The organism is Actimicrobium sp. CCC2.4, from assembly GCF_034347385.1.
Taxonomy (GTDB): Bacteria; Pseudomonadota; Gammaproteobacteria; order Burkholderiales; family Burkholderiaceae_D; genus Actimicrobium.
In genome coordinates, this window is record NZ_CP133777.1 from 858067 (window position 1) to 915432 (window position 57366).

Annotated in this window: 55 protein-coding genes and 1 other RNA gene (2 of these 56 cut by a window edge); 39 read left to right on the forward strand and 17 right to left on the reverse strand. The window is 60.2% G+C overall.

Translation table 11 applies throughout. The features are described from left to right. From RHM62_RS04075 to RHM62_RS04145, 15 genes are all read left to right on the forward strand, one after another. On the forward strand, positions 1-3639 hold the 3' portion of the coding sequence (locus tag RHM62_RS04075; RefSeq protein ID WP_322124290.1) for a DUF3683 domain-containing protein. 357 nt of this gene lie to the left of the window's left edge; the window shows 3639 of its 3996 coding nt (coding positions 358-3996); its start codon lies beyond the left edge, outside the window; the stop codon is at positions 3637-3639. Positions 3640-3641: 2 nt separating this feature from the next. Continuing rightward, positions 3642-4076, forward strand: coding sequence for an HIT family protein (locus RHM62_RS04080; RefSeq protein WP_322124291.1), 435 nt, complete (start codon positions 3642-3644; stop codon positions 4074-4076). Between the two features lie 28 nt (positions 4077-4104). Then, positions 4105-4536, forward strand: coding sequence for a DUF971 domain-containing protein (locus RHM62_RS04085; RefSeq protein ID WP_322124292.1), 432 nt, complete (start codon positions 4105-4107; stop codon positions 4534-4536). An 87-nt stretch (positions 4537-4623) separates the two neighbouring features. Further along, positions 4624-5358, forward strand: coding sequence for a bifunctional demethylmenaquinone methyltransferase/2-methoxy-6-polyprenyl-1,4-benzoquinol methylase UbiE (gene ubiE / locus RHM62_RS04090; protein WP_009666795.1), 735 nt, complete (start codon positions 4624-4626; stop codon positions 5356-5358). A 9-nt stretch (positions 5359-5367) separates the two neighbouring features. After that, positions 5368-6306 (forward strand): Tim44-like domain-containing protein, encoded by a 939-nt coding sequence (locus RHM62_RS04095; protein ID WP_322124293.1) that lies wholly within the window; start codon positions 5368-5370, stop codon positions 6304-6306. A gap of 109 nt (positions 6307-6415) precedes the next feature. After that, entirely contained in the window at positions 6416-7006 is a 591-nt protein-coding gene (locus RHM62_RS04100; protein WP_322124294.1) for a ubiquinone biosynthesis accessory factor UbiJ, read from the forward strand. After that, a complete protein-coding gene (gene ubiB / locus RHM62_RS04105) occupies positions 7003-8574 on the forward strand; it encodes a ubiquinone biosynthesis regulatory protein kinase UbiB (protein ID WP_322124295.1) in 1572 nt (523 codons plus the stop codon). Before RHM62_RS04100 ends, ubiB begins: the two co-directional genes overlap by 4 nt. Continuing rightward, positions 8574-9176 carry a methyltransferase domain-containing protein gene (locus tag RHM62_RS04110; RefSeq protein ID WP_322124296.1) on the forward strand — a complete coding sequence of 201 codons (603 nt, stop codon included), beginning with the start codon at positions 8574-8576 and terminating at the stop codon, positions 9174-9176. Before ubiB ends, RHM62_RS04110 begins: the two co-directional genes overlap by 1 nt. Before the next feature lie 93 nt (positions 9177-9269). Continuing rightward, positions 9270-10703: a sodium:solute symporter family protein gene (locus RHM62_RS04115; RefSeq protein WP_322124297.1), complete on the forward strand. Its 1434-nt coding sequence runs from the start codon at positions 9270-9272 to the stop codon at positions 10701-10703. 96 nt (positions 10704-10799) lie between these two features. Then, complete coding sequence (locus tag RHM62_RS04120) at positions 10800-11147, forward strand: zinc ribbon domain-containing protein (protein ID WP_322124298.1); 348 nt, start codon at positions 10800-10802, stop codon at positions 11145-11147. A gap of 42 nt (positions 11148-11189) precedes the next feature. Next, positions 11190-11825 (forward strand): DUF502 domain-containing protein, encoded by a 636-nt coding sequence (locus tag RHM62_RS04125; protein WP_322124299.1) that lies wholly within the window; start codon positions 11190-11192, stop codon positions 11823-11825. 77 nt (positions 11826-11902) lie between these two features. Further along, complete coding sequence (gene aspS, locus RHM62_RS04130; RefSeq protein ID WP_322124300.1) at positions 11903-13708, forward strand: aspartate--tRNA ligase; 1806 nt, start codon at positions 11903-11905, stop codon at positions 13706-13708. 70 nt (positions 13709-13778) lie between these two features. Further along, on the forward strand, positions 13779-14273 hold the full coding sequence (nudB, locus tag RHM62_RS04135; RefSeq protein WP_322124301.1) for a dihydroneopterin triphosphate diphosphatase: 495 nt from the start codon (positions 13779-13781) through the stop codon (positions 14271-14273). Then, positions 14270-15064 (forward strand): endonuclease/exonuclease/phosphatase family protein, encoded by a 795-nt coding sequence (locus tag RHM62_RS04140; protein WP_322124302.1) that lies wholly within the window; start codon positions 14270-14272, stop codon positions 15062-15064. Before nudB ends, RHM62_RS04140 begins: the two co-directional genes overlap by 4 nt. Before the next feature lie 16 nt (positions 15065-15080). Then, positions 15081-16244: a phospholipase D-like domain-containing protein gene (locus RHM62_RS04145; RefSeq protein ID WP_322124303.1), complete on the forward strand. Its 1164-nt coding sequence runs from the start codon at positions 15081-15083 to the stop codon at positions 16242-16244. Between the two features lie 15 nt (positions 16245-16259). On the opposite strand, the gene RHM62_RS04150 is transcribed toward RHM62_RS04145, so the two are convergent. Both RHM62_RS04150 and RHM62_RS04155 read right to left on the reverse strand, forming a co-directional pair. Then, positions 16260-16988, reverse strand: coding sequence for an anti-sigma factor domain-containing protein (locus RHM62_RS04150; protein WP_322124304.1), 729 nt, complete (start codon positions 16986-16988; stop codon positions 16260-16262). Continuing rightward, positions 16985-17563, reverse strand: coding sequence for a sigma-70 family RNA polymerase sigma factor (locus RHM62_RS04155; protein WP_322124305.1), 579 nt, complete (start codon positions 17561-17563; stop codon positions 16985-16987). Before RHM62_RS04155 ends, RHM62_RS04150 begins: the two co-directional genes overlap by 4 nt. Before the next feature lie 179 nt (positions 17564-17742). On the opposite strand from RHM62_RS04155, the gene RHM62_RS04160 reads away from it, so the two are divergent. The 6 genes from RHM62_RS04160 (at position 17743) to RHM62_RS04185 (ending at position 25370) form a co-directional block, all read left to right on the forward strand. Beyond that, on the forward strand, positions 17743-18123 hold the full coding sequence (locus RHM62_RS04160) for an RNA-binding S4 domain-containing protein (protein ID WP_322124306.1): 381 nt from the start codon (positions 17743-17745) through the stop codon (positions 18121-18123). 210 nt (positions 18124-18333) lie between these two features. After that, positions 18334-18972, forward strand: coding sequence for a TetR/AcrR family transcriptional regulator (locus tag RHM62_RS04165; protein WP_322125315.1), 639 nt, complete (start codon positions 18334-18336; stop codon positions 18970-18972). 42 nt (positions 18973-19014) lie between these two features. After that, on the forward strand, positions 19015-20805 hold the full coding sequence (locus tag RHM62_RS04170) for an acyl-CoA dehydrogenase C-terminal domain-containing protein (RefSeq protein WP_322124307.1): 1791 nt from the start codon (positions 19015-19017) through the stop codon (positions 20803-20805). Between the two features lie 75 nt (positions 20806-20880). After that, positions 20881-23268 (forward strand): 3-hydroxyacyl-CoA dehydrogenase/enoyl-CoA hydratase family protein, encoded by a 2388-nt coding sequence (locus tag RHM62_RS04175; RefSeq protein ID WP_322124308.1) that lies wholly within the window; start codon positions 20881-20883, stop codon positions 23266-23268. Between the two features lie 70 nt (positions 23269-23338). Continuing rightward, a complete protein-coding gene (locus RHM62_RS04180) occupies positions 23339-24535 on the forward strand; it encodes an acetyl-CoA C-acyltransferase (protein ID WP_322124309.1) in 1197 nt (398 codons plus the stop codon). 70 nt (positions 24536-24605) lie between these two features. Continuing rightward, the gene (locus RHM62_RS04185; RefSeq protein ID WP_322124310.1) at positions 24606-25370 is read left to right on the forward strand and encodes an enoyl-CoA hydratase; all 765 of its coding nucleotides are present in this window, start codon (positions 24606-24608) and stop codon (positions 25368-25370) included. Between the two features lie 42 nt (positions 25371-25412). Here the strand turns inward: RHM62_RS04185 and RHM62_RS04190 are convergent, their stop codons facing one another. Continuing rightward, complete coding sequence (locus RHM62_RS04190; protein WP_322124311.1) at positions 25413-25772, reverse strand: hypothetical protein; 360 nt, start codon at positions 25770-25772, stop codon at positions 25413-25415. A 156-nt stretch (positions 25773-25928) separates the two neighbouring features. On the opposite strand from RHM62_RS04190, the gene RHM62_RS04195 reads away from it, so the two are divergent. After that, entirely contained in the window at positions 25929-26783 is an 855-nt protein-coding gene (locus tag RHM62_RS04195; protein ID WP_322124312.1) for an NYN domain-containing protein, read from the forward strand. A gap of 36 nt (positions 26784-26819) precedes the next feature. Here RHM62_RS04195 and RHM62_RS04200 read toward each other — a convergent pair whose 3' ends face one another. From RHM62_RS04200 to RHM62_RS04250, 11 genes are all read right to left on the reverse strand, one after another. After that, a complete protein-coding gene (locus tag RHM62_RS04200; RefSeq protein WP_322124313.1) occupies positions 26820-27944 on the reverse strand; it encodes a type IV pilus twitching motility protein PilT in 1125 nt (374 codons plus the stop codon). Between the two features lie 21 nt (positions 27945-27965). After that, positions 27966-28334 (reverse strand): lytic transglycosylase domain-containing protein, encoded by a 369-nt coding sequence (locus RHM62_RS04205; RefSeq protein ID WP_322124314.1) that lies wholly within the window; start codon positions 28332-28334, stop codon positions 27966-27968. A 73-nt stretch (positions 28335-28407) separates the two neighbouring features. Continuing rightward, a complete protein-coding gene (gene pilV / locus RHM62_RS04210) occupies positions 28408-29853 on the reverse strand; it encodes a shufflon system plasmid conjugative transfer pilus tip adhesin PilV (RefSeq protein WP_322124315.1) in 1446 nt (481 codons plus the stop codon). Positions 29854-29859: 6 nt separating this feature from the next. Then, complete coding sequence (pilM, locus tag RHM62_RS04215) at positions 29860-30333, reverse strand: type IV pilus biogenesis protein PilM (protein ID WP_322124316.1); 474 nt, start codon at positions 30331-30333, stop codon at positions 29860-29862. Positions 30334-30357: 24 nt separating this feature from the next. Next, positions 30358-30909 carry a type 4 pilus major pilin gene (locus tag RHM62_RS04220; protein ID WP_322124317.1) on the reverse strand — a complete coding sequence of 184 codons (552 nt, stop codon included), beginning with the start codon at positions 30907-30909 and terminating at the stop codon, positions 30358-30360. A gap of 44 nt (positions 30910-30953) precedes the next feature. Further along, positions 30954-32030 (reverse strand): type II secretion system F family protein, encoded by a 1077-nt coding sequence (locus tag RHM62_RS04225; protein ID WP_322124318.1) that lies wholly within the window; start codon positions 32028-32030, stop codon positions 30954-30956. A gap of 1 nt (position 32031) precedes the next feature. Continuing rightward, positions 32032-33642, reverse strand: coding sequence for a GspE/PulE family protein (locus RHM62_RS04230; RefSeq protein ID WP_322124319.1), 1611 nt, complete (start codon positions 33640-33642; stop codon positions 32032-32034). After that, positions 33639-34181 (reverse strand): type IV pilus biogenesis protein PilP, encoded by a 543-nt coding sequence (gene pilP / locus RHM62_RS04235; protein ID WP_322124320.1) that lies wholly within the window; start codon positions 34179-34181, stop codon positions 33639-33641. The genes RHM62_RS04230 and pilP overlap by 4 nt, the downstream gene beginning before the upstream one ends. Continuing rightward, positions 34171-35466, reverse strand: coding sequence for a type 4b pilus protein PilO2 (gene pilO2, locus RHM62_RS04240; RefSeq protein WP_322124321.1), 1296 nt, complete (start codon positions 35464-35466; stop codon positions 34171-34173). The genes pilP and pilO2 overlap by 11 nt, the downstream gene beginning before the upstream one ends. A gap of 2 nt (positions 35467-35468) precedes the next feature. Then, positions 35469-37076 carry a PilN family type IVB pilus formation outer membrane protein gene (locus tag RHM62_RS04245; RefSeq protein WP_322124322.1) on the reverse strand — a complete coding sequence of 536 codons (1608 nt, stop codon included), beginning with the start codon at positions 37074-37076 and terminating at the stop codon, positions 35469-35471. Beyond that, positions 37073-37759, reverse strand: coding sequence for a toxin co-regulated pilus biosynthesis Q family protein (locus RHM62_RS04250; protein WP_322124323.1), 687 nt, complete (start codon positions 37757-37759; stop codon positions 37073-37075). Before RHM62_RS04250 ends, RHM62_RS04245 begins: the two co-directional genes overlap by 4 nt. Positions 37760-38069: 310 nt before the next feature. Here RHM62_RS04250 and RHM62_RS04255 point away from each other — a divergent pair, with 310 nt between their 5' ends. Together RHM62_RS04255 and RHM62_RS04260 are read left to right on the forward strand one after the other, a co-directional pair. Then, a complete protein-coding gene (locus RHM62_RS04255) occupies positions 38070-39329 on the forward strand; it encodes a diguanylate cyclase (RefSeq protein ID WP_322124324.1) in 1260 nt (419 codons plus the stop codon). 75 nt (positions 39330-39404) lie between these two features. Continuing rightward, positions 39405-40133, forward strand: a complete 729-nt coding sequence (locus RHM62_RS04260; protein ID WP_322124325.1) for a pyridoxine 5'-phosphate synthase — start codon at positions 39405-39407, stop codon at positions 40131-40133. Positions 40134-40147: 14 nt separating this feature from the next. On the opposite strand, the gene RHM62_RS04265 is transcribed toward RHM62_RS04260, so the two are convergent. Both RHM62_RS04265 and RHM62_RS04270 read right to left on the reverse strand, forming a co-directional pair. Beyond that, positions 40148-40657, reverse strand: coding sequence for a hypothetical protein (locus RHM62_RS04265; protein WP_322124326.1), 510 nt, complete (start codon positions 40655-40657; stop codon positions 40148-40150). A gap of 362 nt (positions 40658-41019) precedes the next feature. After that, the gene (locus tag RHM62_RS04270; protein WP_322124327.1) at positions 41020-41526 is read right to left on the reverse strand and encodes a DUF4148 domain-containing protein; all 507 of its coding nucleotides are present in this window, start codon (positions 41524-41526) and stop codon (positions 41020-41022) included. A 255-nt stretch (positions 41527-41781) separates the two neighbouring features. Here RHM62_RS04270 and rnpB point away from each other — a divergent pair. Then, an RNA gene (gene rnpB, locus RHM62_RS04275) (RNase P RNA component class A) lies at positions 41782-42115 on the forward strand. 163 nt (positions 42116-42278) lie between these two features. Then, complete coding sequence (locus tag RHM62_RS04280; protein WP_009666333.1) at positions 42279-42431, forward strand: DUF3096 domain-containing protein; 153 nt, start codon at positions 42279-42281, stop codon at positions 42429-42431. Between the two features lie 66 nt (positions 42432-42497). Here RHM62_RS04280 and RHM62_RS04285 read toward each other — a convergent pair whose 3' ends face one another. Continuing rightward, entirely contained in the window at positions 42498-42794 is a 297-nt protein-coding gene (locus RHM62_RS04285; protein ID WP_009666332.1) for a DUF4148 domain-containing protein, read from the reverse strand. Positions 42795-43450: 656 nt separating this feature from the next. On the opposite strand from RHM62_RS04285, the gene mraZ reads away from it, so the two are divergent. The 13 genes in view from mraZ to RHM62_RS04350 are tightly spaced (at most 23 nt apart) and all read left to right on the forward strand, a layout consistent with a single transcriptional unit that may run on beyond the window. After that, a complete protein-coding gene (gene mraZ / locus RHM62_RS04290) occupies positions 43451-43879 on the forward strand; it encodes a division/cell wall cluster transcriptional repressor MraZ (RefSeq protein WP_322124328.1) in 429 nt (142 codons plus the stop codon). A gap of 5 nt (positions 43880-43884) precedes the next feature. Then, on the forward strand, positions 43885-44850 hold the full coding sequence (gene rsmH, locus RHM62_RS04295; RefSeq protein WP_322124329.1) for a 16S rRNA (cytosine(1402)-N(4))-methyltransferase RsmH: 966 nt from the start codon (positions 43885-43887) through the stop codon (positions 44848-44850). Further along, positions 44847-45119, forward strand: a complete 273-nt coding sequence (gene ftsL, locus RHM62_RS04300) for a cell division protein FtsL (RefSeq protein ID WP_322124330.1) — start codon at positions 44847-44849, stop codon at positions 45117-45119. Before rsmH ends, ftsL begins: the two co-directional genes overlap by 4 nt. Beyond that, positions 45116-46897, forward strand: a complete 1782-nt coding sequence (locus RHM62_RS04305; RefSeq protein ID WP_322124331.1) for a penicillin-binding protein 2 — start codon at positions 45116-45118, stop codon at positions 46895-46897. The genes ftsL and RHM62_RS04305 overlap by 4 nt, the downstream gene beginning before the upstream one ends. 2 nt (positions 46898-46899) lie before the next feature. After that, positions 46900-48423 (forward strand): UDP-N-acetylmuramoyl-L-alanyl-D-glutamate--2,6-diaminopimelate ligase, encoded by a 1524-nt coding sequence (locus tag RHM62_RS04310; protein ID WP_322125316.1) that lies wholly within the window; start codon positions 46900-46902, stop codon positions 48421-48423. Further along, positions 48420-49796, forward strand: coding sequence for a UDP-N-acetylmuramoyl-tripeptide--D-alanyl-D-alanine ligase (locus RHM62_RS04315; protein WP_322124332.1), 1377 nt, complete (start codon positions 48420-48422; stop codon positions 49794-49796). Before RHM62_RS04310 ends, RHM62_RS04315 begins: the two co-directional genes overlap by 4 nt. 1 nt (position 49797) lies before the next feature. After that, positions 49798-50967: a phospho-N-acetylmuramoyl-pentapeptide-transferase gene (gene mraY, locus RHM62_RS04320; protein WP_322124333.1), complete on the forward strand. Its 1170-nt coding sequence runs from the start codon at positions 49798-49800 to the stop codon at positions 50965-50967. Between the two features lie 23 nt (positions 50968-50990). Beyond that, positions 50991-52484, forward strand: coding sequence for a UDP-N-acetylmuramoyl-L-alanine--D-glutamate ligase (gene murD / locus RHM62_RS04325; RefSeq protein WP_322124334.1), 1494 nt, complete (start codon positions 50991-50993; stop codon positions 52482-52484). Further along, positions 52481-53680: a putative lipid II flippase FtsW gene (gene ftsW / locus RHM62_RS04330; RefSeq protein WP_322124335.1), complete on the forward strand. Its 1200-nt coding sequence runs from the start codon at positions 52481-52483 to the stop codon at positions 53678-53680. The genes murD and ftsW overlap by 4 nt, the downstream gene beginning before the upstream one ends. Then, a complete protein-coding gene (gene murG / locus RHM62_RS04335; RefSeq protein ID WP_322124336.1) occupies positions 53677-54750 on the forward strand; it encodes an undecaprenyldiphospho-muramoylpentapeptide beta-N-acetylglucosaminyltransferase in 1074 nt (357 codons plus the stop codon). Before ftsW ends, murG begins: the two co-directional genes overlap by 4 nt. After that, complete coding sequence (murC, locus tag RHM62_RS04340) at positions 54747-56162, forward strand: UDP-N-acetylmuramate--L-alanine ligase (RefSeq protein WP_322124337.1); 1416 nt, start codon at positions 54747-54749, stop codon at positions 56160-56162. The genes murG and murC overlap by 4 nt, the downstream gene beginning before the upstream one ends. Continuing rightward, a complete protein-coding gene (locus RHM62_RS04345) occupies positions 56159-57127 on the forward strand; it encodes a D-alanine--D-alanine ligase (RefSeq protein WP_322124338.1) in 969 nt (322 codons plus the stop codon). Before murC ends, RHM62_RS04345 begins: the two co-directional genes overlap by 4 nt. A 22-nt stretch (positions 57128-57149) precedes the next feature. Next, positions 57150-57366, forward strand: partial view of a cell division protein FtsQ/DivIB gene (locus RHM62_RS04350; protein ID WP_322124339.1) — the 5' portion only. It continues 563 nt past the right edge of the window; 217 of the gene's 780 nt are visible here — the first part of the coding sequence; it begins with the start codon at positions 57150-57152; its stop codon lies beyond the right edge, outside the window.

A 57366-nucleotide genomic window follows, 5' to 3' on the forward strand; every position in this document is an offset into this window, starting at 1 on the left:
GCCGGCGACGCCGTCGCGCTGCGCCGCAGTGCCAATGTCGAAGCGCTGCTGCGCGCGGCGCGCAAGGCGGTCGCTGATTTCGGCGATGAATTCAAGCACACCTTCGACCTGCGCAAGCGCACCAACAAAGTCCTGTCACGCTACACCCAGAAAGACAACATCAAGTTCGACGGCCTCTCGCGCGTCTCGCATGTCACCGATGCGACCGACTGGCGCGTCGAATATCCGTTCGTGGTCCTCACGCCGGACTCCGAAAACGAAATGGCCGGCCTCGTCAAAGGCTGCATCGAGCTCGGTCTGACCATCATCCCGCGCGGCGGCGGCACCGGCTACACCGGCGGCGCGATTCCGCTAACGCCATTGTCGGCGGTCATCAACACTGAAAAACTCGAGCAGCTGGGCGCCGTCGAAATGACGCGCCTGCCCGGCGTCGACCGCGATTACGCGACGATTTATTCCGGCGCCGGCGTGGTCACCAAGCGCGTTGCCGATGCCGCCGAAAAAGCCGGCTTCGTCTTCGCGGTCGACCCGACCTCGGCCGAAGCCTCGTGCATCGGTGGCAATGTCGCGATGAACGCCGGCGGCAAGAAAGCCGTCCTGTGGGGCACCGCGCTCGACAATCTCGCCAGCTGGAAAATGGTCGATCCGAATGGCGACTGGCTCGAAGTCACCCGCATCGGCCACAACCTGAGCAAGATCCACGATGCGCCGATGGCGACCTTCGAACTGGTCTGGACCCATCCGGCCGAACATGGCGTGGTCACTGCGCCATTCAAGACCGAGACGCTGAACATCCCCGGCCGCTCATTCCGCAAGGAAGGTCTCGGCAAGGACGTCACCGACAAGTTCCTGTCCGGCCTGCCGGGCATCCAGAAAGAAGGTTGCGATGGCCTGATCACGTCGGCGCGCTGGATCCTGCACAAGATGCCCAAGCACACGCGCACCATCTGCCTTGAATTTTTCGGCCAGGCGCGCGAAGCGATTCCATCGATCGTCGAGATCAAGGATTACCTCGATGGCGAGACCCGCAAAGGCGGCGCCATCCTGGCCGGTCTCGAACATCTGGATGAGCGCTATTTGCGCGCGGTCGGTTACACCACCAAATCCAAGCGCGGCGTGCTGCCGAAAATGGTGCTGTTCGGCGATATCGTCGGTGATGACGATGTGGCTGTCGCGCAAGCGGCGTCCGAAGTCGTGCGCATGGCCAACAAGCATGTCGGTGAAGGCTTCGTTGCCGTCAGTCCGGAAGCGCGCAAGAAATTCTGGCTCGACCGCGCCCGCACGGCCGCCATTGCCCGCCACACCAACGCGTTCAAGATCAACGAAGACGTCGTCATTCCATTGAACCGGATGGGCGAATACACCGACGGCATCGAGCGCATCAACATCGAGCTGTCGATCAAGAACAAGCTGCAGCTGGTCGAAGCGCTCGGCGAGTTTTTCGAGAAAGGCAATCTGCCACTCGGCAAGAGCGATGACGGCGATGCGATTCCGCCGACCGAAATGCTGGAAGACCGCGTCACCGAAGCGCAAGCCTTGCTCGACGCGACCCATGCGCGCTGGACTTATGTGCTGGCCAACCTCGACCGTCCGCTGGTCGAGGCCAAGGCCGAACTGGTCGCGCTGGGCTTGCAGAAACTGTCGGCGGCCTTCGATGAACGCCTGCTGCAGCAACCTGCCGCCACCGTCTTCGACCTGGCGCAGGACCGCACCATCCGCATCTCGTGGAAGGCCGAAGTGCGCGCGCCATTGCGCCTGTCGTTCAGCGGTGCGGCCTTCAAGCCCATCCTCGACGAGTGCGCCGCAGTCCACAAACGCATCCTGCGTGGCCGCGTCTTCGTGGCGCTGCACATGCATGCGGGCGACGGCAACGTGCACACCAACTTACCGGTCAATTCCGACCACTATGAAATGCTGCAGGATGCCCACGCTGCGGTTGCTCGGATCATGATCCTGGCGCGTTCGCTCGATGGCGTGATCTCGGGCGAGCATGGCATCGGCATCACCAAGCTGGAGTTTCTGACCCACGACGAGATCAAGGATTTCCGCGCCTACAAGATGCGCGTCGATCCGGAAGGGCGCTTCAACAAGGGCAAGATGATGGACCTGCCCGGCATCGACGCCGACTTGCGCAATGCCTACACGCCGTCGTTCGGGCTGATGGGTCACGAGTCGCTGATCATGCAGCAAAGCGATATCGGCGCGATCTCGACCAGCATCAAGGATTGCCTGCGTTGCGGCAAATGCAAACCGGTCTGCGCCACGCATGTGCCGCGCGCCAACCTGCTGTACTCGCCACGCAATAAAATCCTCGCCACCTCGCTGCTGGTCGAAGCCTTCCTGTACGAAGAACAGACCCGGCGCGGCATCTCGATCAAGCACTGGGAAGAGTTCGAAGACGTCGCCGACCATTGCACGGTCTGCCATAAATGCCTGACGCCGTGCCCGGTCGACATCGACTTCGGCGAAGTGTCGATGAACATGCGCAACCTGCTGCGCAAGATGAACAAGAAGTCCTTCAACGCGGGTACGACCGCATCGATGTTCTTCCTCAACGCGACCGATCCGGCGACCATCAACGCGACCCGCCAGGTCATGATCGGCTGGGGTTATAAGGCCCAGCGGCTCGGTAACAACATCCTGCAAAAGTTCGCGAAAAAGCAGACCAAGGCACCGCCATCGACGCACGGCAAGGCGCCGATCCGCGAGCAGGTGATCCACTTCATCAACAAGAAGATGCCGGGCAATCTGCCGAAAAAAACCGCGCGCGCCTTGCTCGATATCGAAGACGACAAGATCGTCCCGGTGATCCGCGATCCGAAGAACACGACCGCCGATACTGAAGCGGTGTTCTACTTCCCGGGTTGCGGTTCGGAGCGGCTGTTCTCGCAAGTCGGGCTGGCCACGCAAGCCATGCTGTGGCACGCTGGCGTGCAAACCGTGCTGCCGCCGGGTTATTTGTGCTGCGGCTATCCGCAACGCGGTTCGGGTGATTTTGATAAGGCCGAAAAAATCATCACTGATAACCGGGTGCTGTTCCACCGGATGGCTAACACGCTCAATTACCTCGACATCAAGACCGTCGTGGTGTCGTGCGGCACTTGCTACGACCAGCTGCAGGGTTACGAATTCGAGAAGATTTTCCCTGGCTGCCGCATCATCGACATCCATGAATTCCTGCTCGAAAAGAACGTCAAGCTCGAAGGCGTCACCGGTACGCGCTACATGTATCACGACCCGTGCCATAGCCCGATGAAGTTGCAGGACCCGCTGAAAACCGTCAACAGCCTGATCACGACGATTGACGACCAGAAGATCGAAAAGAATGATCGCTGCTGCGGCGAGTCCGGTACGCTTGCCGTGGCGCGGCCGGACATCTCGACCCAGATCCGCTTCCGCAAGGAAGAAGAAATGGTCAAGGGCGTCGACAAGGTCCGCGCCGATGGCTTCACCGGCGAGGTCAAGATACTGACCAGTTGCCCGTCCTGCCTGCAAGGTCTGTCGCGCTACGATGAAGACTCGGGCACTGATGCCGATTACATCGTGGTCGAAATGGCGCGCCACATCCTCGGCCCGAACTGGATGCCCGAATACGTCGCGCGTGCCAATGCCGGCGGCATCGAGCGGATTCTGGTGTAGCCATGACGATGCCGGTGTCAGGCTGCGAATTGTGCGACGCCGATGGCGGCGAGGTCATCGTGCGCACCGGACAGTGCCGCATCGTGCTGGTCGACGATGCGCGCTATCCGGGTTTCTGCCGCGTGATCTGGACCGCGCATGCAGCCGAGCTGACCGACCTGAGTCCGGTTGATCGCAGTGGGCTGATGATGACCGTCTGCAAGGTCGAAACGGTGCTGCGTGAAGTCATGACGCCGCACAAGATCAACCTTGCTGCGCTCGGCAACATGGTGCCGCACTTGCACTGGCACGTGATACCGCGCTACCGCGATGATGCGCATTTCCCGGCGCCGGTCTGGGCCGAAGCAGCACGGGTGCCGGCACCGACCTCGCTAGCCGCACGGTTGGCCTTGTTGCCAGCCTTGCGACTGGCATTGCAGCGCGCCTTCAGCGCGTGATCATTCACTTTTACCGGATAACTTATTCATGACAGGCTCCAAACAATCCGCACCGAAAGCCAGTCCGACCGGACTGACCGTGCACCGCAAGTCCCGCTTGCTGGAAATCGGCTTTGACGATGGCCAGAATTTTTCATTGCCGTTCGAACTGCTGCGCGTGTATTCGCCGTCGGCCGAAGTGCGTGGACACGGTCCCGGCCAGGAAACTTTGCAGACCGGCAAACGCGACATCGATATCACCGGACTCGAGCCGATCGGCAATTACGCGGTGCAAGCGCAGTTTTCGGATTCGCATGACACCGGGATTTATTCCTGGGAGTACCTGCACTGGCTGGGCGAGAATCAGCCCGCCCTATGGGACGATTACCTGGCGCGTCTGCAGGCCGCCGGTCATGAAGGCGAGAGCGGCCGCGATGTGATCGCTGCGCCCAAAAAAGCCTCCGGCAAAAGCTGCGGGTAACATAGGGTTGGTTTTATCCAGCTTGTGCGGCGCACGGCGAGACCCGCATCGAACCCGCTCCACAATATTTTTTATTCGGATCAGTCCATGACCAACACCACGCACTTCGGTTATCAAACCGTCGACGAACAAGACAAGGTCCACAAGGTGGCCGAAGTATTTCATTCGGTCGCCGCTAAGTACGATGTCATGAATGACTTGATGTCGGTCGGGCTGCATCGACTCTGGAAGACGTTCACGATTGCCCAGGCAGGCATCCGTCCCGGTTTTAAGGTGCTCGATATCGCGGGTGGTACCGGCGACCTGGCCAAGGCATTCGCCGCCAAGGCCGGCTCGACCGGTGAAGTCTGGTTGACCGATATCAATGAATCGATGCTGCGGGTCGGGCGTGACCGGCTCTTGAACAATGGCTTGTCGACCCCAACCTTGCTGTGTGACGCCGAGAAGTTACCGTTTCCTGACAATTACTTCGACCGGGTCAGCGTCGCATTTGGCTTGCGCAACATGACCCACAAGGATGTCGCGCTGACCGAGATGCGGCGGGTACTCAAGCCTGGCGGAAAGCTGCTGGTGCTGGAGTTCTCTAAGGTCGCGACCGCGTTGCAGAAACCTTATGATGTCTACTCGTTTTCCGTGTTGCCCTGGCTGGGTCAACGCATTGCCGGCGATGCCGACAGTTACCGCTATCTGGCCGAATCGATCCGCATGCACCCGGATCAGGAAACCCTGAAGACGATGATGCAGGAGGCCGGTTTCGGTCGGGTCGATTACTTCAATCTCACAGCAGGTGTGGCTGCACTTCACACCGGTATCAAATTCTAGGAGCATTGCATGAAAAAATATTTGCTGATAATGATGCTGGCCTTCGGCGCGCTGTCGATGGTGGCCACTGAAGTCGCCGCCAAACGCATGGGTGGTGGTGGTTCGTTTGGTCGTCAATCGCAGGGCGTTAGCCGGCAAGCGCCTAGCCAGTCTTCGCAAGCGGCCAGCCAGGCACGGCCGGCCACACCGGCTGCGGCTCCTGGCGTGACACCGCCGAAGCCGGCCAGTCCATGGCGCGGCATGCTCGGTGGCGCACTGCTCGGCCTGGGTCTGGGCGCGATGCTGTCGCACTTCGGTCTGGGTGGCGCGATGGCCAGCATGATCAGCACGCTGTTGATGGTGGGCTTGCTGGCAGCAGCGGCATTCTTCATCTACCGCATGTTCAAGCGCAAGACCGATGACGGCAGCAAGCCCGGTTATGCCGGTGGTTACGATGCCGGCAGCACGGACAACAGCAGCCGCAATTACACGCCGGAAATCGGTTCGCGCATCGAGCCTGTCGCCCAACCGGCCGCGCTGCAATCGGTGCCGCTGGCCAGTGGTGCGGCTGCGGCTGTCGCCGAACCGTTCGGCGTACCGGCGGATTTCGATGTGCCAGGTTTCCTGCGTAATTCGAAGACCTACTTCATCCGTCTGCAAGCGGCCTGGGACAAGGCCGATATCAACGACATCCGCGAATTCACTTCGTCGGAAATGTTCGCTGAACTGCGTCTGCAAATCCAGGAACGCGGCGCGTCGGCCAACGTCACTGACGTCGTCAAGCTCGACGCCGAATTGATGGGTGTCGAAACCGTCGGTGGTGATTACCTGGCTAGCGTGAAGTTCTCCGGCATGATCAAGGAGTCCGAAAACGCACCGGCCGAGCCATTCGCCGAAGCCTGGAATCTGTCGAAGCCGACTTCCGGTCAGGGTGGCTGGATACTGGCGGGTATCCAGCAACTGTCTTAATGCAATTGGTTTAATTCGGTAGCGCCCGGACGGCAACATAAGAATCCGTTCGCAAACTGCTAAACTCAAACCGCCCGTGTATGGTCACGGGCGGTTTTTTTTATTGACGATGACACTCTCTCCTCTCCCCCTAGTTGCACCCGCCGCCATCAATCACTTGCTCGCGCCCGAGCAGTGGGCGCGTACCCGTCTGATGGCGCATGCCGGCAAGACCGCCTGCTTTGACCTCGGCCTGTTCGCGCTGGCCTTGCAGATCGAACCGGATGGCTATGTCAGCGCCGCTGCCGACGGAGTCACTGCCAGCGTGACGATCCGTATCAAGCCGGCCGACCTGCCGTTGATCCTGGCCAACCGCAGTCGCGCTTTTTCGTATGTGGTCATCGATGGCGATGCCGATCTGGCTAACACGATTTCACAACTGAGCCAGTCGCTGCATTGGGAGGCGGAAGCCGATCTGAGCCGCGTAGTCGGCGATCTCGCTGCGGTACGGCTGGTGGCCGGGGCGAAGTCGCTGATGCAAACCGTCAGCAGCACCCATCAAAAACTGGCCGAAACCACCGCCGAATATTTTCTGGAAGAGAACCCGATGTTGAAGCGCCCGCAAGCCGTCCGTGAATTTGCCACCGATGTCGCACGCCTGCGCGACGATGTCGAACGCATGGCCAAGCGCATCGCGCGCCTGAAAGGTCGCACGCAATGAGTTTCAAGTTCCTGCGTGTCCTCAAGATTGCCCGCGTCGCGATCAAGTACGGGCTCGACGACATTGCGATGTCCGGCCTGAAAATTCCACGTACTGCGAAGCTGATCGACACACTGATTTTCTGGCGTGATATTTCGGCGCCGCGCGGCGAACGGCTGCGCCGTGCACTCGAAGAACTCGGTCCGATCTTCGTCAAATTTGGCCAGGTACTGTCGACCCGGCGCGACCTGATGCCGCCCGATATCGCCGAGGAACTGACCAGCCTGCAAGACCGCGTGCCGCCGTTCGATTCCGAACTGGCGATCGCGCAAATTACCAAGTCGCTCGGTGCCCATCCGTCGGAACTGTTCGCCAGTTTTGAGCGCGTGCCGGTGGCTTCGGCCTCGATCGCGCAAGTCCATTTTGCGGTGCTCAAGGATGGTCGCGAAGTGGCCGTCAAGGTGCTGCGGCCGGGCATGAAAAAGTCGATCGACGAAGACGTCGCACTGATGCATGTCGCGGCCGGTCTGGTCGAACGCCTTTGGGCTGACGCCAAGCGGCTCAAGCCGCGCGAAGTCGTCGGCGAGTTCGACAAGTACCTGCACGACGAACTCGACCTGATGCGCGAAGCGGCTAACGGCAGCCAGCTGCGGCGCAATTTTGCCGACTCGACGCTGCTGATGGTGCCCGAGATGATGTGGGACTACTGCTCGTCGTCGGTGATCGTGATGGAGCGCATGAAAGGCATTCCGATTTCGCAGATCGACAAGCTGGTCGCGGCCGGCGTTGACATGAAAAAGCTCTCCAGCGATGGTGTCGAAATCTTTTTTACGCAGGTATTTCGCGATGGCTTCTTTCATGCAGATATGCATCCGGGGAACATCCTGGTGTCGATCGAGCCGGCCACGCTGGGTCGCTACATCGCGCTTGATTTCGGTATCGTCGGCACGCTCAATGACTTCGACAAGGACTACTTGTCGCAGAATTTCCTGGCGTTTTTCCGGCGTGATTACAAGCGGGTCGCCGAGGCGCATATCGAGTCCGGCTGGGCACCGCGAGAGACCCGTGTCGATGAGCTCGAAGCGGCCGTGCGCGCCTGTTGCGAACCGATCTTCGACCGGCCGCTGAAAGATATTTCGTTCGGACAGATTCTGCTGCGGCTGTTTCAGACCTCGCGGCGCTTCAATGTCGAAGTGCAGCCGCAACTGGTGCTGCTGCAAAAGACCTTGCTCAATATCGAAGGGCTGGGTCGCCAACTCGATCCCGATCTCGACTTATGGAAAACCGCCAAGCCCTACCTGGAGCGCTGGATGGCCGAGCAGATCGGCTGGCGCGGACTGGTCGATCGCCTGAAAACCGAAGCGCCGCACTACAACAAATTGTTGCCGCAATTGCCGCGCATGATGCATCACGCGCTGGCCAGAATCGCCCAGCCCAATGACGACAACAAGACCTTGCTGGTGGCCTTGTTGGCCGAGCAGCGCCGCACCAACCGGCTGATCGGCACCGTGGTGTATTTCGCCGCCGGGCTGCTGGGCGGCTTGCTGCTGGTGCGCTTTGTCGGCCGTTGGCTGGCCTGGTCGTTTTGATGACTTCGCCGCGCTTCACGGAACGGGATCCGTTGGCACCGGGCTTTTGGGACGAGCGTTTTGTGCAGCAATTCATGCCGTGGGATCAGGGCGGCGTGCCGCCGGAACTGGCGCGCTTCATCGCGCAGGCAGTAACGCCGATGAACACGCTCATTCCCGGTTGCGGCATGGGCCACGAAGTGCGGCATCTGGCGCGAGCGGGCTGGCCGGTGACGGCGATCGATTTTTCGCCGGCGGCGGTGGACGCCGCCACGCAGTTGCTGGGTGAGTTTGCCAGCCACGTGCGGCAAGCTGATTTTTTCAGCTTTGCGCCAGCGCAAGCCGTGGCGTTTATTTACGAGCGAGCATTCCTGTGTGCGATGCCGCGCGCGCGTTGGGCGGATGTGATCGCGCAATGGGCTGCGCTACTGGCACCGGGAGCCTTGCTCGGGGGATTTTTCTTTTATGACGACGCGCCAAAAGGTCCGCCGTTCGGGGCCGACCGGGCAACGCTCGACGCGCTGATGCAGCCGCATTTTGTGTTGATCGAAGAGGCACCGGCCGAACAGTCCATCGCCGTCTTTGCCGGCAAGGAAGTCTGGCAGTTGTGGCAGCGGCGTTAGGCTATTGATGGATTGTTGCTCGAATCTTTCGAGCAACTTTCGTTATAATCGGCGGCTTATTTTTCGTCTCCACTTTGCGCCCAAGGATCCGCCATGCACGCCCTCATCTGGTTTGTCATTCTCTACTGGGTGATCTCGGTTGGCATCGGTTTGTACGCGGCGCGCTTCGTCAAGAACTCGAAGGATTACGCGCTGGCCGGCCGCTCGCTGCCGATGTCGGTGGTCACGGCCACCGTGTTTGCCACGTGGTTTGGCTCGGAGGCGGTACTCGGGATTTCATCGACCTTCGTCAAGGAGGGTTTGCGTGGCGTGATTGCCGATCCGTTCGGTTCGTCGATGTGCCTGATCCTGGTCGGGCTGTTCTTTGCGCGTCCGCTGTACCGGATGAACCTGCTGACCATCGGCGACTTCTATCGCAACAAGTTCGGCCGCGCGGTCGAAGTCATGGTGACGATCTGCATCGTGGTGTCGTATCTCGGCTGGGTGGCCGCGCAGATCAAGGCGCTCGGGCTGGTCTTTAACGTCGTCTCGGGCGGTGCAATTTCGATGGATGCCGGCATGATGATCGGTGCGGCCAGCGTGCTGGTCTACACGCTGATGGGCGGCATGTGGGCGGTGGCGGTGACGGACTTCTTGCAGATGATCATCATCGTGCTCGGCATGCTCTACATCGGCTGGGAAGTCTCGGCAATGGCCGGTGGCGCGTCGGTGGTGGTGGCGCATGCAGCCAATGCCGGCAAGTTCGATTTCTGGCCGGCACCGAGCTCGCGCGAGGTGCTGTGGTTCGGCGCAGCGTGGATCACGATGATGCTCGGCTCGATCCCGCAACAGGACGTGTTCCAGCGCGTCGGCGCGTCGAAGAATGAAAAGATCGCCGGCCGTGCTTCTATCCTCGGCGGCGTCATGTACTTCTGCTTCGCCTTCATCCCGATGTTCCTGGCGTATTCGGCGACGCTGATCGACCCGCAGATGGTGGCCGGCCTCATCGACACTGATCCGCAACTGATCCTGCCGACGCTGATCATGACCAAGGTGCCGCTGATTGCGCAGGTGATGTTTTTCGGCGCGCTGCTCTCCGCCATCAAGAGCTGCGCCAGCGCGACTCTGCTGGCACCCTCGATCACCTTCACCGAAAACATCCTGAAGGGCTTGCTGCCGGTGCAGACCGACCGGCAATTTTTGCTCGGCATGCGCTGCGTGCTGGTGGTCTTCACGGTGATCGTCACGGCCTTTGCGTTGCACAGCCAGTCAAGTATCTACAAGATGGTCGAGAACGCCTACAAGATCACGCTGGTGGCCGCCTTCGTGCCGCTGGCGCTGGGTTTGTACTGGAAGCGCGCCACGCGGCAGGGCGCGCTGGCGTCCATCATCCTCGGCTTGTCGTCGTGGATTCTGTTCGAACTGTTCGCACCGGAAGGCTACTGGCCACCGCAGCTGGTCGGCATCGTGCTGAGCCTGGCCGGAATGCTGCTGGGGTCGCTGGTACCGCAGGTGGTGCGCGGGCATGTGGCGATTCAACGGGGTTGATGCTGGAATGCCCTGTGCTGGCCGCAATCCCCTCCGGTTCCCCCCCGAAACCCTCTATAATCCCAGCCTTTGATCGCCTTGTGCGGGGACTTTTTCATGCCGATTTACGCGTACCGCTGCGAAGCGTGTGGTTTTGCCAAGGATGTACTGCAAAAGATGTCCGATCCCAAGTTGACCGATTGTCCGGAATGCGGCAAGGATACGTTCAGGAAGCAGTTGACGGCAGCCGGGTTCCAGCTCAAGGGAACAGGCTGGTATGCCACCGATTTCCGTGGCGGGGCCGGCACCACCGCAGCACCGGTCAGTCAGGCCGAGCCGGCCAAGAGCAGCGAGCCGGGGATGTCAACGTCAACGTCAACATCAACGCCGGCACCGGCAGCACCGGCTGCTGCTGCGGCACCGGCCAAATCCGATACAGGCGGTAGTACGCCGTCATCAACCTGATTGTTTGCTTCGCCACCGACGTGGCAACAAGGGCTGCTCATCATGCTTCGTAAATATTTTGTCACCGGATTACTGATACTGGTCCCGCTGGCGATCACGTTATGGGTCGTCAATCTGATCATCGGCACGATGGACCAGTCGCTGTTGCTACTGCCGGCGCGCTGGCGTCCGGAAGTGCTGTTCGGTTTTGCGATTCCGGGCCTGGGCACCATCCTGACCTTGCTGATCATTTTTGTCACGGGTCTGGCCACGCGCAACTTCGTTGGCAACCACGTCGTGATCTGGTGGGAACGCCTGCTGACCCGCATCCCGGTGGTCAACTCGATCTACTCCAGCGTCAAGCAGGTGTCGGATACCTTGCTGTCGTCGTCGGGCAATGCCTTTCGCAAAGCCGTGCTGGTCGAGTACCCGCGCCGCGGCAGCTGGACCATCGCTTTCCTTACCGGCGTGCCGGGCGGCGATGTGCGCAATCATCTGGTGGGCGACTTCATCAGCATTTACGTGCCAACGACGCCGAATCCGACCTCGGGATTTTTCCTGATGGTGCCACGTGACGAGACCATCGAACTCGACATGACGGTCGACGCAGCACTCAAGTACATTGTCTCGATGGGCGTCGTCGCCCCCGAACATTTCGATAAAAAAATCATCATTGATCCTGCCAAGATCACCAGCTGACGCCTGCGGACGCCGGCCGGTCACGGCAGCTCATCTGAACCACTGAACCACTGAAACACTGAATACGGAAACCGAACATGTCCATGCGAACCCACTACTGCGGCCTCACCACTGAGGCGCTCCTCGGCCAAACTGTCAGCCTGTGCGGCTGGGTGCATCGCCGGCGCGACCACGGCGGCGTCATCTTTATCGACCTGCGTGACCGCGAAGGTCTGGTGCAAGTTGTCTGCAATCCCGAGCAAGCCGAAGTCTTCAGCACCGCCGAAATCGTGCGCAACGAATTCTGCATGCGCGTCACCGGCGTAGTCAGGCTGCGTCCTGACGGCACCGCCAACAGCAACCTGCCATCGGGCAAGATCGAAGTGCTGTGCGAGCAGCTTGAAGTCCTCAATCCATCGGTGACGCCGCCGTTCCAGCTCGACGACGACAACCTCTCCGAGACCACCCGCCTGACCCATCGCGTGCTGGATCTGCGTCGTCCGCAGATGCAAAACAACCTGCGCCTGCGCTACAAGGTGACGATGGAAGTGCGCAAGTTCCTCGACGCGCACGGCTTCATCGACATTGAAACGCCGATGCTGACCAAGTCGACCCCGGAAGGTGCGCGCGACTATCTGGTGCCGTCGCGCGTCAATGCCGGCCAGTTCTTTGCGCTGCCGCAGTCGCCGCAACTGTTCAAGCAATTGCTGATGGTGGCCAACTTCGACCGCTACTACCAGATCGTCAAATGCTTCCGCGATGAAGATTTGCGCGCTGATCGCCAGCCCGAATTTACCCAGATCGATTGCGAAACCTCGTTCATGAACGAGCAGGAAATCCGCGACCTGTTCGAAGGCATGATCCGCCTGGTGTTTAAAAATGCACTCGACATCGACTTGCCGAACCCGTTCCCTGTGATGCCGTATTCGGAGTCGATGGGTCTGTACGGATCCGATAAGCCCGACATGCGCGTCAAGCTGGCCTTCACTGACCTCACCGAGGTGATGAAGGATGTCGACTTCAAGGTCTTCTCGGGCGCAGCCAACATGCTGGGCGGACGCGTGGTTGGCATGCGTGTGCCGGGCGGCAGCGCGATGCCGCGTTCGGAAATTGATGCCTACACCCAGTTCGTCGGCATTTACGGTGCCAAGGGCCTGGCCTACATCAAGGTCAATGACATCGCCAAGGGCCGCGACGGCTTGCAATCACCCATCGTCAAGAACCTGCACGACGCCGCATTGACCCGCATCCTCGAACTGACCGGTGCACAGGACGGCGATCTGATTTTCTTCGGTGCCGATAAGGCCAAGATCGTCAACGATGCCATCGGCGCATTGCGCGTGAAGGTCGGTCATTCCGACTTCGGCAAAAAGCACGACTTGTTCGACGATGTCTGGAAACCATTGTGGGTGGTCGATTTCCCGATGTTCGAATACGACGAGGAAGGCGATCGCTGGCATGCCGCGCACCATCCGTTCACAGCGCCAAAAGACGGTCACGAAGACTTCCTCGAGACCGATCCGGGCAAGTGCATTGCCAAGGCCTACGACATGGTTCTGAACGGCTGGGAGCTCGGTGGCGGGTCGGTCCGTATCCATCGTGCCGAAGTCCAGAGCAAGGTATTTCGCGCGATGAAAATCGATGATGACGAAGCGCAACTCAAGTTCGGCTTCCTGCTCGACGCCTTGCAATACGGCGCGCCACCGCACGGCGGCCTGGCCTTCGGTCTGGATCGCATCGTCACGATGATGACCGGTGCCGATTCGATCCGCGACGTGATCGCCTTCCCGAAAACCCAGCGGGCACAATGTTTGCTGACACAGGCGCCATCGCCGGTCGATGAAAAGCAATTGCGCGAACTGCACATCCGTTTGCGCGCCGTTGAACCTGTCATCAAGGGGTAACCAGAGAAAGCGCTGTTTCAGGGCATAATCGAAAGGCGCGTATTTTCGCGCCTTTTTTTTGAGCCTTTCGATGACCACACCCCAATTCAAGATCCCGCAATCCGTCCTTGTCGTGATCCATACCGCTGCCCTCGAAGTCCTGCTGATCCAGCGCACCGACAAGGCCGGTTTCTGGCAATCCGTGACCGGTTCCAAGGATGCTCCCGACGAAGCGCTGGCCTTCACTGCCGAGCGCGAAGTGGCCGAGGAAACCGGCATCCTCATCAGCGCAACCGGCGCACCATCGCCGGCCGACCTGCGCGACTGGCAGCTCGAAAACGTCTACGACATCTACCCGGTCTGGCGGCACCGCTATGCGCCCGGCATCACGCGCAATACCGAACATGTGTTCAGCCTGCAGGTGCCACGCGATATCGTCGTCACTTTGTCCGCTCGCGAACATACAAGCTATCAGTGGCTGCCGTATCATCAGGCCGCTGATTTATGCTTCTCACCGTCGAATGCCGAGGCCATCCTGCAATTGCCTGCACGGCTGCGTTTGCCGGAGTCTCCAGGACCCACATGAAAATCCGTATTGCCACTTACAACATCCACAAGGGTGTGTCGTCGTTTGGCAGCAAGCCGCGCATCGTCGCACTCAAGCAGGCACTGGCGACGATGCAAGCCAATGTCTATTTTTTGCAGGAAGTACAGGGTCGCCATGATGTGATGGCAGCGCGCCACGCGTCATCCTGGCCGGGGCAGGCCCAGCATGATTTCCTTGCCGGTGACTCGCATCAGGCGGTCTACGGGATGAACGCCGTCTACGATCATGGCCACCATGGCAATGCTCTGCTGAGCAACCTGCCGATCGCGTCATCGCGCAATCAGGATGTCTCGGACCACAAGTACGAATCGCGCGGCATCCTGCATTGCGTGATCCATCTCGACGACCTGCCGGTACACTGCTACGTGGTCCATCTCGGCCTGTTCGCCGGTGGCCGCCGTCGCCAGGCCGAAGCACTGATCGAAGCGGTACTGGACTCGGCACCACCTGGGGCACCGGTGATTATTGCCGGTGATTTCAATGACTGGGGTAACCATCTCAGCGAAGCGCTGCGTAGCCGTCTTGGCGTTACCGAGGTATTCGACGAGCGCGTGCCCAGCGTCGGTATGGGCAGTTTCCTGCGTCGCCTGCGCGGCCCCGGTGCGAAGATTCAGCATGCCCGGACTTTTCCGGCGATGCTGCCATTCCTGCAACTGGACCGGATCTACGTGCGCGGTTTTGCGATCGATTCGGCCGAAGTACTGCATGGTGCCTTGTGGGCGCGCTTGTCCGATCACGCGCCCATCGTCGCGACGTTGCAGCTGAAATGATGGCGGCGGACTGCGCATGCGCCCGGTAAATCTGGTGGCTGGTAATGCGCTGCGGCTGCTGGAATGCGGCGCAGAATTCTTTCCGGCGCTGATTGCCGCCTTCGATAGCGCCACCGTTGAAATCCACCTCGAAACCTACATTTTTGCCGATGACCAAACCGGACTGAAGGTCAAGGCGGCGCTGATACGCGCTGCGCAGCGCGGTGTCGTGGTCTACGTGATTACCGACTGGATCGGTACGGGCCGGCTGCAGTCGATCCAGCTTGACCGTGAATTGCAGGCCGGTGGCGTGCACCACCGCAGCTTCAATCCGTGGTTCCGTCGCGGCCTGGCGCGCACGCACCGCAAGTTGTGTGTGGTCGATCGTGATCTGGCATTCATCGGTGGTCTCAACATCAACGACGACATGATCTCGGACGACGATGCACACACCGCGCTGCCCGAGCCGCGCTGGGATTTCGCCGTCGAAATTCACGGGCCGCTGGTCCGGCTGATTCATCTGGAGGCGGAAGCGCAATGGCTGCGGCTGGGCAGCCTGAAGCTGCGCGCGCGCTGGGAACTGTTCCGCGAGACCCGCGCCGCGCGGGCTTCGGGCACTGGCAACGGCGCGCTGGCCGGACTGGTGATCCGCGACAATTTGCGCAACCGGCGCACCATCCAGCGTGTCACGGTGCAGGCGCTACGCAGCGCGCGCCGCAGTGCAATCCTGGCGACACCGTACTTTGCACCCGGTCGCAAATTGCGCGAAGCGCTGGCACAAGCGGCGGCGCGCGGCATCGACGTGACCTTGCTGATCGGGGTGGGCCAGTTCCGCATGCAGGATGCGGTAGCCCATTCGTTCTATCCGAAGCTCTTGCAATGCGGTGTCAAGGTGGTGGAGTTCCGGCGCACGCAATTGCATGCCAAGGTGGCGGTCGTCGATGACGACTGGGCTACCGTCGGCTCCAGCAACTATGACGGCTTGAGCCTGTTCCTGAACCAGGAAGCCAACATCGTGATCCGCGATGTTCCGTTCACGCAGCGCCTGCGCGGCCACATCGAGCATGCGGTCAGCGATGGCACCACCATCGCCGCGGAGGATTTTGCCCACATCGGCCGGCTCGAACGGGCCTGGTACGGCGCGGCGTATTTCTGCTACCGCGGCCTGCTGCGCATTGCTACGCTCGGGCGCTATTCCTGAAGCCGATCCTGATCGTCAGATCTTTACCCACGCGCCTTTGTAAATGATTGGTCCGGTGGGGCCGTTCGGGTCCGGCGAGCCGCCCTTGGGTTCCAGCGACACGGCCAGAAGCGGGATAGCCTCCGGTGTCAGGCCGGCAGCCAGTGGCAGCGTGATCGTGCCATCGGCAGCGAGCAGGCCGAGCGAACGCGGCGCGCCACTTTTCGGTACCGCCCACAACTGCAGGCTCTTGTCGGTCGCTACGTCCTGGCGATTGACCAGCTTGATGGTGACCTGGCGGCGCAGCGGATCGCCTGTAGCCAGGGCGACCGGCATGGACTTGTCATCGGTCAACATTGCGACATAGGTAGTGACCGGCGTGGCCTGGTCGAGCTGTTTGGTCAGCAACATGCCAACCAGGACCGTCGCCAGCGTGGTCGACACCAAGCCGAGCCCGCGCCAGAACGCCAGATCATTGCGCAGGCCGCGCCAGAAGGCCATCCGGTCGGTGCTCGCGCTTGCGCTGGTCGCGGCGAGTTTGAGCTCGCCGGCCAATCGGGTCCAGACCTGCGGCGACGGTTGCGCCGCCGGTGCGAGTTCGGCCATCGGATGCAGCCGGTCCTGCCATTCGGCGACCGCGCGACGCAGCACCAGGCTATCGGCCAGCAGCGTCTCGAAGCGGCGACGGGCACCACCTTTGAGCGTACCGAGTACATATTCGGCGCTCAGGCGCTCTATCAGTTTTTCGTTATCAAGAATGTTCATGCGCCTTCCAGCTTGTTCAGGCAAACGCGCAAGCGTTCCAGGCCGCGGCGTATCCAGGTCTTGACCGTACCAATCGGTAATTTCATGTGTTCGGCTACTTCGCTATGCGACATGTCGTGATAAAAAGCCATGGCCACGGCTTGCCGGTGCAGTCCCTCCAGACGTGACAGACAGCTTGCGAGGGCGGTCGATTCCTGCGACAACTGCAATGCTGCCAGCGGTGTCAGGTCACTGCTTTCCATCGCATCCATGACGTCCTTGTCAAAGGTATCTGCATCGAGTTCGACCGTGTGGTCGACCCGGCGCAGCATATCGAATGCCTTGTTACGGACGATAGTCGTCATCCATGTCATTGGCGCGGCCAGGCTTGCCTGGTAACTCGCGGCATTGTTCCAGACACTGACAAACGCCTCTTGCAGCGCCTCTTCGGCAGCCTCCCGCTTGATTAATATACGCAGCGCAAAGCCAAACAGTTTCGAAGAAGTAGCGTCATATAGCGAACGAAAGGCATCCGCGTCCTTGCGCGCCACGGCGGCCAGCCAGATTTTCAGTTGTTGGGGGTCGGGAGGTGACAATTTGAAGTCCATGTAAAAAGTGGGCGCTTGAATTGGTCGATGCATGTCGGGTGAAGCTGGTAGTGGCACCGTCATGTTCCCTGCCATTTTTGCAGTGAGTGTATCCCATCATTTGCCGGGCGCCCGGCTTGTCGGCACTGGCCGTACAATCAGCGTTGTTTCCACCTACCGTTTAACTCATGCATAGCGCTACCGTCCGCATCGACAAATGGCTCTGGGCTGCCCGATTTTTCAAAACCCGTTCGCTGGCCACCGACGCCGTCGACAACGGCAAGGTGCGGCTCAATGGCGCGCGCACCAAGCCTGCACACAGCGTCAAACCGGGCGACTTGCTGGTCATCAGCAACGGCGCGGCTGACTGGGAAGTCGGGGTGCTGGCACTCGCCGACGTACGCGGTTCAGCCGACATGGCGCGCACCCTGTATGCCGAAACCGAAGCCAGCAGCGCACGTCGCGCCAACGATACCGAACAGCGCAAGTTGTATCGCGAGCCAGGCACTACCATCAAGGGACGGCCGACCAAGCGTGACCGGCGCGCGCTCGAACGCAGCAGTTCCTAGCAAACCCTGACCGGCACCGCGCAGACACTGTCGTTCGTATAGAACAGCAGCTCTAAGTTCTCTCTTTACTTTCATTGCGCCGTGCATAATAGTACGAACGTACGATTTTTGACGACGGTCGAATTCGCGACATGGCAGCAGCAACTCAGCAGTAACTCAGTGACAGGCATATCCGTGGCAACCAATAGCACCGAACCATCTCCCCGATTCATGCGCAAAGGCGAACTGACCCGCGCGGCAATCCTTGATGTCGCCCTCGACTTGTCCAGTCGTGACGGCCTCGAAGGACTGACCATCGGCCTGCTGGCCGATAAGATGAATATGAGCAAATCAGGTGTCTTTGCTCACTTCGGTTCGCGCGAGGATTTGCAGATCGAAGTACTGAAGCTGTATCACCACCATTTTGAGCAGGAAGTGTTTTATCCCAGCGTGAAAGAAGCCCGCGGACTGTCCCGCCTCAAGGGCATGTTCGCGCGCTGGGTCAAGCGGGTTACCGTAGAGATCGCCTCAGGCTGCATCTACATCAGCGGGGCGGTCGAATACGATGATCGTCCGGGTGCTATCCGCGAAGAGCTTGAAGCGATGGTGCTGGCGTGGCAAACGGCGCTGTTTCGTTGCGTCGAGCAAGCCACCGCCATGGGGCACCTGCGTGCCGATACCGACCCGCAGCAAATGGTCTTTGAAATGTATGGCCTGATCCTGGCGTTGCATCACGACGCCCGGTTCATCAAGCGTCCCGGCAGTGTCGAACGGGCCCAGTTGGGTTTCGAACGGTTGCTGCAGAGTTACCAGAATGTCGCGCCGCCAGTACCGGGCGCAAACGAAAAACCAAATCCCGCTGTCAATTAAAATTCGACAGCCTGAATAGCATCCCCCATCCAGGAGAACACCATGGGCCAGTACATCGCACCGTTACGTGACATGCAATTCGTTTTACATGAACTGCTGCAAGTGGAAGACGAACTCAAAGCCATGCCCAAGCATGCCGAGACCAACCGCGAACTGATCGATCAGGTGCTGGAAGAGGGCGGCAAGTTCACTTCGCAAATCCTGTTTCCGCTGAACCATAGCGGCGACCGCGAAGGCTGCCATCTCGACAAGGTCACGCATGAAGTGACGCCGCCAAAAGGCTTCAAGGCCGCCTACAAGCAATACGTCGAAGCCGGTTGGCCGTCGGTCTCGTGCGACCCCGAATACGGCGGCCAGGGCTTGCCGCTGGTGGTCAACAACTCGTTCTACGAAATGCTGAATTCAGCCAACCAGGCCTGGACCATGTATCCGGGCCTGTCGCACGGCGCTTACGAATGCCTGCACGAACATGGGACGCCGGAACAAAAAGCGTTGTACCTGCCGAAGCTGGTCTCGGGCGAATGGACCGGTACCATGTGCCTGACCGAATCGCATTGCGGTACCGACCTCGGCATGCTGCGCTCGAAGGCCGAGCCGCAAGCCGATGGTTCGTTCAAGATCAGCGGCGGCAAGATTTTCATCTCGGCCGGCGAACACGACATGTCGGAAAACATCGTCCATCTGGTGCTGGCGCGCTTGCCGGATGCACCGGCCGGCACCAAAGGCATCTCGCTGTTCATCGTGCCGAAATTTTTGCCGAATGCCGATGGCTCGGTCGGCGCGCGCAATCCGATTTTTTGCGGCGCGATCGAAGAGAAAATGGGCATCCACGGTAACTCGACCTGCCAGATGAATATGGACGAGGCCACCGGCTGGCTGATCGGCCAGCCGAACAAAGGCTTGAACGCGATGTTCGTGATGATGAATGCAGCCCGCCTGGGCGTGGGCATGCAATCGCTCGGTCTGACCGAAGTGGCATTCCAGAACGCGCTGGTGTACGCCAAGGACCGCCTGCAAATGCGCAGCCTGACCGGCGTCAAGGCCCCTGAAAAAGCCGCCGATCCGATCATCGTCCATCCCGATGTACGGCGCATGCTACTGACCGCCAAGGCCTATGCCGAAGGTGGCCGCGCATTCAGTTCGTACGTCGCACTGCAGATCGACAAGGAACTCAACCATCCCGACGAAGAAGTCCGCAAGGATGCCGCCGACGAAGTCGCGCTGCTGACACCGATCATCAAATCCTTCCTGACCGACAACGGCTGGATCGCTACCTCGGAAGCGATGCAGGTCTACGGCGGCCACGGCTTCATTGCCGAATGGGGCATGGAACAGTACGTGCGCGATTCGCGCATCAACATGATTTACGAAGGCACCAATACGATCCAGTCGCTCGATTTGCTGGGTCGCAAAGTGTTGATGGATAACGGCGCCAAGCTGCGTAAATTCGGCGCAAAAGTGCAAGCCTTCGTCGAAGAAAACGGCACCAATGAAGCGATGTCGGAATTCATTACGCCACTGGCCGATCTGGGAGACAAGGTCACCAAGCTGACGATGGAAATCGGCATGAAGGCGTTCCAGAATCCCGACGAAGTCGGTGCCGCCGCGGTGCCGTACCTGCGCGTGGTCGGGCATATGGTGTATGCGTATTTCTTTGCTCGGATGGCCAAGATCGCGCTCGAAAAACAGGATGGCGGCGACAAGTTCTATCAATCGAAACTGGGTACGGCGCGCTTTTATTTTGCCCGTCTGCTGCCCGAGACCGCGATGCTGATCCGCCAGGCGCGCTCAGGCAGCGCCAACCTGATGGCGCTCGACGCCGACCTGTTCTAAACAGGCTTTTCGCTACTCCCTAGCCGCGCCCGATTTTCCGTAGTCGGGCGCGGCGGCCAATTCCAGGAATTCCACATGTCCAATTTCATTGTCAAAAAAGTCGCCGTCCTCGGCGCCGGCGTCATGGGTGCGCAGATCGCTGCGCATTGCATCAACGCACGTGTCCCGGTCGTCCTGTTCGACCTGCCCGCCAAAGAAGGTGCCAAGAACGGCATCGTCCTGCGCGCCATCGAGAACCTGAAAAAACTCAGCCCTGCACCCTTCGGCAACAAGGATGATGCAGCGCTGATCCAGGTCGCCAACTACGAAGACAACCTCGACCTGCTGGCCGGTTGCGACCTGATCATCGAAGCCATTGCCGAGCGCATGGACTGGAAGCACGACCTCTACAAGAAGGTCGCACCGCACATCGCACCGAATGCGATCTTTGCGTCGAACACGTCGGGCCTGTCGATCACGGCGCTGTCCGAAGGCTTCGATGCCGAACTCAAGGCGCGCTTTTGCGGCGTGCATTTTTTCAATCCGCCGCGCTACATGCATCTGGTCGAACTGATCCCGACCGTGGCGACCAATCCCCTCATTATTGACCAGCTCGAAGGCTTCCTCGCCTCGACACTGGGCAAGGGCGTCGTACGCGCCATCGACACGCCGAACTTTATCGCCAACCGCGTCGGCATCTTCGGCATGCTGGCGACGATCCACGAAGCCGATAAATTTGGCCTCTCGGTCGATGTCGTCGATGACCTGACCGGTGCCAAGCTCGGTCGTGCCAAGTCGGGCACCTTCCGCACCGCCGACGTGGTCGGGCTGGACACGATGGGCCATGTGATCAAAACCATGCAGGATCACCTGAAAGACGACCCGTTCTACAGTACCTACGCGACACCGCCGCTGCTGGCGAAGCTGATTGAGCAGGGCGCGTTGGGCCAGAAAGCCGGTGCCGGTTTCTATAAAAAAGTGGGCAAGGACATCTTGCGCATCGATGCGGCCAGCGCGAGCTATGTCGCCGGTGGCGGCAAGGTCGACGACATCGTCGCGCGCATCCTGAAAGAGAAAGATGCGGCCAAGCGGATGAAGGCGCTGCATGACTCGACCAACCCGCAGGCGCAATTCCTGTGGGCGATTTACCGCGACGTGTTCCACTACATCGCGATCCATCTGGAGTCGATTGCCGACAACGCCCGCGATGTCGACTTTGCGCTGCGCTTCGGTTTCGGCTGGAACCTCGGACCGTTCGAAACCTGGCAAGCCGCCGGTTGGCAGCAAGTCGCGACCTGGGTCAAAGAAGACATCGACGCCGGCAAGGCACTGAGCAGCGCACCATTGCCGGCCTGGGTATTCGATGGTCGCACCGGCGTGCATGCCGAAGACGGTTCGTATTCGGTTTCGCGCAAGACCAATATCGGCCGCTCGGAACTGGCGGTGTATCAGCGTCAGGCCTTCCGCGCACCGGTGCTGGGTTCGGGTAGTGTGGATGGTCGCACCGATGGCACGACTGTCTTCGAAGATGAATCGGTACGCATCTGGCATCAAGGCGACGAGGTGCTGATCCTGTCGCTGAAAACCAAGATGCACGTGATCGGCGCCGGCGTCATCGCCGGCCTGTCGAAGGCGATTGCCGAAGCCGAAGCCAACTACAAGGGCCTGGTGATCTGGAGTGCCGATGCAGCCGAAGGCGGCGCCTTCTCGGCCGGTGCCGACCTGCAATCGATGCTGCCGCTGTTCATGTCCGGCGGTATCAAGGCGATCGAGCCGGAAGTGGCGAAACTGCAGCAGGCGCATCAGGCACTGAAGTACGCCAACGTGCCGGTGGTCGCAGCGGTCTCGGGACTGGCGCTCGGTGGTGGTTGCGAGCTGATGCTGCATGCCGCCAGACGCGTGGCGTCGATCGAGTCGTACATCGGCCTGGTCGAAGTCGGCGTCGGTTTGATCCCGGCCGGTGGCGGCTTGAAGGAAGCGGCCTTGCGCGCAGCTGCCGATGTCAAGGGCACCGATCTGCTGCAATTCCTGAAAAATTATTTCACGCATGCAGCCACCGCAGCGGTGTCGAAGTCGGCGCACGAAGCGCAAAAAATGGGCTACCTGAAATCGACCGACGTGATCGTTTTCAATGCCTACGAATTGCTGCACGTGGCCAAGGTCGAAGCCCGTGCGATGTTCGATGCCGGTTATCGCGCACCGATGCCAGCGCTGGTGCCGGTGGCCGGGCGCTACGGCATCGCCACCGTGTCGGCCCAGCTGGTCAACATGCGCGACGGCGGGTTCATCTCGGCGCATGACTACAAGCTCGGCGCGATGATCGCCTCGATTGTCTGCGGCGGCGACGTCGACGAAGGCAGCCTGGTCAACGAACAATGGCTGCTCGACCTCGAGCGCAAGGCGTTCATGGAATTGCTGAATCATCCGAAGACCCAGGAACGGATCATGGGGATGATGCAGACCGGCAAGCCGGTCAGGAACTAATTCGCGCAACAGGGCGCCGGATTTTTTCCGCGTCCTGTTCGGCCACCAACATGCAGCACAGGAGAATCACATGAGCAAACAACTTCAAGATGCCTACATCGTCGCCGCCACCCGCACGCCGATCGGCAAGGCGCCACGCGGCATGTTCCGCAGCACCCGTCCCGACGATCTGCTGGTCCGTGCGATCCAGTCGGCGATGGGGCAAGTGCCGGGCCTCGATCCGGCCACCATCGAAGATGCCATCGTCGGCTGTTCGTTTCCAGAAGGCGCGCAAGGCCTCAACATCGGCCGCATGGCGGTGCTGCTGGCCGGCCTGCCGAAGACCGTCGGTGGTGTCACCGTCAACCGTTACTGCGCGTCCGGTATCACGGCCGTGGCGATGGCGGCCGACCGGATTCGCGTTGGCCAGGCCGACGTAATGATCGCCGCCGGTGTCGAATCGATGTCGATGGTGCCGATGATGGGTTTCCATCCATCGATGAACATGGACATCTTCAAGGACGACAATATCGGCATGGCCTACGGCATGGGATTGACCGCCGAGAAGGTCGCGCAGCAATGGAAAGTCTCGCGCGACGCGCAGGACGAATTCGCGCTGCAATCGCACATGAAGGCCATCGCCGCGCAGCAAGCCGGTGAATTCAATGACGAAATGACGTCCTTCGACATCATCGAACGCGTACCGAACCTGGCGACTGGCCAAATCGATTTGCGCACCCGCACCGTCAGCCAGGATGAAGGCGCGCGCGCCGAATCGACGCTGGCGTCGCTGGGCAAACTCAAGCCGGTGTTCGCTGCCAAGGGCTCGGTCACGGCCGGCAACAGCTCGCAGATGTCGGACGGTGCCGGTGCGCTGATCATCGTCAGCGAAAAAATTCTCAAGCAATTCAACCTGACGCCACTGGCGCGCTTTGCGTCCTTCGCAGTGCGCGGCGTGCCGCCGGAAATCATGGGCATCGGTCCGAAGGAAGCGATTCCTGCGGCGTTGCGCGCGGCCGGTATCACGCAGGATCAGATCGACTGGTTTGAATTGAACGAAGCGTTTGCCGCGCAATCTCTGGCGGTGATCAACGACCTCGGGCTCGATCCGTCGAAAGTCAACCCGATGGGTGGTGCGATCGCGCTTGGTCATCCGCTCGGTGCCACCGGCGCGATCCGCTCGGCCACCGTGATCCATGCCTTGCGTCGCAAGAACCTGAAGTACGGGATGGTGACGATGTGCGTCGGAACAGGGATGGGCGCAGCAGGAATTTTTGAGCGGATGTAATTTTGGTGCGAGTGGCTAGGGCCAGCACTCGCGCGTTTTGCCCCCCATTGCAGCAGCCACAGGAGACCAGATGGATATCTTGATCAGCAAGGAAGACCGCATCCTGACGATGCAATTCAATCGTCCCGACAAAAAGAACGCGATCACCGCCGCGATGTACCAGGCCATGGCCGATGCCTTGCGCGATGCCGACAGCGATGCCGATATTCGCGTCATCATGATCACCGGTCATCTGCAGATTTTTACGGCCGGTAATGACCTTGATGATTTCATGAAGAATCCGCCGCAGGGAATGGACAGTCCGGTACACCAGTTTCTGCACCAGATCAGCCATGCCGGCAAGCCGGTAGTGGCCGCGGTGTCGGGTGCTGCGGTGGGTATCGGTACCACCTTGCTGCTGCATTGTGATCTGGTCTACGCATCGGAAACGGCCAAATTCATGATGCCGTTTTCGCAGTTGGGATTGTGTCCGGAAGCAGCATCGAGCCTGTTGTTCCCGCAACTGGCAGGCTACCAGCGTGCCGCAGAAAAGCTGCTACTGGGCGAGGCCTTCATGGCCGATGAAGCGCAGCAGATGGGATTGGTCAATAAAGTGCTGCCGGTTGATCAGTTACTTGAGGTCGCCCGGGCTCAGGCGGTCAAGCTGGTGCAGTTGCCGGCTTCGTCGATGCTGGCCACCAAGCGCCTGATGAAAGCCGGCCAGACAGCGGCGATTGATGCGCGCATGCAGGAAGAGGGCAAAGCATTCGGTGCGATGCTGACGGCACCGGCCGCAAAGGAAGCGTTCGCTGCATTTTTCCAGAAACGCAAGCCGGATTTCTCGCGGCTTGATTAAGCGCAGTTAGCGACGGGGATCAGCTCGTCGGGAGCGTAGCTCCTAGGAGCGCTCAAGCTCTGCCGTGTATTCGCGTGCCCTCATCAGGTTGCAGGCTGCTGCCTCCATGATGTCGTACAGATTGAGGACTTCGTGAGGGACGATTTCGCGCAGGACCCGGGCGTCGCAAAAGTAGGAGTCCAGTTCAAGTTCGAAGGCGCGCTCCTCGATGGTGCCGGTCTGCGTCGTACGCTTGAAAACGCGGGTGGCCATCGCGCGCTGCACGGCGCTCAATGCCGTGTCCTGCATGTCGGCGGCGCTTTGCTGCTGCATCCATGTTCGCAGGATAGCAATGTTGCCCTTGATGATCTGACCATTGACGGTGGTGAAGGCGGCCAAAGCCTGTTCGGATTCCTTGTCCATGCGGTCCTCGCAAAATTCAACGGGTTAAGTTTCTGATGTACTCTGAAATCGCCACGCAGGCGATCGCTCTATTGAATGGCCTGAGCGGCTTCATGGTTCCCTTGATGTCGCTTTCACGCCCGCATCTTGCCCCACTCATTACAAGGACAACAGCCCATGGCCGCACAACCCGAAAATACCAACATGGCACTGTTCTGCGATTTTGAAAACGTCGCACTCGGTGTGCGCGACGCCAAATACGCCGCCTTCGATATCCGCAAGGTGCTGGAGCGCTTACTGCTCAAAGGCAATATCGTAGTCAAAAAAGCCTATTGCGACTGGGATCGCTACAAGGATTTCAAGGCCGCCATGCATGAAGCGGCATTCGAGCTGATCGAGATCCCGCATGTGCGGCAATCGGGCAAGAACTCGGCCGATATCCGGATGGTGGTTGACGCGCTCGATCTCTGCTACACCAAGGCGCATGTCGATACCTTCGTCATCCTCAGCGGCGATTCGGATTTTTCTCCGCTGGTATCGAAACTGCGCGAGAACAACAAGCGCGTCATTGGTGTCGGTGTCAAGGATTCGACCTCGGATCTGCTCAGCGCCAATTGCGATGAATTCATTTTTTACGATGACCTGGTGCAGGTCGTGCCAACGCGCAAGAAAGCCGTCGCGAAGAAGCCCGCCGCCGTCAAGGGCGAAGGCAAAAGCGACGGCAAGAATGCCAATCGCGAAGTCAGGCCCGTGGCCGCGAAATCGGAAGAGGACAAGCGCGCCGAGTTGCTCGACTTCCTGACTAACACCGTCGAAGCATTGATCGCCGAGCGCGGCTCGGATGAAAAAATCTGGGCCTCGATGGTGAAGTCGACGATGCAGCGCCGACGTCCGGGCTTCAATGAGTCAGCTTTCGGCTATCGCTCGTTCAAGGAACTGGTCGAAGATGCGCAGCGCCACAAACTGCTGGCCATCGTGCGCGATGAAAAAGCCTCGCAATACACGATCCGTCTGGCCGCCGGCGACGACTGATACGGCGGTGGTTCTGGTGGCTGGCGCTGCGCTCATTTACGTACCGCCGCCCGAGCCAGCCGGACCGATCCGCATGCCGCTGAGCGTGTCATGCAGTTCCGCCCGGTTGTAGGCCGCGCGCATCGCATCCTTGGCGCTGATGGTTTTTTTTGCGACCAGTTGAGCCAGTGATTCATTGAGGCTGCGCGACATGTTGTCTTCCTTGCGTTTCATGAAATCGGCCAGCATGTGGAATTTTTCAGCATCGGCGATCAGGTTGGCAACCTGCTGGTGATTGTTGAACAGCAGCTCGCTGGCCAGCGCCAGCGCGTCGCCGCTTTCGGTCGGCACCAGGGTTTGGCTGATGACACCGATGAGTGAGCTCGACAGGGCGACGGCACGCTGGCTGCGCTGCTCCGGCCCAAAAAAAGCCAGCAGTTTCGACAGCGCGCTAACAGCGCTGTTGGTATGCATCGTTGCCAGCACCAGATGACCGGATTCGCCGGCATGCAGCAAGGTATCGGCGGTGTCGAAGTCACGGATTTCGCCCACCATCAGGATGTCCGGATTTTGCCGCATTGCCTCGCGCAGACCGGATGAAAAACTGGCGGTATCGGTCGGCACTTCCTTGTGCGAGATGATCGATTGCTTGCGCTCAAGCAAGTACTCGATCGGCTCTTCGATGGTGATGATGTGGCCGCTGCGGGTGCTATTGAAATAATCGAGCATCGCGGCAATCGTCGTGGTCTTGCCGGAGCCGGTCGGACCGGTCACCAGAATGATGCCGCGGGTGGCTTCCAGGATGCTGCGCACGTACAGTGGCAAGCCGGTTTTTTCCATCGAGATCGGGTGCAGCGGCAAGCGCCGGATCGCAATCGTGATTTTTTCACGCGAGCCGCTGGTGTAGACATTGCAGCGCAGCCGGCATTGGGTCAGCAGGAACGAGCGGTCGATCGCACCGCTGGTAATTTTTTCTTCCCATCCGAGATCGATCGCGCTGAGCAGCGGAATCATTTCTTCGCGCTGTACCGGTTCGGCGTTCATCGATTGCCATTTGCGTGGTGTCTTCACCATCATCGGCATGTCTTGCTCGATATGGATGTCAGTAAAAACCTGGCCGATGCTGACCAGTTCGATGATCTCTTGCAGCAGGTCGCGAAATAGAACGGTGGGTGCGGTCATCGGGGTTCTCCGGTGAAAGGGTCAGCGCGGCAAGTTGCGATATACCCGTTGCGCATACGCGGCGCGCTGAACGGGACGACTGGAGTTATAGGCACCAACGGCTTCCCACGAATTGCCGAGGCGCTGCATGTTTTGCGACAGGATCCACGCGCCGACATGGATGCTGGTGCAGGGATCGCGCAATTGCTGTTCGCTGATGCCGTAGCGGCTCAGCAGCGGAAACCAGCGGCTGTTGATCTGCATCAGGCCGAGGTCGTAGGAACCGTCGCGGTTGCGGTTGATGGCATCGGGATTCATGCTCGATTCGGTCCGGGCGATGGCTACCAGCATGGCCGGATTCACGGCGTAGCGCTGAGCGGCTTCTTGCCAGCACGCATGGGCGGGTGTCATGGCGAACCAGACGAGGGAGACCACAACGGGGATGACATCTATCCATCTGCAGAGCGTTGAGTACATATCGGGTTCAGGGTGGCGTAGTGGTGTTGTTCAGGTAGACAAAATGTCCCGATTCGCTACCTGGAACGGTACTGTCCGCATGGCACATCATCGTGATGTAATTGAAATCAACGATCAACGTGCCGGGTGGCTTGATAAGCGCGGGGCTGCCATCTGGCATGACTGTGGGCACATTGCACGGGCTTCCGACAGCGACTTGTTCGTACATGGACAGATTCGCTGTGCCAACGATGCCCATCACGCGGGCGTTTTGCTGGACAACCAGAGTGCCGTCCATGCGCAAGTCACCTTTCATGGTGAGATTGCCATTTGCCGGTGCGATGCCAGTAAGGGCCAAATTGCCACCCATGTTCAGACCACCTGCCAGCGTCTGGGTGCCTCCCACGGTCAAATTTCCTGGCATGGTCAGATTGCCATTTGCCGGGGCGGTCCCTGTCATGGCGACATTGCCTCCAACGGCAACGTTATTGACATTGTTCAGGTCGCCATTCTGGTCTAGTCCGAGCGGTACCCAATTGCCCAAGTTATCCCGCACGAAAGCGCGCCCCGTATCCAGCGTAGCGACCACGTCGCCCGGTGCAGCGATAGGCGGCAACAACGCGTAGCTGCCCACCGGTGCTTTCCAGCTGGACGGTTCAGTCCAGGTATTGCCAATACAGGTCAGCAGGTGGCCAATGCTATCCATGGCCAGTGCAAGGTCAGCTCCGCAACCGACAGTGCCGGCCACCTTGATGGCTGCACCTGTCATGCCGATGGGTGTGGACATCTGGTTCAACCCCGGCGACCCGGCCACATTTTTTCGATATAGAAAATCAGCCCCTGATTGACCCGAGCCATAGAACAGGGCCGTCGCCAGATTGCCATTGGTCGCCGCAGGGCGGCCCGGACAATTGGAGCCGATGAAATCACTCAGCCTGGGCGCTGGCGCCACCGCGGTTTCGTCCAGTAGCCAGCTACCGTAGGCGCCACGCGCGATTAGTCCGGATGCCGGCACATTCGGGGTGACGTAGGTAATAGCGCCACCGCCGGTGCCGGCGTTGGCCGCTACGTAGCCGATATCTGCGTCGGGAATTGCGACGCCGCCCTCGGTGACGAGCAGCACTTCGAGTTGTGTTGCGGTGTTCTTGCGGATCAGCATGCAGGGTGTTTGCTGGTAGATATTCTGCGCTGCAAAGCTGGGGGGCAAATAGCCCGAACCCTGCAGCGTGGCCAGTGGCACGGCCGCGGTGGTACCGACTGGATTGGGAGAAGCGAGCAGCGTGGAGTAATTGTCGTCGAGGTAGCGTGCTGCCGCACTGGCAAAGGTAGCCTGATGCTGGGCCGTTTGCTGGCCTTTGGCATCTTGCAGTGAGCTGTCCATGATGGTGGTCAGTCCGAGCAGCATGAACATGCCGATGGCCAGTGCAGCCATTAATTCGAGCAGTGAAAATCCGCGTTGCGGTTGTCGTTTCATGGTGTATCAGTCCCGATGGGCGAGCCAGATGGCGGCACCGTTGGTGATGCCAGCCGGTAGCGCCGGCAGCGGTACCTGGTCGGCGCTGGTTGCGCCGGGTGCCTCAATCCTGCCGGTTAAGGTGTTGGCGCGGCCTGCCAATACCGAACCCTGTGCCAACACGGCGATCCCTTTGATCAGGCCGGGTGGACTGATGCCGATCGAGTACACGGCGACTGTGCCGTCCGTAAGGACGGCATTGCTCCACTGGGGTGGGGTCAGTGCGGCATAACCGGCCGGAAAAACGGGTACCGCGACTTCGCCCGCGTAAGCGGAATTGGCATTGGCAAAATTGACTACCCCCGCGCGATAGCTCGCCATGTTGGCCGCAAACGACCTGACCCGCGCGGCATCCGCCACGCTGGCTAGCGCGATTTGCGAGGTGATCGATGCGTAACCGGTTAGCGACGCGATGATGGCGATGATGGCGATGATCCACATGGCGATACTCCTCTGGAGATGCGCCTAGTTTGAGGTCCACGTAATCGCATTGCCAGCTCCCCCAGCGACGGTACATTCCAGCGTCGCAGCAGCCGGTGTAGCCGGAAAAACAGTGATGCCACCGCCACCGCTGATGATGTTGGTCCAGCCTGACGATCCGCTGATCATGTTGATGCACGCGGCTTGTGGCACGGCCGTATATTGAATCGTGAAAGTGGCTCCTGTCCCGGTGACGGTGACATTGCCACCCCATCCATTGAGGACGGCCCCGGCGCCGCCTGCGGTAGAGATCGTGGCGGGGAAAACAAGCGCGCTGATAAGGGTCGCATTGAGTGACCCGGCGACATAACTGCCAGCCTGCCCCATGAAGAGCTTTCTCACGCCGGTACGAATCGAGATGACCTCTTCTGTCGCGCGGTTCGATTGCGCGCTGCTGAACGCTCCTGTGAGCAACGATACCGCGCCAAGGACCACGATCGCGGCAATGCCCAGGTAGGCAATTCCTTCAAGGAGCGATGCCCCGCGTTGATACCGGCTGATACGAGCTAGTGGGGAAAAGTGAACGACGGGTTTCATAATGATCTCCAATTAAACTCAGGTTAGGTTGAACTCGGCCAGCGTCAGCGCACCGCGCGCGTCATATTGGCAATTTCTTGCTGGATACCAAAAAATCCGGTCACCAGCCAGCTGATCACGACGGCCAGCAAGACAATAGCCACGCCATTGAGGACTTTCATTTGCAGCGAGATGGTCTCAACGCCGTCTTCCATCCATTCGTCGGCCAGTGTTTTCAGGGCCTGTGAAAATCCCTTGTATTCGGCATAGACACACAAGTCGTCGATCATTTCTTCGGAGGGGAACTGGTAGCCGGCGTTGCGCAATGCTTCACCGCAGTTCATGCCGGATTTCACGCCGAGGAGGGCACCGTCGAGCCGTTCGCGCAGCCACGGCTGAGCCATGTCGCTCAGGCGGATCAGTGATTTTTCAACGGTGATGCCGGCGTGCTGCAAGGCCGAAAAAGCCATCAGGAAGCCGCTACCGACTACCAGCCGGTAAATCGAATACGGTGCCACCCGGTCGATGACGACACGCAAGTTGCCGCACCAGCGCGGCATCGACCACAGCACCAGCACTGCCAGCATGATCAGCGCCAGCACGAACGGCAGCATCCAGTGCTGCACGAGCTGGGACATCACATGCAATGACTTGGCGGCACCATGCCAGGTGGCGGGGTCGATCACCTTGGCGAATTCCGGAATGACGCGGGTGCCGAAGATGTACAGGTAGCAAATGATCAGTACCAGGATCGCCACCGGATAGGTCAGGCCGGAAATAATCACGGCCTTGATTTTCTTGCCGGCCTGAACCACGTCGATGACGCTCAATAAGGTCGCTTCTAGCTGGCCGGCTTGTTCGCCGGCGCTGATGATCATGCGTTCGGTATCGGGTATCCAATACCCGAGCGCTTCGCCGAACATGCTGCCGTTTTGAACCAGACGGCGGCAATCATCAAGCACGATTGCCAGCGGCTCGTGGGGCTTGTCGCCATCCTGCGCGGCACGGTCGCGCAATTCCTCAAGGATCTTCAGCAAAGGCAAGCCGTTGGCCAGCATCTTCGAGACCTTGCGGTACAGGCGCAATCGGGTTCCTTCCGAAAATTGTAGTTTGGCCCATCGGCGGTTCAGGTCGAGTGGCATGTCAGGCTTTCTTGAGGGCGGTGGCCGGCTTGCCGTGCTGGTGCAACGGGACCAGGTGGCCAACAGTTTTTTCAGCCATACGCGGATCGATCAGCCCATCGGCGATCTTGGCAATGGCATGTTCGACCAGGGTCTGACCACCCAGCATGGCGCGCCAGTAAGCGATGGCGCCGAGCTTGTCTGCATGGCGCAGGTAGGTGCACAACTCGGCGTCCGGCAGAATCACTTCGGCGACCACGGTGCGGCCTATCGTGCCCTTGTTGCCGCAGGCTTTGCAGCCGGGACCGGTCAGGAATACCTGGGGCAGCTTGTTACCGACCGCTTTGTGCAGCCGCTCCGCCTGGGCGATTGTCAGTTCGCCAGCGTAGTCAACCAGGCGACGTTTGCAATGCGGGCACAGCAACTTGACCAGGCGCTGGCTGATCAGTCCGGTGATGACGGTGTGGTCCGCCGTCATCGCCAGCGGCAAGCCGAGGTCGACCAGCCGATCGATGATGGCCATGGCGCTGTTGGCATGTACGGTGGTCCAGACCTGATGCCCGGTCATGGCTGCGCGCAGTGCGCTTTGGGCCGAGGCACCATCGCGGATTTCACCGATCATGATGGTGTCGGGATCGAGCCGCATCGCGTTCGAGATCGCCGCCGAGAACAGGCGCGAGCGTTCGACTTCGCTGGTGGCATTGGTGACGGCGGTTTGAACCGCACCGGGGATCGGATACTCGACCGGGTCTTCGACAGTCAGTACATGCATCTTGCCCTGCGACTCGATCAGCTGGCCGCTCAGTACCCGTTGCAGCGTGGTCGATTTGCCCGAGCCGGTCGGTCCGCTGATGATGTTCATGCCGATCGGATGGTCTTTCAGGACCTGGATCAGGTTCGCATGTTCCTGCGTAAACCCGAGCGGACGCAAGTCGATGTGGTCACCGGCGTCGTTGTAGAGCAGGCGCAGGACCATCAGGTTGCCTTCGCTGGTGGGCGCGGTGGCGATGCGTACGCCGTAGAGCATGTCCGGCAATTTGTCGCGGTCGCCGATACTGGCATCCTGGCGTTCGGTCGGCTTGTAGGAATTGTCGGAGACGGCGGTCATCGCGCCATAGATCGTAGCCAGCAGGCGCTCGCCGTAGTCGCGGGTCTGGCTGCCGACCTTGACGAGGTCATTGTGAATGCGGAAATAGAAGTCGGTACTCAGTTTGTTGACCCGGATGTGAATATCCGATGCGCGCTCGCGGCAACCGCGTGCCAGCAAATCCTTGGCAGTGACTTGCATCACTGTGTGTTCCTGATGGCGCGATGTGTTGTCGCTGCCGCTGTTGCTGCCGCTGCGGTACAGGCGTCCGATGACTTCAATGGTACAAAACACGATGGCGAACGGCCGCTTCATGCGCTCCAGCCGCGCCCGGTACGATTGCACGTGGGCATTGAGCGCCTGGCCGCTGGCGATCAACAGGCGTCCATCGGACAGCAGGCACAGCAACTTGCGCTCCTCTTCGCTGGCCTCGAAGCTGCCGCTGATGCTCAGTATCGAGGCTGACATCAGGTCGACTGACGTGACAATGACCGGCTCCAAAGGCGGCGGCGGATCATCGTCGAATTGCTTGTAGCGCGTATTCATTTTGCGGGCACTTTGGCCGGCAGGCGCGGTACCGGCAAATAACCGGGTGGGGCGGCAGGTAGCGCAACCGTCGTCTGGACGGCACCCGAGGCAGCTGAAATCAGGGCAGCATTGCCTGGCAACAGGCGCACGCTGCGGCGGTGGTCGGCCGATACCGTGACTTCATTGGTCTTGATGGACAACACGCGCATCCCGTTAGGCAAAACATCGCCGGTGCGGACATCAATGCTGCTGCCGTTTTCAAATAACAGCGTGGCAAATACGTTATTGCCGATGCCTTCGATCGATTGCACGGTCGGGTCCCCCGGTGCGCCCGGACGGGCCGTCTGGTCGATACTGCTTTGCCGATTATTCAGGTCGGCTTGCAGTTGCAGGATTTTTGCCTTGATAACGAGCTGGCGTTCCTGGGCTTTCAGTACCAGCGTTTCGGCATCGATACGCGTGAGGGCGTCGGCGGTCGTTTCGCCACTGGCCCCATGGCACGGTTGCACAAATAACGGCAGGGCCAGTGCCAGACTACCGATCAGATTATTTCGCATAGACCACTCCTTCAATGAGCCAGTTACCGGCATTCCAGCTGATCCGGTCGAGTCGTACGCCCGGCTGTCCAAGTAACGGGCTGGCCATCAGTGGCGTCAGAACGCCCAGGTCAGCGCTCAGCGTGTAGGTTTTCCATTCGGGTTTCGGGGCAGGGGCAGGGGCTCCGGGGATGCCGGCCACCGGGGGCGGCGCCATTGTCGGTGGCACGATCGCTGCCATTTTTAAAACAATGCCCAGCGCCTGGCTGCGTTCCAGTAAATTACGCAGCACGATATCGGCGGCGAGCAGGACATCCTTGCCATTGGCTTTGAGCTCGATGGGCCCGGTGCTGGTGGCCTGGGTGCCGCTGATGGCGAGTACGGCAGAGGGTATTTTTTCAAGCAGGTAGCGTACGTTGGCACCGTTGCTGGTCCAGACGTAATCGGCTTTGTTCACCTGGCACTGGAATTGGTCGAGCTGCCAGCCACCTGCCGTCAACGGGTCGAGGCGGGCCTGGCAGGCCTTGGCAAAGTCCAGTGCCAGCGGTTTGGCCAGCCATGGTCGCTCGCTCGATTGGCGCGCGCCGGCGGCACTGAGCCGGGCTCTGGCGGCGGCCATCGCCAGTTCTTTTTCCTGTTCCTTTTTTTGATGCTGCTGAAAAAAATAGAGGCTTGTGCCTGCGACCAGCAACACACCTGCCGCGCCAGCGGCGATGGCAATGCCCGGCGGGATGGCCGTTTTGACCGGCCGCAACGAAGACCATTTACGGATGTGCAGCTGACCGTTTTTGCGCTTGGGCAGCAGGGTGTCTAACGTCTTGGCATTGAAATTATGGAAGCCGTACTGCTCCAGTTCGGGTTCGCCAATGACGACATTCCAGCCGCCCAGCGCATAGTCTCCCTGCAGGCGATCGAGCACATCCTCGCGACTGCCGGCGAAATCACCGTTGGGCAGGAAGTTGGCATCACGTACTGCGCAGTAGGCCCAGAGTTCATCGGGTAGCTTGAACGCACACAGCCAGTTGTGCACCGGTTGTTGATGGCCATCGTAGTGGGCACCTTCGATGGCGATGGTCTTCGAAATCACCGCCGCCAGTGACTGCTGTCCGCGTCGCGCACCCTCCTTCATGTTGGCGTAGCCGGCCTGAGCCATCGCCTGGTCTTTGCGCAGCACCACCAGATCGGCGTCGATCTTGAAGGCAAGCTGGCAAGCCTCTTTCCAGAAGTCGCGCGGACGCGACAGCGATTGCCAGAACAGACCGCAAACGAAGCGGGTCTTGCCGATCTGGAGTGTGTGGATGGACATGATCAGGAGGCCCGCATCGCGATCGGGGTAATCATGATCACGATGATTTCCTTGTTGCTGCCGGCGCCGAGACTGCCGCCCAGCAGCAGGTTGGCCGGTGTGCCGACGCCTCGCTGGTTCAGGTTGTCGTCGGTTTGCTCGAAGCCGCTGATGATGAGGGTTTCATTGGATTTCATGGCGACCCGCTGCAGGAAATTGCGGGTTTCGGTTTCCGGCGTTTCGATGGAGGCCGTGCTGCTGCTGACTGTGCGCAGCGAGCGCAGCGACGAGATATCGGTCGAGAATTGCAGGAGTACCGTGCCGTTATTGAGCACGTTTGGCAGGATCGACATATTGAAGCCGGTGGTGATGGTGCCTGGTGTCAGCGTGGTGGTACTGCCGACGTTGGGCGTTTGTGTCGTCTGCGAGGATTTCAGATACGACGTCTGCTTGGCCACCTGCACCGGTACCGGCTGGTTGTTGAGCGTGACGACCGAGGCCGAGGTTTCACGACGCACCTGACCCTGTTCGGAGAGTGCCTCGATCATCATGGCACTGCCGGCCAGTTTGCTCGTAGCGGTGTCGAGGATCGCCGCCGAGAACGCATTGGTATTGGCGACTTTGGCCAGCGAATTCGACAGGCCGTATTTGCGGGACAGTGTCTTGTACACCGCATCCCACTGGATGCCGTAATTGTCGCCGCGCGTCAGCGTCACTGCCAGGACTGTGACATTGACCATCACCTGGCGCGACAAGGCAAGATTTTCCTTGTCGATGAAGAGCGCAATACGTTCCAGGTTGTCGGGTGTATCCGAGACCGTGATCGAGCCGGTGGCGGGCGAGGCGACGACTTTGCCGTCAGCCGAGAGCATGATGCTGACGGCTTTTTCGATACTCGAATAGACCGACAGCGTGGACTTGACTGCCGTATTTTGCGAGTTGGTCGCATTGACGCTGCTGCCGCCGCCGCCGCCGCCGCCGCCGCCGCCGCCGCTGCCGGCATCCTGGCTGCCCGAGCTGGCGCCACTGGAGACGTTGGCCGTCAGTGCCGAGTCACCCGGTACTGCTGCGATCTGGAAAGTACGGGTATCTGTACGGAAAAACTGAATGGTGCCATTCGCGTATTTCCATGACACACCAAAGCGCGCTGCCGCGGTATCGAGCAAGCCCTTGAGGCTGCCACCTGAAAAATCGATCCGTATCGGTGCACTTTGCTGGACGGCCGGCATCGGCGACGGAGCGGCTTTCTGTGCTGCCGTCGCGTTTCCGGTTTGCCCCGCATTACTGGCGTCGGCCGCGATTTTGGTGGGAATGCCGGAGCGCAGGGTAATGCGCTCGGCGAATTCCGCCAGCGAATTCACGGATCGTTCGAAAGTGGTCGCTTGATTAAAGACCTGCGGTAGCGGCACCTGGCTGGTGCGTGCCAGGCTGCGACCTATCCAGATACCCGGATCATGCTGAATGGTCGGTGCTGTCAGACTGGGGGCGCCGTCAATCTTGCCCACGTCGCGCGTCAACGCAGAGGCGCGTTTTTCGCTGGCATTGACCCGTTCAGTGATGCCATTTTGCATGTTGCTGCATGCCGGAAGCAGCAACATGCTACTGAGGATGGCGAGCGAAGCATGGTTCATTGTTGCCCCCCTTTGGCGGTGATGCGCAGCACCCGGTTGCCTGCAAAAAAGGTCGCGGTGATTGGTATCTCGCTCGATTGCAGGCTGTTCGCCATCGCGGTGACGGCGTCTTCGAACGACCCGTTGATGCTGACGGCGGCCTCGATAGAGACATCCTGCGATAGTTCCCAGATTAGCTGCCAGCCGGCCGTCAGGGACCAGCGTGCAAGCGCGTTTTGCAGCGTCTTGTCGGCGGGTGTGGTGGTCCATGTCGTCATTGGAACAGCGGCTTGAAGTGGTTCGCCGGGCGGGCTTTCCGGATCCATGAATTGCTGTACGTCGGCACTGCGCAAGGACAGATTGAAGGCTGCGGGTGCTTCAATGCGCAGAAGCTCTCCGGTCACGCGCCACGAAAAATGGTAGTCCCTGGCTAACGCGTCCAGTACTTGCTGAGGGGGCAGGCTGACATTGCCGGTCACCCGGCCATTGATCCCGGGAGCGATACTGAGTTGCAGGTGTTGTGACTTGGCGAACTGTTGCAGCAATTTGTGCAGGTTGCGGTTCTTTGCGTGGTATTCGAATTGGGGTTTGTACCAACGGATGTCAGCATCTGCCAGCGCCGCGCCGGATAGACCGAACCCGATTGCGGCAATGAGCGTCGCAGCGACTACGCGTGCGGTAAATAACGATAGCCAAAATTGCATGACGATTCCCGGGAAGACGGTCTTGCGCTACCGCGATCGCGGGATACGTAATGACCAGCGTGTTAGGCAGAGTAAAAGATGATGCAACTACTAGTTGCTGACAGCTATTACTTTTAGTTTATTCTCGGGGTTTGAAAATTACAAACCTTTCCCAAGTGCGTTCCGGAAATGTTGATGGTGTTGTGCTAAACGGAAACACTGTTCTCCAAAGTACGCCAAAAATTCCGGCACGTTGCGATCGTTACTCTTGGTGAGTGTCATCATGATCCCCGGGGTCAACTTACTTAACACTTCAGGAAAGACTCGCCCTATGCCTGCTTGCTCCAGCCCGACCGTCTTGATTTACTTGTTCCATCCAAACGCTTTGCTGGCCAGAGATACGGCGTTGCAGATGGCACAGATTGGTTATCCGTTGACGGTCTTTGCCACGCTGGCCGAGTTGGTCGCTGCGACCGGGCGCCAGGCGCCGGCAATCGTGCTGGTCGATCTGGGCAAGGTGTCCGTCAACGCCGCGCTGCAGCAGGAGCTATTGCGTCTGCGTCAGCTCGGTAACTTCGGGTTGATATTGCTGTCCTCGCGCGGTAATTTCGAGGCGCGACTCAATGCCGTACAGGCAGGTGCTGATGCCTATTTCATCCGTCCGGTTGACCTGCTCATGCTGGGAAAGAAAATTGAAGCCCTGGTCCGGCATCGCGAACTGCCACCGTATCGGGTCATGCAGGTCAGTGAGGATGACCGTCATGCAGAGATATTGCGGCAGACCGGCATGGATGTTGTTTGTACTCACAAACCGGCGGAGTTGTTCAATCTGCTGGGTGCTTACCAACCGGAACTCATCGTGATCGCTGCTGAGCTGCAGGATTGCAGCGGCATCGATCTGATCCGCCTGATCCGCCAGAACGTCGCTTATCTGGATATTCCGGTCATCTGTATCGGTGGCCAGTCCGGTGACACGATGCATGTGCCGGCACTGATTGCCGGCGCCGATGATTATCTTGCCGCGACGATCGATGCCACGCATCTGGTTGCGACGGTCGCGGGAAGGGCCGAGCGCTACCGGGCGCTGCGCGGATTGATCATGCGCGATAGCCTGACCGGCTTGTACAACCACGCGGCGATCAAGGAATACCTGGTGCGCGAAATGTCACTGATTGAACGGCATGCGGCACCGTTGTCGATGGCCATGGTGGACCTGGATTTTTTCAAGAAGGTCAACGATACCTACGGCCATCCGGCCGGCGATCAGGTCATCCGTTCGCTGGCGCGTCTGTTACAGCAACGCTTGCGGCGTGGCGATATCATCGGGCGCTATGGCGGCGAGGAGTTTGTCATCGTCATGCCTGCGACGACCCGCGATGCAGCGGTTGCGGTACTGGCCGATATTGGCGTGGCCTTTGCGCAGATCCGGCAAAGCGCCGATGGAGCCGAGTTCAATTCGACGTTTTCTGCCGGTGTGGCCGAGGCGGGCGGTCATGCCGATGCCGGTTCGCTGCTACGCAGTGCTGACGCGGCGCTGTATCAGGCCAAGCATGCCGGACGTAATTGCGTGGTGGCGGCGAGTCCTTCCTGAGCAGGGCTGTTACCCTGTCGACTTGACGCGATGTATGCGCGTTTTATCCACGCTTGACGAGAAGTGAGTTTCCGCATGACCCAGCTATCCGTGAACATCAACAAGATCGCCCTGCTGCGCAATTCGCGTGGCCGCAATTATCCGGATGTATGTGCGTTTGCCGAGCGCTTCCTGCAACTCGGTGCCGACGGCATCACGCTGCATCCGCGGCCCGATCAGCGCCATGCCCGCTACACGGATGTCGCCGAATTGCAAGCCGTGACATCGGCGCACGGCAAGGAGCTCAATGTCGAAGGCTATCCCACTGCAGAGTTCATCGAGGTCGTGCGACGTGCACGCCCGGCGCAGTGCACGCTGGTGCCGGATAGTCCGGACCAGCTCACTTCCGACCATGGCTGGGATCTGGTGCGGGACGCCGGCATGCTGCGTCCGGTGATTGCTGCACTGAACGACGACGGTATCCGTGTCAGCCTGTTTGTCGATGTGAATAATCCGTTGCTGCCGCTGGCCCGTGAGCTGGGGGCGCAGCGGGTAGAGCTTTATACCGAGCCGTATGCAGAAACGTTCGGTAGCGCCCGGTCGGCACCGGTGCTTGAGCAATTCCGGGTCGCTGCGGCGCTCGCCGGACAAGCCGGGCTGGGTGTGAATGCCGGGCATGACTTAAATCTTGAAAATCTGGCTGACTTCCTGACCATTCCCGATATTCTCGAAGTATCGATCGGGCATGCGCTGATCGTTGAATGCCTCGAACTCGGCATGCCTGCCGTGCTGGCGCGTTATGTCGCGCTGGTCGCGGGTCGCTGAGGGCTGGTCACTTGCTATCGCAGCGTGCCAGCCGGATTGCGGCGAAGGAAGTCCTGGCGTGACAGCGTTGCCGATGCCCTGGACAGTGGCAGCGGGTCGCCTATCGGGACCGTCACGTAGGGTGAAATGCTGCCGGTGACGGAGTCTTCCATCTGATTTTTGTTTGCTACTTTCGGCTCGTGATCAAATTCTATCAGGCTGTTCGGATCGGTCGCGCTGCGGCGACGTGTTTCACTGCGTCGTCGAGGTGTCGGCAATACCGGTTTTTTTATATTGACGCTGAATGGTTTGCGGCGGTGTGTCGCAGGCCCCGGAAGATCGTCGCTGGCATACAGATGCATGAACCGGAGCTGGTTGCTTTGCCCCTGCGAGCGAGGTTCGACCGGTGCCGATGCAGCAAGTGCCAGTACGGGCATTCCTGGTCTATTAGGGTTGCGCTCCGCGACGTGTTGGACTGGTGCAAGGATGCGCTGATCTTGGGTCTGGTTTCTGATCGACATCTGCGCCAGCAGGAACGATTTCATGGACGATCCATCGTTCATGCGCAGACCAGGCTGGCGCTCGCCAGGTGCCGCCAGGGGCCTCACACGCGAGAGCGGGTCAGATCTCGACGCGGCCTGGGCGGTATCGAGTAGCATTCTGTCTGAAACAGGCACAGGCGAAGTCAGGACGGAGCGAACGGCAGAAATTCTCATGGCAATCTTCACTGAAAGTGGTCGCGGCTTGCACGATACGAGCCGTTTGGTCCGGTTCAGTGGTGTCAGTCAGCAAGCGGGTTCCGTCTATCACGCATCAACAAGAAAAATAAAAAACCCGCACCGACACTTGCGTGCCGGTGCGGGTTTGTTTTGCGGCGTCACCACCTGCGTGGTGACGGCCCGGAAGCTTACTTGGCTGTCGCGTCGCCGGCAGGCTTGACGGCTTTCTTGACGACGGGAGCTGGTAGCGCGCCAATATTGCCATCGTTGAGCTCGCCCGCCTTGTTGGCCGCCTTGGCTTCAGCTTTGACTTCTGCCCGGCTTTTCCCGCCTGCCGGGACCGCACTTTTCGGCACGGGTGCCATCGGTGTAACGTTTCCACCTTTCAATTCACCTGCCTTGTTGGCGGCTTTGGTTTCGGCTTTGACATTAGCACGCACTTTCGTACCCGCGACGTCCGCGGCAGGATTGGTAACGCCGACGTTGCCACCGGTGTTCAATTCGCCCGCCTTGTTGGCGGCTTTGGTTTCTGCTTTTACTTCAGCCCGTGTCTTGCTGCCATCCATCGGTGCTGCAGTTTGCGCATGGGCCGAGAGGGCGATGCCTTGAACGAGAGCGAGCAGCAGAAGTGTTTTTTTCATTTTGATTCTCCAGGTGGGAACAGACAAGTGACAAACAATAAGGGAATCGCCCAATTGGCTTCTGGCCTGCAGTTATCTGCCTAAGTTCAGGGGCCGAAAAGTCTGTCGGGTTTAGCAAGGCCGGCACCCGATAGCGTTCAATTGGTGCATTCCAAACGCACCATGCTGGCATCCGTTGACCGTGCATGACCCGCTGATGGCAAAGCTGGCTGAAATCTCTCTTGCTATGTTCGCTGGTTAACATAGTTGACAAAAGCGAGATCGCCATTGCATTTCGAGAAACCGCAACAACCAGATACAATGCGCCCCGAAGCAAGCCAGACAGTCGCTGGTCGGCGTCGCGATTTCGGTCGCGACAAAGACGGGAGGAAGGTCCGGACTCCATAGAGTAGGGTGACGGTTAATGGCCGTCCGCCGTGAGGCGAGGAATAGGGCCACAGAGACGAGCGTATTTAGTTACGGTGAAACGCGGTAACCTCCACCCGGAGCAATTTCAAATAGGCACGCGTTGATGTGACTCGCGGAGCGTGCGGGTAGAAAGCTTGAGCCGTGGAGTAATTCACGGCCTAGAGGAATGGCTGTCATAACGAACGGGCTTGCCCGCGAGTCGTAACAGAATCCGGCCTATCGGCTTGCTTCATTTTTTCTGTCATCACTTTGCTAGAACGATTCCTGGCAACGTCTTGCCGTCGCCACACAAGCGTTGTTGAGGTAGGCGATTTTCGGGTATGTACGCTGCCGCACGGCAGGACGCCGAAGGTTCACGTATCTTCGGGTCACTAATTCAATCCCCGAAAGAGCCAACAATGAACATCAACCTCACGCTCGCCCCCCTGGTGTCACTGATCGCCGGGATCCTGATCCTGGTCATGCCAAGGCTGCTGAACTACATCGTCGCGATCTATTTGATTCTGATCGGACTGATCGGCTTGTTTGGTACCGGACGATTTCTTCACTAAATTTCAGCCACATAAAAAAACGCCACTTTTCAGTGGCGTTTTTTATTGGCGCTGCGGTGATTTCAATCAGCCACCGATGTCGTTGTGGCCAACGGCGCGATGGTTGCGAACTGATTCGATCGCTTCCTTGCGCACGGCAAGACGGGTGCGTGTGCTAGTGGCAGCAGGTTGCTCGAAAGCGCCGATATCGCCATGGGCGAGTGCAATCTGGTCGCGGTTACGCATCGTTTCAGCGCGGACGTCTGCCCGGGTGCGGGTCGACTGGAAGTTATCCATTTCGGTGAACGGCATCAGGTCACCGGCAAAGACGGATCCTGCGGCAGCGAAGACGGCAACGGCGGCGATTAATTTTTTGACATTCATGGTGTTTCTCCAGGTGAGTTAGCTAGTTATTTTGCAGATGATTATTTGCCTTGCGCTTCCGGGTGAGGCTATTGCCTGCACCTTGCGCCTCGGTGAGTCGCATCCAGTGGCGCTCTGTGCTCATCGATGGAACAGAGTTTATACATTGCTGTATCCGCAAAAAAGCCGATTAATCGCAACTCACTGTTGCTGATAATGGAATGGTAGATGCGCTAGCTCTGGTTACTTGAATTTCTATAGCAACCGGTTTTCGCAAACAGATACTGAAATTCTATTTTTTTATTAAATTCCACGCAAGAACCTGTCGGCCGGCGATCCGGATGTCGCGTCGTTGGCCTCCTCTGAAATTTCTTTTGTAACCGTTGCTATTGAAATCTACCGGAAACAGCTCAGGCGCAACCTTCACTATCACTCATAAGTCCTTCATTTTGAAGGTTTAACTATTTGAGTATTGCATCAAGCAAACTCGCTAAGTCGTTGACTTCATTGGAAAAAATATTGTTTTTTGAATTCGTAATTACTTGACCGAAAATTCAGCATCCTCTAAAGTGGAGTTCAGTGTGAAAAAGTGCAGTTTTGTGGGATAAAACCAAGATGTCTTAACTTTCTTTTTCGCAATAAACAGCAAAGAAATCCGACTCCAAGGGGAATCCACGGTGTTTCAAGGGGCGTCAGCACTAAATCTCGATGCGAAAGGGCGGATGTCTATCCCCGCCCGGCATCGCGACGCGCTGGCCGTGCAGTGCGAGGGTCACATCACGCTGACCAAGCATCCCCATGGCTGCCTGTTGTTCTTTCCCCGTCCCGTGTGGGAGTCCCACCGCGAGCAGATCGCTGCCTGGCCGATGTCGGCGCGCGCGTGGCAACGTATTTTTCTGGGGAATGCATGCGATGTCGACATGGATTCCACCGGACGCATCCTGATTGCGCCGGAATTGCGTGCCGCAGTCGGTCTGTCGCGCGATGTGATGCTGCTTGGTATGGGTAGTCATTTCGAAATATGGGATGCGGCCAAGCTGGCCGAGAGCGAAACCGCGGCAATTGCCACCGGCATGCCTGATGTATTGAGTAACTTTTCTTTCTGAGCCCCGTGAATACTTCATCCGTGGCACCTGAGTTTCTGCACCGTACCGTCCTGCTGGAAGAAGCCGTTGACGCACTTGCGCTGCAAGGCGCGCGTACCGATGGCATTTACCTTGACGGTACCTTCGGCCGTGGCGGTCACAGCCGTCGCATTCTGTCTGCGCTGGGTGCAGGCGGACGCCTGATTGCCTTTGACAAGGATCCGCAAGCCATTGCCTGCGCCGGCGAGATCGCCGATCCCCGCTTTGATATCGTTCACGACAGCTTCGCCACGCTCGACCTTGCCTTGTCCGCGCGCGGCATCGGGCTTGTCGATGGCGTCCTGCTGGACCTTGGCATTTCGTCACCGCAAGTCGATGACGCGGCGCGGGGGTTCAGTTTTCGCGCCGATGGTCCGCTCGACATGCGCATGGATACCACCCGCGGCTTGTCTGCGGCCGAATGGATTGCCACCGAAACCGAACAAAACATCGAGAAAGTGATACGCAATTATGGGGAAGAACGGTTTGCTTTTCAGATTGCAAAGGCGATTGCTGCTAGCCGGACAATCGAGCCAATTTCAAGCACACGACAGCTTGCCCAGATCGTGGCACGCACCGTCAAAACCCGCGAAAAAGGCAAGGACCCGGCTACTCGCACCTTTCAGGCTATCCGGATTTACATCAATCAGGAACTTGAAGAACTCGAAATAGGCTTGCAGCAAGCCTATGCGCGACTGGCACCGCACGGCCGGCTGGTCGTGATCAGCTTCCATTCGCTGGAAGACCGTATCGTCAAACGCTTCATGGCATCGAAAGCGCATGTCGAGCAACCGGACCGGCGCCTGCCGATCCGCGCAGTCGACCTGCCGCAGCCCGAAATGATCCTGATTTCGAAGGCCAAGCCGTCCACCGGCGAGGTCGCCGGCAACCCGCGCTCGCGCTCGGCGGTGATGCGTGTCGCCCAACGTCTGCCGGTAGCGGGGGCACCATGACCGGCCGCGTGAGTGTGGTCCTGACCATCCTGCTGGTGCTGTGCGCGCTATTGCTGGTGAATGCCCAATATCAGGCGCGGCGGCTGTTCATCGAACTCGAACGCGCCCAGTCACTGGCGCGCCAGCTCGATATCGAGTGGTCGCAATTGCAGCTGGACCAGTCCACGCTCGGCAAGCATGTCCGCATCGAAGCGAGTGCCCGTCGTGACCTGAACATGGTGGCGCTGACGCCGGCGCGCATCCAGTACCTGACCACGGACGCCAAATGACGCGCCCGCCGTCACGCAACAGTGCTGCCGGTGCCCGGGTTGCCGCTGCCAAGGGCGTGCCGTTCTCGGCCAGTCCGGTGCTGGCCGTGAAACTGTCGGTATGGCGTTCGCGCATCGTCCTGTTCGTGTTGTTTGCAGCATTTGTCACACTCGCCGGCCGGGCCTTGTGGCTGCAGGGGATTTCGACTGAATTCCTGCAAAAGCAGGGCGAATCACGCTACGCCCGCACCCTCGAACTGCCGGCCACGCGTGGCAAGATCACCGATCGCAATGGCAACGTGCTGGCCTCGTCGGTGCCGGTCAAGGCGATCTGGGCGATTCCGGATGATGTCCAGAAAGCGCCGAAAGCCAAGCTGCAGCAACTGGCCAGCTTGCTGGAAATGACAGACGCAGAACTCAACCGCAAGCTTGATTCGGATCGCAACTTTGTGTACCTGAAACGCCAGGTTGAAAAAGACACTACCGACAAGATTGCCGAACTCGATATCGACGGCATCGAAACGCGCAAGGAATACAAACGCTTCTATCCCGAAGGCGAAGTCATGGCCCATGTGGTCGGCTTCACCAATGTCGAGGATGCGGGCCAGGATGGCATGGAACTGTCGTCGCAAAAAACCCTGGCAGGCACGCTCGGCAGCCGGCGCGTCATCAAGGACCGTCTCGGTCGTATCGTCGAAGACATCGGCTCTATCCGCGAGCCGCACGACGGCAAGGACCTGGTCCTCTCGATCGATAGCAAGATCCAGTACATCGCCTACACCCATCTCAAGGAGGTCGTCGAGAAATCCAAGGCCAAGGCCGGCGGCGCAGTCGTACTCGATGCCAAGACCGGCGAGGTGCTGGCGCTGGTCAACCTGCCGACCTACAACCCGAATGACCGCTCGGTCCTGACCGGTGCGCAGTTGCGCAACCGCGTGCTCACCGATACCTTCGAACCCGGTTCGACGCTCAAGCCATTCACGGTGGCACTGTCGCTCGATACGCACCACATCACGCCCGAAACCGTCTTCCAGACCGCGCCCGGAAAAATGACCATCGGCACCGCCACCATCGGCGATGCCCATGCCCACGGCTTGCTCAATGTCAGCCAGATCATCCAGAAATCATCAAACATCGGCACCGTCAAGATTGCGCTGCAAATGACGCCGCAGGACATGTGGGAAATGTTCACCACGGTCGGATTCGGCCAGCAGCCGAAGATCGGCTTTCCCGGTGCGGTTGCCGGTCGCGTGCGTCCGTTCAAAAGCTGGCGACCGATCGAGCAGGCCACCATGAGTTACGGCCACGGCATCACCGTATCGCTGATCCAGCTGGCCAAGGCCTACATGATCTTTGCCCGCGATGGCGACCTCATTCCGTTGTCGTTTACCAAGGTCGCGCAGCCGCCGGCCGGCCAGCAAGTGATCGCCCGGAAAACCGCGCTCGAGATGCGCGCCATGCTGGAAAGCGTAGTCAGTCCCGAGGGCACCGCTCCTCAGGCCCAGGTGCCCGGCTATCGCGTCGGCGGCAAGACCGGTACCGCACTGAAAGTCATCGGCGGTCGCTACGTCAACAAATATGTCGCGTCTTTTGTCGGCTTTGCTCCCGTCTCGAACCCGCGCATCATCGTCGCCGTCATGGTCGATGAGCCCACTGCCTACGGTCATTACGGCGGTGTCGTTGCTGCGCCGGTGTTCGCGGCCATCACGGCCAACGCGTTGCGCGCAATGAATGTCGCGCCGGATTCCACGGTGACCCGTATCGTGATTCCTGACAATCCGCTGCAGGAGAGCCTGTGAACATGACCCCGGAGCACATTGTTGACTGGTTACGTGCCACAGCACCCGCGGCCGAGCTGTCGTCCGACTCGCGCAGCATCGTCGCCGGTGACGTGTTTTTTGCTTACCCGGGCGATGCCGCCGATGGCCGTCGCTTCATCGATGACGCCATCGAGCGCGGTGCCGTGGCCGTTGTGTGCGAAGCGGATGGCCTGGTCTGGCACGGCGCGGCTGATTTTCCGCTGCTGGCCGTGGCCGGCCTGAAGGCGCGCGCCGGCCACGTTGCCGTGCTGTGGTACGGCCAGGCTGATGCCGGTCTGTTCACGGCGGCGGTGACCGGCACCAACGGCAAGACTTCCTGCAGTCAGTGGCTGGCGGCCGCGCTGTCGCATCTGACCGGGCCATGTGCCGTGATCGGCACGCTGGGAACCGGATTGTTCCGGCGCGGCAGCGTCGACCGGCTCGCCGAAACCGGCTACACCACGCCCGATGCGATCCTGCTGCAGCGTCGCTTGCGCGACCTGCGCCGCGCCGGCGCAACTGCGTTGGCCATCGAAGCCTCATCAATCGGACTCGATCAGGGACGCCTCAATGGCCTGCCGGTGCACGTGGCGCTGTTCACCAATTTCACTCGCGATCATCTCGATTATCACGGCGACATGGCTACCTACGAAGCCGCCAAGACAGCGTTGTTTGACCAGTCCGGCCTGCAGCATGCGGTGCTCAACCTCGATGATGCGATGGGCCTGCGCCTGCTGGCACACCTGCAGCGCAGCGCACCGCAACTGGCGCTGACCGGGTACACGCTGACCGGGACGCAGCCGGCCGGCATCACCGTCCTGGGTGCAGGCGACATCCGCAGCAGTCATGCCGGCACCAGTTTCCAGGTGATCACGGCAGCCGGCACGATGCTGGTGCGCACCCGCCTCGTGGGTAGTTTCAATGTCAGCAATGTGCTTGGCATCATCGGCGTGTTGCTGGCGCAGGGTCACCCGTTGCGTGCGATCGTCGATGCCATCGAAACCTTGACCGCCGTGCCCGGTCGCATGCAGCAATTCGGTGGCCAGGATGCGCCGCTGGTCGTCATTGATTACGCCCACACGCCCGACGCGCTCGACAAAACCCTGGCCGCGCTGCAGCAGGTTGCCGCGCAGCGCCATGGCAAGCTCTGGTGCGTCTTTGGTTGCGGCGGCGACCGCGATCCCGGCAAGCGACCGCAAATGGGACTGGCTGCATTGGCCGCCGACGAGGTCATCATCACCAGCGACAATCCGCGCAGCGAAGTCGCCGCCGACATCATTGCCCAAACGCTGCAAGGTACCGACGATCGCGCTGACAGCCATGCCGTGCCGCTGGTCATCGAAGACCGCGCAGCTGCCATCCTGTGGGCCGTGCGTCATGCCGGGAATGCCGACGTGATCCTGCTGGCCGGCAAAGGCCACGAAAATTACCAGGAAATCCGCGGCAAGAAATTACCCTTCCTCGACGCCGACCATGCCGCTCTGGCACTGGCCACGCGCGCGACTCACAAGGGAGGCCGGTCATGAAATCCACGCTAGCCGATCTGCAGCCCTGGCTGGCCGGTGCCCGCACCAACGGCGACGCCAGTTTTGATGGCATTTCGACCGACAGCCGCACGGCACCGGCCGGCAGTCTGTTCGTCGCGCTGCGCGGCGAAAATTTCGATGCCCACGATTTCATGGGCGGACTGGCGGCCCGCGGCGTCGCAGCGATCGTGGTCGAGCGGGTGCCGGACGACCTGCAAATTCCTGCGCTGATCGTGCCCGATACCCGCATCGCATTGGGTGCCATCGCGCGTCACTGGCGACGACAGTTTTCGTTGCCGGTCATTGGCGTCACCGGCAGCAACGGCAAAACCACGGTCAAGGAAATGCTGGCCGCCATCCTCGGTACGGCACTCGGAGCCGAGCATTTTCTGGCCACACGCGGCAACTTCAACAATGACATCGGCGTACCGCTGACGGTACTGCGCCTGCATGCCGGTTGCCGCGCTGCCGTCATCGAACTCGGCATGAACCATCCCGGCGAAATCGCCCAGTTATCGATGATTGCCCAGCCGACGCTCGGGCTGGTCAACAATGCCCAGCGCGAACACCAGGAATTCATGGTCAGCGTCGAAGCGGTGGCCAAAGAAAACGGTGCCGTCATCAGTGCGCTGCCCGCCAACGGCATCGCCGTCTTTCCGGCCGATGATCCGTACGCGCCGCTGTGGCGCGGCCTGGCCACCGCCATCGGCCAGCGCAAGGTGATGACGTTCGGATTGAGCGACGACGCTGATGTCAGCTGCTCCTGGAAAGCCGACGGCTTCGGCAGCGAATTGCAAGTGCGTGCCGGCGGGCGGACCTTCGCGGTCAAGGTCGATGCCGCCGGTCAGCACAACGTGCGTAACGCGCTGGCTGCAATCGCCTGTGCGCTCGGCATCGGCATCGGCATCGACGCCATCGTGCGCGGACTGGCCGCGTTCGCGCCGGTCAATGGACGGCTGCAGCGCAAGCAAGCCGCCAGCGGTGCGCAAGTCATCGACGATACCTACAATGCCAATCCGGATTCGGTGCGCGCCGCCATCGAGGTCCTGGCGCAGGCACCGTCACCGCGCGTGCTGGTACTGGGCGACATGGGCGAGGTCGGCAACGACGGACGCCAATACCACGAAGAAGTCGGTGCCTATGCGCGTGGCCGTGGCATCCAGCACTTGTTCACGCTGGGTCAGCTGGCCCGGCACAGCGGCAGCGCGTTCGGCGCGCATGCCAGACATTTCAATGACATCGAGGCCTTGCAGCTGGCGCTTGATGCGATCGCTACACCCGACACCACCGTACTCGTGAAAGGCTCGCGCTTCATGCAAATGGAACGTGTGGTCCGCCACCTGACCGGTCAACCTGCACAGGAAACACACTGACATGCTGCTTTGGCTCGCCCAATATTTTCAGGAATATATTGGCCCCCTGCGGGTCTTTAACTTCATCACGTTCCGCGCGGCCTTTGCGACGATGACGGCACTGGCCATCGGCCTGATCGCCGGTCCGGCCGTGATCCGCATGCTGGCGCGCCTGAAGGTGGGCCAGTCGGTGCGCCACGATGGTCCGCAGACGCACCTGGTCAAGAATGGCACACCCACCATGGGCGGCGTACTGATCCTGATATCAATCGGGATTTCGACACTGCTGTGGGCGGACTGGAGCAACCGTTTCATCTGGCCGGTGCTGATCGTCACGCTGGGTTTCGGCGCGATCGGCTGGTTCGATGATTACCGCAAGGTGGTCTACAAAGATCCCGAAGGCATGCCCTCGCGTGAAAAATATTTCTGGCAATCGCTGATCGGCATCGTCGCTGCACTGTATCTGGCGTTCTCGGTGTCGGCACCAAGCACGGCCCAGTTCTGGGACCTGTTTGTCGCGTGGGTGCAGTCCGGCTTCAGCATGGATTTACCGCCTAAGGCCGACCTGATCGTGCCGTTCTTCAAGACCATCAGCTATCCGCTCGGCGTCTGGGGTTTCATTGCGCTGACCTACTTCGTCATTGTCGGCACCAGCAATGCCGTCAACCTGACTGATGGCCTCGATGGCCTGGCCATCATGCCGACCGTGATGGTCGGCACCGCGCTGGGCGTGTTTGCCTACCTGACCGGTAGCGCGTCGTACTCCAAATATCTGTTCATTCCGCACATTCCGGGTGCCGGCGAACTGCTGATTTTCTGTGGCGCGATGGCGGGTGCCGGACTGGCCTTCCTCTGGTACAACGCGCACCCGGCGCAAGTGTTCATGGGTGACGTCGGCGCGCTGGCGCTTGGCGCTGCGCTGGGCACCATCGCCGTCATCGTCCGCCAGGAAATCGTGCTCTTCATCATGGGCGGCATCTTCGTTGTCGAGACCGTCTCGGTGATGGTGCAGGTGCTGTATTTCAAGTACACCAAAAAACGCTTCGGCGTCGGCAGGCGGGTCCTGCTGATGGCCCCGCTGCACCACCATTTCGAACAAAAAGGCTGGAAAGAAACGCAGGTCGTGATCCGCTTCTGGATCATCACGATGATGCTGGTGCTGTTCGGCCTGTCGACCCTGAAACTCCGCTGATCATGAAAGGCACCTGAGCATCAATGAATTACGCCGGCAAACAGGTACTGGTACTCGGGCTCGGTGAGTCGGGACTGGCAATGGCATTGTGGCTCGCGCGCTGCGGCGCACGGGTGCGCGTGGCCGATACCCGTGCCGCGCCGGAGCGGCTGGCCGCCTTGCGCGCCGCGTTGCCGGAGGCCGACTTCCGCGCCGGCGTATTCACTGCAGAATTGCTCGATCAGATCGACTTCGTTGCAGTCAGTCCCGGCCTGGCACCACAGCGCGAACTGGCTGTCATCGGTGCCGCTGCTGCGCAACAAGCGATCCCGTTGTGGGGCGAGATCGAACTGTTTGCGCAAGCCCTCGCGGCATTGCGCGAGGAGCGCAGCTATGCGCCAAAACTGATCGCCATCACCGGTACCAACGGCAAGACCACCGTCACCAGCCTGACCGGATTGCTGTGCGAACGCGCCGGCCTCGCCGTGCAGATGGCCGGCAACATCAGCCCGTCGGCGCTTGATGTCTTGCGTCAGTGCCTGGTCAGCGACAGCCTGCCGCAAGCCTGGGTGCTCGAGTTGTCGAGCTTCCAGCTGCACACCACGCACAGCTTGCAAGCCGATGTCGCCACCGTGCTCAACATCACGCAGGACCATCTCGACTGGCATGGCGACATGGCTTGCTACGTGGCCGACAAGGCGCGCATCTTCGGCACCGATACGATCCGCGTGCTCAACCGCGATGACGCGGCCGTGATGCAGCTGGCGTCGACCGGCACCGCGCCGGTGACGTTCGGCAGCGATGAAGCGCTGTCACCGGACTGCTTCGGTCTGCAGAATGAAAACGGCATGCAATGGCTGGCCGTGGCGATCGAAGCCGAGGCCGAAAAGAAGGTCACCAAACGCGGTCCGGCCGAAGTCCGCGCCGTCAGCAGCAAGCGCCTGATGCCGGCCGATGCGCTGAAAATCCGTGGTCAGCACAATGCTCTCAATGCGCTCGCCGCGCTGGCCTTGTGCCGCGCGATCGGACTGCCGCTGGCACCGTTGCTGCATGGCCTGCGCGACTATCACGGCGAGCCGCACCGGGTCGAGCTGGTCACCACGCTGGCTGGCGTGACCTATTTCGATGACAGCAAGGGCACCAATGTCGGTGCCACCGTCGCCGCACTGACCGGCCTGGGCCTGCAGCAGCAGGGCAAGCTGGTACTGATTGCCGGTGGCGACGGCAAGGGCCAGGATTTCACGCCGCTGGCCGCGCCGGTGGCGAAGCATGTGCGGGCCGTGCTGCTCATCGGCAAGGATGCCGACGCGATCCGCGCTGCGCTGACCGGCCACATCGGTCAGGTCGAGCTACTCGATTGCGCTTCGCTGGAACAGGCCGTTGAACGCGCCGCAGCGCTGGCGCAGGCGGGCGACGCCGTGCTGCTGTCGCCGGCCTGCGCCAGCCTCGACATGTTCCGCAATTACGCCCATCGCGCTGAAGTCTTCGTCGACGCGGTGCGCGAACTGGCCCTGTCGCGCGGCGAGGTGATGCTATGAAACTCGGCGCCCGCAGCTTCGATCCGGCCCAGCCCGGCAAGACCTTGTCGCAGCGCTCGACGATGTCGACCTACGACCAGCCGCTGGTCTGGGTCGTGCTGTTGCTGATGTTGCTCGGCATGGTGATGGTGTATTCGGCCTCGATTTCGCTGCCCGATTCGCGCAAGTACGCGCAGTACTCGAACGCCCATTTCCTGATCCGGCAGGCCAGTTTCATCGTCATTTCGCTGATCGCCGGCCTGCTGACTTTCCGCGTCAAGATCGAAGACTGGCAAAAACTCGCGCCCTACCTGTTCGTCGGCACCCTGATCCTGTTGCTGCTGGTGCTGATCCCGGGCATCGGCAAAGGCGTCAATGGCGCGCGCCGCTGGTTGTCGTTCCGGGTCTTCAACATCCAACCGTCCGAACTGATGAAGCTGTTCGTGGTGCTGTACGCGGCCGACTACACGGTGCGCAAGCAGCAATTCATGCACAAGCTGACCAAGGGTTTTCTGCCGATGGCAGGCGCAGTCGGACTGGTCGGGCTGTTGCTGCTGCTCGAACCCGACCTGGGCGCGTTCGGCGTGATTGTCTGCATCGCGATGGGTATCCTGTTTTTGGGCGGCATCAACGGTGTCTGGTTCGGCGGTATCGGCGCGACGCTGGTGGCGACCTTCAGCCTGGTAATCATGCTGTCGCCATGGCGGCGCGAGCGGATTTTTGCCTACCTCAATCCGTGGGCCGAAGAGAATGCGCTCGGCAAGGCTTACCAGTTATCGCATTCGCTGATCGCGTTCGGACGCGGAGAACTGTTCGGCGTCGGCCTCGGTGGCAGCGTCGAAAAACTGCATTACCTGCCCGAAGCGCATACCGATTTCCTGCTCGCCGTGATCGGTGAGGAACTCGGTTTTGTCGGTGTGCTGGCGGTGGTCGTGATGTTTTACTGGATCATCAAGCGCGCGTTCGACATCGGCCGCCAGGCCATTGCGATCGACCTGACCTTTGCTGGCCTGACCGCCAAAGGCATCGGTATCTGGATCGGCGTACAGACCTTCGTCAACATGGGCGTCAATCTCGGTTTGCTGCCGACCAAGGGTCTGACTTTGCCGCTGATGAGCTACGGCGGTTCCGGCGTGCTGATCAATTGTGTCGGCCTGGCCATCCTGCTACGCATCGATTATGAAAATCGCCTGCGCATGCGCGGAGGCCGCCCATGAAAAAACTGCTGATCATGGCAGCCGGTACCGGTGGCCATATTTTTCCGGGCCTGGCGATTGCCGACACGATGCAAGCGCGCGGCTGGGAAGTCAGCTGGCTAGGCACCGAACACGGCATGGAAAACGAGCTGGTCCCGGCCCACGGCATCGCGATGGACCGCATCGCTTTCAGCGGCTTGCGCGGCAAAGGCTGGCAGCACACGTTGCGCGGCGCACTGAAACTGGCCGCGAGTTTTTTTACCTGTTTCGGCATCCTCGGGCGGCGCAAGCCCGATGTCGTGCTCGGCATGGGCGGTTACGTGACCGTGCCGGGTGGTGCGATGGCGCGCTTGCGCGGTGTGCCGCTGGTGCTGCTCAATGCCGATGCCGCGCTGCTACTGTCGAACAAAGCACTGGTGCCGCTGGCCAGTCGCGTGCTGTTCGGCTTTCCGGCCGACTTCGGCCGTGCTGCCGGCAAGGCCACCGTCACCGGTAATCCGGTGCGTGCCGAAATCCTGCAACTGCCGTTGCCGGCGGCGCGCTATGCCGGCCGCAGCGGGCCGCTGCAATTGCTGGTGGTCGGCGGCAGTCTCGGTGCCAAAACCCTTAACGATTGCCTGCCGGCAGCGCTGGCGCTGATGCCGGCCGACACGCGGCCGCATATTACGCATCAATCCGGCAAGCAGCACATCACCGCGCTGACCGCCGCCTATGCCAACGCCGGCGTCGACGCTGATGTGGTCGCCTTCATCGATGACATGCCGCGTCGTTACGCCGGGGCTGATCTGGTGATCTGCCGCGCCGGCGCGATCACGCTGTCGGAACTGACCGCTGCCGGCGTTGCCAGCGTGCTGGTGCCGCTGCTGGCCTCGACCACCACGCACCAGCGCGACAACGCGCGCTGGATGGCCAACCAGCAAGCGGCGATCCATCTGCCGCAAGCCGAGATGCACCCCGAACAATTAGCCGGGCTGCTCGCCTCCCTCACGCGCGCGCAGTGCGCGACGATGGCGCAGGCAGCCCATGACAACGGACGGCGCGACGCCAACGACGCGATTGCCGCCGTCCTCGAAGGACTCGCCAAACCATGAAACATAAAGTCAAACACATCCATTTCGTCGGCATCGGTGGCAGCGGCATGAGCGGCATCGCCGAAGTGCTGCTCAACCTCGGCTACACGATTTCGGGATCCGACCTGGGCAGCAATGCCGCGACCAAACGGTTGTCTGACCTCGGTGCCTGCGTGATGCTCGGGCATGCTGCCGCCTACATCGACGGTGCCGATGCCATCGTTACTTCGACGGCGGTCAAGGAAGACAATCCCGAAGTCGTGGCCGGGCGCGAGCGGCACATCCCTATCGTGCCACGCGCCCTGATGCTGGCCGAACTGATGCGCCTCAAGCGCGGCATCGCGATCGCCGGCACGCACGGCAAGACCACCACTACCAGTCTGGTGGCCAGCGTGCTGGCGCAGGGCGGACTCGATCCGACCTTCGTCATCGGCGGACGTCTGACCAGCGCCGGTGCCAATGCCAAGCTTGGTGCCGGCGACTTCATCGTGGCCGAAGCCGATGAATCCGATGCGTCTTTCCTGAACCTGTCACCGGTCATCGAGGTCATCACCAACATCGATGCCGATCATATGGAAACTTACGAGCATGACTTCAACAAGCTCAAGCAAGCCTTCGTCGACTTCACGCTGCGCCTGCCGTTCTACGGCATCGCCGTGCTGTGTCTTGATGATGTCCATGTGCGCGAAATCATGCCGCGCATTGCCAAGCCGATCATGACCTATGGCTTCCACGAAGAAGCCGATGTCCGCGCCGTCGATGCCCGCGCCGTCGGTGGGCTGATGCAGTTCACCGTGATCCAGGACGGCTATCCGCCACTGCCGATCAGCCTGAACCAGCCCGGCATGCACAACGTCCAGAACGCCTGCGCAGCGATTGCGATTGCGCGCGAACTGAGCGTGGCGGATGGCGACACGCAAAAGGCGCTGGCCGAATTCAATGGTGTCGGCCGCCGCTTCACCCGCTACGGCGAAATCGCCTTTGCCGGGCGCGACGGCAAGCCTGGCGGTAGCTTTGCGCTGGTCGATGACTACGGCCATCATCCGGTCGAAACCGCTGCCACGCTGTCGGCAGCGCGCGGCGCGTATCCGGGTCGCCGGCTGGTGCTGGCATTCCAGCCGCATCGCTATACCCGCACGCGCGACCTGTTCGAAGACTTCGTCAAGGTGCTCTCGAGCACCGATGCGCTGGTGCTGGCCGAGGTGTACGCCGCCGGCGAACAGCCGATAGTCGCCGCCGATGGCCGCGCGCTGGCGCATGCCTTGCGCGTCGCCGGCAAGGTCGAACCGGTGTTCGTCGAAGTAATTGCCGACATGCCCGAGACCATCATGAACATGCTGCGCGACGGCGATGTGGTCATCACGATGGGGGCCGGATCGATCAGTGGCGTACCCGCCAAATTGATGCAATTTTCAGCACAGGAAGCCGCATGAGCACTCCCAACACACAATTCGGCAAGGTCGGCGTCCTACTCGGCGGCCGTTCGGCCGAGCGCGAAGTCTCACTGATGTCAGGCAATGGCGTGCTGGCGGCATTACGCAGCAAGGGCATCGACGCACATCCGTTCGATCCGGCCGAGCGCTCGCTGGCTGAGCTGGCCACCGAACAGTTCGACCGCGTTTTCATTGCGCTGCATGGCCGCTTCGGTGAAGACGGCACGCTGCAAGGCGCACTCGAATTGCTCGGCATTGCGTACACCGGCTCCGGCGTGATGGCCTCGGCAATCGGTATCGACAAGGTCATGACCAAGCGCATCTGGCTCAGCCACGATTTGCCGACGCCGCGTTTTCTGGTGCTTGATGCGCAGACCCCGGCCGACGTGCTCGATGAAGTGCCGCAAGAACTCGGCCTGCCGCTGATGCTCAAAGCGCCGCACGAAGGTTCGACCATCGGCATCGCCAAGGTCGTCGTCGACGCCGACATGCACACCGGCTTTGCGCTGTGCGCACAGTACGACAGCATCGTGCTGGCAGAAGAATTCATCCGCGGACGCGAGATCACGATCCCGGTGCTCGGTTCCGGCCATGGCGCACGGGCGCTGCCTATCGTCGAGATCCGTGCGCCCGACGGCAACTACGATTACGAGCACAAATACTTCAGCGACGACACGGTCTATCTGTGCCCCGCACCGCTGTCTGATGACGTCACCGCGACGCTGCAGGACATCGCGGTACGCGCCTTCAATGCGGTCGGTTGTACCGGCTGGGGCCGCGTCGACATCATGCTGCGCACCGGCGACGACGCGCCGTTCCTGCTCGAAGTCAACACCTCGCCCGGCATGACCAGCCACTCGCTGGTGCCGATGGCAGCCAAGGCGGCCGGCATCAGCTACGAAGATTTGTGCGTCGAGATTTTGTCGACGGCCCGTTTGTACAACGCCATTCCTTCTTCAACCTAAGCAGAAACGACCCGACCCGACCATGTGGCAAGACATCAAACTGCTCAACGCAACTGCCAATACGCTGCTAGGCGCGCTGCTGCTGGCGCTGCTCGCCTCGGGCGTCTGGTGGATGGCGCAACGGCCGATGTTTACGCTGAAGGTGATCCGCGTCGATGGCATCGCCGATGTGCAGCTGGCGCGTGTCAATGCCCTGACGATCAAGGCCACCGCGCTGCCGCGCATCCGCGGGAATTTTT

Coding starts and splice junctions, on each gene's coding strand:
- RHM62_RS04080 (WP_322124291.1), top strand. CDS start 3,642: ATGACGATGCCGGTGTCAGGCTGCGAATTGTGCGACGCCGATGGCGGC.
- RHM62_RS04085 (WP_322124292.1), top strand. CDS start 4,105: ATGACAGGCTCCAAACAATCCGCACCGAAAGCCAGTCCGACCGGACTG.
- ubiE (WP_009666795.1), top strand. CDS start 4,624: ATGACCAACACCACGCACTTCGGTTATCAAACCGTCGACGAACAAGAC.
- RHM62_RS04095 (WP_322124293.1), top strand. CDS start 5,368: ATGAAAAAATATTTGCTGATAATGATGCTGGCCTTCGGCGCGCTGTCG.
- RHM62_RS04100 (WP_322124294.1), top strand. CDS start 6,416: ATGACACTCTCTCCTCTCCCCCTAGTTGCACCCGCCGCCATCAATCAC.
- ubiB (WP_322124295.1), top strand. CDS start 7,003: ATGAGTTTCAAGTTCCTGCGTGTCCTCAAGATTGCCCGCGTCGCGATC.
- RHM62_RS04110 (WP_322124296.1), top strand. CDS start 8,574: ATGACTTCGCCGCGCTTCACGGAACGGGATCCGTTGGCACCGGGCTTT.
- RHM62_RS04115 (WP_322124297.1), top strand. CDS start 9,270: ATGCACGCCCTCATCTGGTTTGTCATTCTCTACTGGGTGATCTCGGTT.
- RHM62_RS04120 (WP_322124298.1), top strand. CDS start 10,800: ATGCCGATTTACGCGTACCGCTGCGAAGCGTGTGGTTTTGCCAAGGAT.
- RHM62_RS04125 (WP_322124299.1), top strand. CDS start 11,190: ATGCTTCGTAAATATTTTGTCACCGGATTACTGATACTGGTCCCGCTG.
- aspS (WP_322124300.1), top strand. CDS start 11,903: ATGTCCATGCGAACCCACTACTGCGGCCTCACCACTGAGGCGCTCCTC.
- nudB (WP_322124301.1), top strand. CDS start 13,779: ATGACCACACCCCAATTCAAGATCCCGCAATCCGTCCTTGTCGTGATC.
- RHM62_RS04140 (WP_322124302.1), top strand. CDS start 14,270: ATGAAAATCCGTATTGCCACTTACAACATCCACAAGGGTGTGTCGTCG.
- RHM62_RS04145 (WP_322124303.1), top strand. CDS start 15,081: ATGCGCCCGGTAAATCTGGTGGCTGGTAATGCGCTGCGGCTGCTGGAA.
- RHM62_RS04150 (WP_322124304.1), bottom strand. CDS start 16,988: ATGAACATTCTTGATAACGAAAAACTGATAGAGCGCCTGAGCGCCGAA.
- RHM62_RS04160 (WP_322124306.1), top strand. CDS start 17,743: ATGCATAGCGCTACCGTCCGCATCGACAAATGGCTCTGGGCTGCCCGA.
- RHM62_RS04165 (WP_322125315.1), top strand. CDS start 18,334: ATGCGCAAAGGCGAACTGACCCGCGCGGCAATCCTTGATGTCGCCCTC.
- RHM62_RS04170 (WP_322124307.1), top strand. CDS start 19,015: ATGGGCCAGTACATCGCACCGTTACGTGACATGCAATTCGTTTTACAT.
- RHM62_RS04175 (WP_322124308.1), top strand. CDS start 20,881: ATGTCCAATTTCATTGTCAAAAAAGTCGCCGTCCTCGGCGCCGGCGTC.
- RHM62_RS04180 (WP_322124309.1), top strand. CDS start 23,339: ATGAGCAAACAACTTCAAGATGCCTACATCGTCGCCGCCACCCGCACG.
- RHM62_RS04185 (WP_322124310.1), top strand. CDS start 24,606: ATGGATATCTTGATCAGCAAGGAAGACCGCATCCTGACGATGCAATTC.
- RHM62_RS04190 (WP_322124311.1), bottom strand. CDS start 25,772: ATGGACAAGGAATCCGAACAGGCTTTGGCCGCCTTCACCACCGTCAAT.
- RHM62_RS04195 (WP_322124312.1), top strand. CDS start 25,929: ATGGCCGCACAACCCGAAAATACCAACATGGCACTGTTCTGCGATTTT.
- RHM62_RS04200 (WP_322124313.1), bottom strand. CDS start 27,944: ATGACCGCACCCACCGTTCTATTTCGCGACCTGCTGCAAGAGATCATC.
- RHM62_RS04205 (WP_322124314.1), bottom strand. CDS start 28,334: ATGACACCCGCCCATGCGTGCTGGCAAGAAGCCGCTCAGCGCTACGCC.
- pilV (WP_322124315.1), bottom strand. CDS start 29,853: ATGAAACGACAACCGCAACGCGGATTTTCACTGCTCGAATTAATGGCT.
- pilM (WP_322124316.1), bottom strand. CDS start 30,333: ATGTGGATCATCGCCATCATCGCCATCATCGCGTCGCTAACCGGTTAC.
- RHM62_RS04220 (WP_322124317.1), bottom strand. CDS start 30,909: ATGAAACCCGTCGTTCACTTTTCCCCACTAGCTCGTATCAGCCGGTAT.
- RHM62_RS04225 (WP_322124318.1), bottom strand. CDS start 32,030: ATGCCACTCGACCTGAACCGCCGATGGGCCAAACTACAATTTTCGGAA.
- RHM62_RS04230 (WP_322124319.1), bottom strand. CDS start 33,642: ATGAATACGCGCTACAAGCAATTCGACGATGATCCGCCGCCGCCTTTG.
- pilP (WP_322124320.1), bottom strand. CDS start 34,181: ATGCGAAATAATCTGATCGGTAGTCTGGCACTGGCCCTGCCGTTATTT.
- pilO2 (WP_322124321.1), bottom strand. CDS start 35,466: ATGTCCATCCACACACTCCAGATCGGCAAGACCCGCTTCGTTTGCGGT.
- RHM62_RS04245 (WP_322124322.1), bottom strand. CDS start 37,076: ATGAACCATGCTTCGCTCGCCATCCTCAGTAGCATGTTGCTGCTTCCG.
- RHM62_RS04250 (WP_322124323.1), bottom strand. CDS start 37,759: ATGCAATTTTGGCTATCGTTATTTACCGCACGCGTAGTCGCTGCGACG.
- RHM62_RS04255 (WP_322124324.1), top strand. CDS start 38,070: ATGCCTGCTTGCTCCAGCCCGACCGTCTTGATTTACTTGTTCCATCCA.
- RHM62_RS04260 (WP_322124325.1), top strand. CDS start 39,405: ATGACCCAGCTATCCGTGAACATCAACAAGATCGCCCTGCTGCGCAAT.
- RHM62_RS04265 (WP_322124326.1), bottom strand. CDS start 40,657: ATGAAATCGTTCCTGCTGGCGCAGATGTCGATCAGAAACCAGACCCAA.
- RHM62_RS04280 (WP_009666333.1), top strand. CDS start 42,279: ATGAACATCAACCTCACGCTCGCCCCCCTGGTGTCACTGATCGCCGGG.
- RHM62_RS04285 (WP_009666332.1), bottom strand. CDS start 42,794: ATGAATGTCAAAAAATTAATCGCCGCCGTTGCCGTCTTCGCTGCCGCA.
- ftsL (WP_322124330.1), top strand. CDS start 44,847: ATGACCGGCCGCGTGAGTGTGGTCCTGACCATCCTGCTGGTGCTGTGC.
- RHM62_RS04305 (WP_322124331.1), top strand. CDS start 45,116: ATGACGCGCCCGCCGTCACGCAACAGTGCTGCCGGTGCCCGGGTTGCC.
- RHM62_RS04310 (WP_322125316.1), top strand. CDS start 46,900: ATGACCCCGGAGCACATTGTTGACTGGTTACGTGCCACAGCACCCGCG.
- RHM62_RS04315 (WP_322124332.1), top strand. CDS start 48,420: ATGAAATCCACGCTAGCCGATCTGCAGCCCTGGCTGGCCGGTGCCCGC.
- mraY (WP_322124333.1), top strand. CDS start 49,798: ATGCTGCTTTGGCTCGCCCAATATTTTCAGGAATATATTGGCCCCCTG.
- murD (WP_322124334.1), top strand. CDS start 50,991: ATGAATTACGCCGGCAAACAGGTACTGGTACTCGGGCTCGGTGAGTCG.
- ftsW (WP_322124335.1), top strand. CDS start 52,481: ATGAAACTCGGCGCCCGCAGCTTCGATCCGGCCCAGCCCGGCAAGACC.
- murG (WP_322124336.1), top strand. CDS start 53,677: ATGAAAAAACTGCTGATCATGGCAGCCGGTACCGGTGGCCATATTTTT.
- murC (WP_322124337.1), top strand. CDS start 54,747: ATGAAACATAAAGTCAAACACATCCATTTCGTCGGCATCGGTGGCAGC.
- RHM62_RS04345 (WP_322124338.1), top strand. CDS start 56,159: ATGAGCACTCCCAACACACAATTCGGCAAGGTCGGCGTCCTACTCGGC.